The organism is Brevundimonas sp. GW821-FHT10E09, from assembly GCF_058809375.1.
The window spans coordinates 1-49,847 of sequence record NZ_JBXASO010000019.1 but is presented as its reverse complement, the minus strand read 5'-3'; the positions used below and the strand labels follow the sequence as shown (position 1 = coordinate 49,847).

Sequence of the window (49,847 nt, the reverse complement as noted above, 5' to 3'; positions counted from 1 at the left end):
GTGACGTCCATCCCGAACCTCAAAAGGGGGTCCCTATTGCACGCCGATAGGGGGTCCCTTTTAGACGCCGATTGACAAACAGTGGAAGGAGCGCGCGCTGAACCACGCGTTCGACCGCGTCATCGAAGCCTTGTCGGCCAAAGGAAAAATTCGACCTCAACTTACCATTCACGGCCTTCGACATTCACGAGGCATTGAACTGGCACACGCCGGTTCGTCCGACGCAGAAATTATGGCTCAGCTTGAGCACAAGAGCGAGCGTGCTGCGCGAATCTATCGCTCTCAGGCAAGCCGGCGACTGACGGCGGACTCTGGCCAGGATCGTATTGACGAAAAGATTCGCCTGCGCGCGTTGAAAAATGGCGGCATGCGCACCGAGGTCACGCTGTAACACCATCTGTAAATTGTCTGTAACAACCTCAACGACTACAGCATAGCGATCAGCTAACTCGTTGAAAAATATGGCGCACCCGGAGCGATTCGAACGCCCGACCCCCAGATTCGTAGTCTGGTGCTCTATCCAGCTGAGCTACGGGTGCGGCTGCCTTGCGGCGAGGGCGGGTCTTTAGCCGTAGAAACCGGCGGGCGCAAGCGGCGGAATGCAGTTTCTGCGTGGTCGGCGGTTGGCGCGGACGCCGGGACGGCCTAGGTCGGGAGACGACGTCCTCCCTCGTCCGGATTTTCTCATGCATTTCATCCGCCGTCGTCTCGCCGTCCTGCTCATTCCCATTGTCATCGCCGGCTGCCAGACGGCGGGCGGGGGCGCTCCGACAGCGGCCGAGACACCGGTTCAGGGTCAGGCGACGACGCCGGAGGCCGGGACGCCTGCGCGCGGCCCCTTCGTGGCGGCGGCCAATCCGCTGGCGGTCGAGGCGGGGATGAAGGTGCTGCGGCGCGGCGGGTCGGCGGTGGACGCCGCTGTCGCCGTACAGGCGGTCCTGGGCCTGGTGGAGCCCCAGTCGTCGGGTCTGGGCGGCGGGGCCTTCCTGATGAGCTATGAGGCGGCGACCGGACAGGTGACGGCCTATGACGGCCGCGAGACGGCGCCGGCCTCGGCCACGCCCGAACTGTTCTATGAGGACGGCAAGCCGCTGGCCTTCATCGACGCCCTGTTGTCGGGGCGCTCGACCGGGGCGCCGGGCGCGGTGGCCATGCTGGCCATGGCGCAGAAGGATCACGGCCGGCTGGAATGGCGCGACCTGTTCGGCGAGGCCGAACGCCTGGCGCGCGACGGCTTCGTGGTCAGCCCGCGCCTGGCCGGCATGATCAACGGCCCCGCGCCCCAGGCGAGAACCCGGTGGGCCAAAGCCTATTTCACCCGGCCGGACGGCGAACCCTATCGGGCCGGCGACGTGATGCGGAACCCCGCCTATGCCCGAACCGTGGCGGCCCTGGCGAACGAAGGGCCGGGCGTTCTGTACGGCGGCCGCATCGGGCGCGAGATCTCCCAAACAGTGGCCGAGGCGCCGCGCCCCGGCGGCCTGACCGAGACGGACATCGCCGCCTATCGCCCGTTGCGTCGCGACGCCCTGTGCCGTCCGTACCGGATCTATGTCGTCTGCGTGCCCCCGCCGCCGTCCAGCGGGGTGGCCCTGCTGCAGTTCCTGGCCATGGCCGAGCAGACGCCCGACATCCGAAAGGGCCCCGACAGCCCGGCCGCCTGGGTCGCCTTCGGCCGGCTGCAGCGTCTGATGTACGCCGACCGCGACCGCTATGTGGGGGATGCGGACTTCGTCGGCGTGCCGATCGCCGGCCTGCTGGATCCGGACTATGTCGCCGCGCGCGCGGCCCTGGCGCCGACCCTGAACGGTCCCGCGACGCCCGGCGCCCCCACGGGCTCGCCCCCGCGCGGCGCGGACCGCACGGCCGAGCCCGGCGGCACCTCGCACATGGTCGTCGTCGATGCGGAGGGGAACGCGGTCAGCATGACGACCACGGTCGAGAGCATCTTCGGCAACGGCCGGATGGTCGAGGGTTTCTTCCTGAACAATCAGCTGACCGACTTCTCCTTCACCCCGAGCGAGGACGGCCATCCCGCGGCCAATGCGGTGGCGGCGGGCAAGCGGCCGCGGTCGTCGATGACGCCGGTGCTGATCCTGGACCGTCAGGGCCGTCTGGTCGGGGCCATCGGCTCGCCGGGCGGGTCCAGTATCCTGGCCTATGTCGCCAAGGCCCTGATCGGGGTGATCGACTGGGGCCTGCCGATGCAGGAGGCTGTCGCCCTGCCCAATCTGGTGGTGCGCGGCGAGATGGTCGGCGCCGATACGGCCCTGATCGCGCCGGACATCCGCGACGCCCTGGGGGCGGCGGGCATGAGCCTCAGACCCAATGCAACCGAGACCTCGGGCCTGCATGGAGCGATGTGGCGCGACGGCCGGTGGGACGGCGGCGCGGATCCGAGGCGAGAGGGCGTGGCGGTGTCGGAGGTTCGCTGATGCGCGACGACCCGAAGGTGCGGGTCAGCGGCGCGGCTTGATCGACAGCTGGAAGGCGATCAGGCCCTCGTCCAGATCGGTGTCGAGGCCGTTCATGCCGCGCAGCCCCTTGCCGGCGTCGATCTCGCGATAGACCAGACCGACGGAGGTCTGGACGTCGCCCCGGCGATAGGCCACGCCGACCGAGGCGTCGCCCAGGAAGCCGCCTCGATCCTGGGTATAGCCGGAGCGGGCGTAGTCGCCGTCGCGGGTGCGGGCGAAATTATAGCCGACCGCCCGGCCGGACCCGGCGGCGTAGAGATACCACCGGGGACGCTCGCCGAAGCGCGCGGTTCCGTCGGGGGCGAGACGATCCAGGCCTTCGCCGATCTTCAGGGTGGCCCCGGCCTCCGCCGATCCGCCGTCGCTGCCCAGGCCGAAACCGGCGTGGGGCGTCAGACTGACTTCCAGGCCGGACGGCGTGTGTCCGACGGCGCCGCGGAAGCCGCGAACATAGCGCAGGTCATAGGCTTCCGCGTCCAGCTCGGCCCGGTCGATCGGCGTGACCGGCAGGGGCGAGCCGTCGGCGCGACGCAATCGCCCGGCGGTTTCCAGCGTGACCCGGTCGGTGAAAGCCTTGCGGTCGATCCAGATGTCACTGCGGGTGGCGGCTGCCAGACCCTCGGTTTCGGCCGGCCGCAGGGGCGCGCTCATCTCGATTTCGGATCCGAAGCGGGCGTCGGGCGTGACGCGGAACCCGCCTTGCTCATTGAGGCGCGCGGTCAGGGTTTGAGCCGTCGCGTGAGTTTCGTCGAAGGCGCCGGGGATCCAGGCCTGGGCGCGCGAGTCGGCGAACCCGGCTGCCGCCAGGACGATTCCCACTCCAACGCTCCACACCACAACGCGCATTCGGTCTCCCCACCGTCCGCTGTTCTCCAGCTTGCACCAGGTGCAACCAGACTCCAACAGACATTTTCAAGACACTGTTTCGTCCCTTTTGAACGACGCTGCGGCGCCGGAGTTCCAGTCGTGAAAAAGGGCCCCGCCTGCGCGGAGCCCTTTCAGGTCTGGCGTCCGACCGCCTACTGGCAGGCCAGGCACTCGTCGTAGTCGGTCTTGGGCATGGAGAAGAGGTCGGGCTGGTTCGGATCGATGACCGCCTCGGCCTTGTCCTCGGCGCCGGCGAAGGCGGCGCGCTGCACCGACTTGGAGCGCAGATAGTACAGGGACTTCACGCCGCGTTCCCAGGCGGACCAGTGCAGCATGTGCAGGTCCCATTTGTTGACGTCGCCCGGGATGAACAGGTTCAGCGACTGGGCCTGGCAGATTTCCGGGGCGCGGTCGGCGGCCAGTTCCACCACCCAGCGCTGGTCCAGTTCGAAGGCGGTCTTGTAGATGCCCTTCTCGTCCTCGTTCAGGGCGTCCAGGTGCTGGACCGAGCCCTCGTGCTCGAGGATCGAGTTCCAGACCGCTTCGGTGTTGATCCCCTTTTCGTCGAGCAGGCGCTCCAGATAGGGGTTCTTGACCGCGAACGAGCCCGACAGGGTCTTGTGGGTGTAGATATTGGCCGGGATCGGCTCGATGCCCGCCGACGTCCCGCCGCAGATGATCGAGATCGAGGCGGTCGGGGCGATGGCCAGCTTGTGGCTGAACCGCTCCATAACGCCGCGCTCCTCGGCGTCCAGGCAGGGGCCCTTCTCTTCGGCCAGCAGGCGGCTGGCCTTGTCGGCCTCGCGACGCAGGTGCTTGAACAGGCGCATGTTCCACGACTTGGCCATGGCGCTTTCGAAGGCGACGCCCTGGCCTTGCAGGAAGGAGTGGAAGCCCATCAGGCCCAGGCCGACCGAACGTTCGCGCTTGGCCGAATAGACGGCGGCCTTCATTTCCGGCGGGGCGCGGCGGATGAAGTCCTCCAGGACGTTGTCCAGGAAGCGCATGATGTCTTCGATGAACTTGGGCTCTTCGCGCCACTCCAGGAAGGTCTCGGCATTGACCGACGACAGGCAGCAGACGGCGGTCCGGTCCACGCCCAGGTGGTCGCGGCCGGTGTGCAGCATGATCTCGGCGCACAGGTTCGACTGTTTGACCTTCAGGCCCAGGTCGCGCTGGTGCGGCGCCATCTGGCGGTTCACCGTGTCGGAGAAGATCATATAGGGCTCGCCGGTCTGCATCCGGATGTCGAGCAGCTTGGTCCACAGCGAGCGGGCGTCGACGGTCTTGATGACCGCGCCGTCCTTGGGGGACTTCAGGTCGAATGTGGCGCCGGTCTTCACCGCCTCCATGAATTCGTCCGTGACATTGACGCCGTGGTGCAGATTCAGGGACTTGCGATTGAAGTCGCCCGAGGGTTTGCGGATCTCGAGGAACTCCTCGATCTCGGGGTGATGGATGTCCAGATAGACGGCGGCCGAGCCGCGACGCAGCGAGCCCTGGCTGATCGCCAGGGTCAGCGAGTCCATCACGCGGATGAAGGGGATGATGCCCGAGGTCTTGCCCGCGCCCTTGACCTTCTCGCCGATGGAGCGGACGCCGCCCCAGTAGGTGCCGATGCCGCCGCCGTTCGAGGCCAGGGCGACGTTTTCGTTCCAGACGCTCTGGATGCCGTCCAGGCTGTCGCCGACCGCGTTCAGGAAGCAGGAGATCGGCAGGCCGCGATCCGCGCCGCCGTTCGACAGGACCGGGGTCGCGGGCATGAACCACAGGCGGCTCATATAGTCGTACAGGCGCTGGGCGTGGTCGGCGTCGTCCGAGAAGGCGGTCGAGACGCGGGCGAACATGTCCTGATAGCTCTCGCCCGCCAGCAGGTAGCGGTCTTCCAGCGTCTTCTTGCCGAAGTCGGTCAGCAGGGCGTCGCGCGAACGATCCACCTGGACCGATTTCACGACAGTCAGATGGGGCTTCTCGAGGGTCGCGTTCGTCACAACACCTTGGAATTCCGTCGTCTTCAAAGCCTCGCCGCCAGCCATGGTCATCTGCGTCCTGAACAATAAACAGCCTAGAGCCACCTGCGCCGTGACCACATCATCTAGTGGTCTCAACGCTCCCTGAGCCCACATATAGGGCGCACATGCCTAATAACCCGTCAACGTCTTGACGGTCGCTTTGTAAGCGAATCGGTCGGACAACTCGTCCACGCCTGGGGAAAATCCAGCAAGCAAGCCAGCAAACCCCTCCCAGGCCTTCGCAGTTGCGATATCACGAACGCGTGATCGGAACATAGGGCGAGCTTGGCCGTTTGGCCCGTCCATGACCGTTTCAGATTTCCGTCCCTTTTTGATACGCGCCCTGACGGTTGCGCGAACAGAGATCGCCGCTCTGACGGCCCTGTTCGTCGCCGCGATCGGCGTCATGACCTTCGTCGAGATCGCCGACGACATGACGGAGGCCGACGGCCAGGCCTTCGACCATCAGGTTCTGGCCCTGCTGCGCCCCTATGCCGACGATCCCGGCCGGCCCTGGGGGCCGTGGTGGCTGAAGGAGGCGGCGGCCGACATCACCTCGCTGGGCGGCATATCGGTGCTGGGCCTGTTCGCCCTGATCGTCATCGTCTTCCTGTTGAGCCAGAGGAAATGGCTGTCGTCCGTCCTGCTGGCCCTGGGCCTGATCGGCGGCGTGATGCTCAGCGAGGGGCTGAAGGCGGTGTTCGAGCGCGAACGCCCGCCCCAGGCCCTGCAGGCGGTCGAGACGATCAACGCCAGCTTCCCCTCCGGCCACGCCCTGCTGGCGACGGTCTTCTATCTCAGCGTCGCGGTCATGCTGACGCGGGCCTTTCCGCGCCAGAGGTTCAAGATCTTCGTCCTGGGGGTCGGCATTCTGATGGCCCTGCTGGTGGGGCTGACCCGCATCTATCTGGGCGCCCACTGGGCGACGGACGTCTTCGCCGGCTGGGCCGTGGGCTCGGCCTGGGCCATGGTCCTGTGGCTGGTCGCCTATGGGATCGCGCGCTGGCAGAAGCGTCATCAGGCGCCCCTGCAGGACGAGCCGTCGCCGATGGAGCCTGAAACCGGGGACGACCCGACCAAAGTCTAGCCCCGCCCTGGCGTCGGACGCAGGATAGTCTGTCTTGAGACGCCGCCTCGATCTGAACAGAGCGGCGCGCAGACGGGAGAGACGCCATGGACCACGCCGCCCTCTATGCCGAACGGCTGAAAACACCGGACCCGGCTGCGGCCCTGATTCGGTCGGGCGCCAAGGTCGCCATGGGCCTGGGCGTGTCCCAGCCCCCGGCCCTGCTCAAGGCCCTGGCCGAACGCGCCGAGCGCGGCGAGGTCAAGGACGTGAACCTCTATTATCTGCTCTCCACCGCCATCGCCGGCGAGACGGTGCTGCGCTACGAGCTGATGGACCGGATCCGGCCGTGGAGCCTGTTCCACAGCGCCGTCGAACGCCGGCTGGAGCAGCGCGCCTTCGAGGAGGGGCGGCCCAATCCGGTCCAGTTCATCCCGACCGGCTTCCAGCAGTCGCCGCGCCTGCTGTGCGACGAAGTCGGGGTGGATGCGCTGGTCTGCACCGTCTCGCCGATGGACGCCGACGGATTCTTCTCGTTCGGGACGAACACGGACTACGCCAAGCCGGTGTCGGACACGGCCCGCACCATCGTGGTCGAGGTCAATCCGCACATGCCGCGCGTGTTCGGCGACTGCACCGTCCATGTCTCCAGGGTCGCCGGGATTGTGGAACACGCCGCCCCCCTGCTGGTCGTGCCCAGGGCCGAGCCCCAGCCGGCCGACCTCGCCATCGGCCGGATCATCGCCGATCTGGTCGAGGACGGGGCGACGCTGCAGATGGGGATCGGCGCCCTGCCCAACGCCGTCTGCGACGCCCTGAAGGACCACCGCGACCTGGGCGTCCATACAGAAATGCTGACGCCGGGCCTGGTCGAGCTGATGCAGGCCGGGGTGGCCAACCACGCCCGCAAGACCCTGCACCCCGGGGTCGGCGTCTTCGCCTTCTCGATGGGCGACCAGAACACCTACGACTTCCTGGACGGCAACCGCGGGCTTGAGGCCCATCCCGTCTCCTATGTGAACGATCCGGCCGTGATCGCGCGCAACGCCAAGATGGTCTCGGTCAACGCCACGCTTCAGATCGACCTGAGCGGCGCCTGCTGTTCGGAGTTTCTGAACGGCCGCCAGTTCACCGCCTCGGGCGGACAGCTGGACTTCGTGCGCGGGGCCTATGGCTCCGAAGGGGGCAAGTCGATCATCGCCTGCCATGCGACGGCGGCCAGGGGGACCTGTTCGCGCATCGTCGCCCGGCTGGACGGCCCCGTCACCACGCCCCGCAACGACGTCCATATCATCGTCACCGAACACGGCTGGACCAACCTGAAAGGCAAGTCGACCAGCGAGCGGGCCCGCGCCCTGATCGCCCTGGCCGCGCCCGAGTTCCGCGACGACCTGACGGCCGAGGCTGGGCGGCAGGGTCTGATCTGAGGCAAATCTTGCGAGTCGTTATCGACTTTTCATTTCCGGCCGCGCGTCCTAAACCCCGGCCCGTCATCGGGGAGTAGCCGCCCGCAACAATCAGCGGGGCTCGCGTCAACATGCTTCCTCTCCCGGAGAGGATGGCGCGGGAACGGTCCGGGACCCTTTTGGGTCCGGATCACGGCAAGACCGGCGGCTTTCGCAGGGATGTCCACGCGGGGCCCGGCTGCGAACGCCACAGGTCCGTCCGCCGAGGCTCCCGCGCACACAGGTTCCTTCTTGGAAGCCTTTCTGATCTCGACCGGCCTGGTCTCCATCGCGGAGATCGGGGACAAGACCATGTTGTTGTCCATCGTCATGGCGGCGACCTGGCGACGGCCCACGCCCATCATCCTGGGCATTCTCGCCGCCACCCTGCTGAACCACGCCTTCGCGGCCCTGGCCGGCACGGTTCTGGCCCATTTCATCACCGGCGACTGGATGCGCTGGATCGTCGGCGTCGCCTTCCTGGGCTTCGCCGCCTGGGCCCTGATCCCCGACACCCTGGACGAACAGAAGGGCGAGGTTCAGCGCGGCTTCTGGGCCATCTTCTGGACCACCGCCTCGGCCTTTTTCCTGATCGAGATGGGCGACAAGACCCAGGTCGCCACCGCCATGCTGGCCGCCCGGTTCGAGAACCTGCCCCTGGTCGTGGCCGGATCGACCCTGGGCATGATGCTGGTCAACGGCCCCGCCGTCCTGCTGGGCGAGACGGCGGCGAAGAAACTGCCGCTGAAATGGATTCGGCTGGCCGCCGCTGTGGGCTTCGCGGCCACGGGCCTCTGGATCCTGTTCGCCCCCTAGGGGCTGCTCCCCGAGGCTCGCAATCTGTTCGGCCTGGCCTTACCAAGAGGCCATGCGCCGTCCCATCCGTCCCCTGCTTGCGCTCCTCGCGCTCGCTCTGCTGAGCCTCCCCGCCGGCGCAAAAGCCGCCTCACGCGCCTATGCCGTGGACGGCGATTGCGGCGGGCGACCCGCGACCACGGTGCGGATGGCGCCGGGCTATTGTCTGGGCCTGATCTGGCAGGGCGCGGGGACTGACGGACCCCGCATGCCGCGCGGCCTGCTGCCCCTGCCCGGCGGAGACTGGCTCGTCACCGACCTGGGCGGGTGGGAGCCGGGACGCGGCGCCGTCTGGCGGCTGTCGTTCGGCGCCGACGGGACGGCGCGCTGGCGCAGGCTCGCCCAGGGGCTGTCCATGCCGCACACGGTGGCGCGGGGACCGGACGGACGGATCTATGTGTCCGAGATGAACCGCATCCTGACCCTGGACCCTGACGCGGCCGATCCGGCGGCGACGGTGCGGACCGTGATCGGCGACCTGCCGGACAACCGGCTGCACGACAATCGCCACCCCCTGTCCAGCTTCGTCTTCGACGGCGACGGCGCTCTGCTGGTCAATGTCGGGGCGCCCAGCGACCGTTGTCTGGACGCGCGGGGTCGGCCGCGAACTGACGCCAAGGGCGCCTGCGCCGACAGCGCCGCGACGGCCCAGGTGCGGCGGCACGCCTATCTGGGCGCCGGCCGGTGGGCGCAGGACAGCACCGTCTTCGCCTCGGGCTTGCGCAACTCCATCGCCCTGGTGCGGCATCGGTCGGGCACGATCCTTCAGGGCGAGAACTCGGTCGACCTGACCACGCCCGACCATCCCTATGACGAGATCAACGTCCTGCGTCAGGGCGGCCATTACGGCTGGCCCTATTGCGTCGACCTGACGACGCCCCTGCCGGGCTGGAGCGCGGCCCAGGCCCGCTGCGACCGGCGTGACCGGCCGGTCGCCCTCTTGCCGCCGCACGCCGCGCCGCTGGACCTGATCTATTACGAAGGGGCGATGTTTCCCGAACTGCGCGGCCGGCTGCTGATGAGCTGGCACGGCTATCGTCGCGCCGCTGGACGGATCGTGGCGGCCGAGACCGACGCGCAAGGCCGCCCTCTGACCGACATCGGCGGACGCTACGCCATCTACCCGCGCGGCGCCCTGCCCTATCCGGCCGGGGCGCCCAGCGTGCGCGGCAAGGTGCTGACGCCGGGTTGGGACGCGGTCGCGGGTCGCCAGCCGCGCGGATCGCCCGTGGTTCTGGCGGTCGCCGCCGACGGGTCGATCTGGGCACGGACGACCGCAGCCGGGCGATCCTCAGGATCGCCCGGTCGGAGATCGCCGACTAGGCCGAAACCGGGTGCCTACTTCGGAAGCGTCAAAGCCAGATGCTGCAACAGCATGATGGTCTTGGCGTCGCGGATGCGGCCGTCGGCGATCATGGCCAGGGCCTCGTCCAGCGTTGGCTCCAGCACCTCGATGTCCTCGCCCTCGTCCGGATGGCCGCCGCCGTCGCCGATCTTCATCGACGGATCGTACTCGGCGACGAAGAAGTGCAGGATTTCGGTGACGGAGCCGGGGCTCATGAAGGCCTCGAACACCTTGCGCACCGCGCCGAGCCGATAGCCCAGCTCTTCCTCGACCTCGGCGCGGATCCGCACCTCGGGCTCGGCGTCGTCCAGCAGGCCGGCCGCCGCCTCGATCAGCAGGTCGTCATAGCCGTTCAGATAGGCCGGCAACCGGAACTGCCGCACCAGCAGCACGGTGCGCGCCGCCGGATTATAGGGCAGCAGCACCGCCCCATTGCCCCGGTCGTAGTGTTCCCGCTCCTGGGTCTGCCAGCGTCCGTCGCGCCGTTTCCAGTCGAACCGGGTCGTCTTCAGCACATACCAGTTGTCCGAGAGAAGCCGGGTCTCGTGGATCCTGAGACGGTCCTTGACGGTCATCGGCTTGCCTCGGGCGGTCTGGCGCTAGGCCTTGCGGGCGTCACGCTTGGCCAGGACGCGCAGGCGGAGCGCATTCAGCTTGATGAAGCCGGCCGCGTCCTTGTGGTCATAGGCCTGGACGCCTTCCTCGAAGGTGACGAGGTCCTGATCATACAGGCTGTAGGGGCTCTCGCGGCCGATGACCGAGACATTGCCCTTGTACAGCTTGACCTTGACCGTGCCCGAGACTTTCTCCTGGCTCTTGTCGATGGCGGCCTGCAGCATCTCGCGCTCGGGCGAGAACCAGAAGCCGTTGTAGATCAGCTCGGCGTATTTCGGCATCAGCTGGTCCTTCAGGTGCATGGAGCCGCCGTCCAGGGTGATGCTTTCGATGCCGCGGTGGGCCGCGATCAGGATGGTCCCGCCGGGGGTCTCATAGACGCCGCGCGACTTCATGCCGACGAAACGGTTCTCGACCAGGTCCAGACGGCCGATGCCGTTGTCGTGGCCGTACTGGTTCAGGGCGGTCAGGATCGTGGCCGGCGACATGGCCTCGCCGTTGATCGAGACGGCGTCGCCCTTCTCGAAACCGATTTCGATGACGGTCGCCACATCCGGCGCGTCCTCCGGCGAGATGGTGCGCTGGTGGACGAACTCGGGGGCCTCGACGGCCGGGTCTTCCAGCACCTTGCCCTCGGAGGACGAGTGCAGAAGGTTGGCGTCGACCGAGAAGGGCGCCTCGCCGCGCTTGTCCTTGGCGATCGGGATCTGGTTCTTCTCGGCGAAGTCCAGCAGGGCCTCGCGGCTGCGGAACTCCCACTCGCGCCAGGGGGCGATGACGCGGATGTCCGGTTCCAGGGCGTAGTAGCCCAGCTCGAACCGGACCTGGTCATTGCCCTTGCCGGTCGCGCCGTGACAGACGGCGTCGGCGCCGACCTGACGGGCGATCTCGATCTGGCGCTTGGAGATCAGCGGACGGGCGATCGAGGTGCCCAGCAGATAGTCGCCCTCATACTGGGCGTTGGCGCGGAACATCGGGAAGACGAAGTCGCGCACGAACTCCTCGCGCAGGTCGTCGATGAAGATGTTCTCGGGCTTGATGCCCAGCTTCAACGCCTTCTCGCGCGCCGGGCCCAGCTCTTCGCCCTGGCCCAGGTCGGCGGTGAAGGTCACGACCTCGGCGTTATATTCGGTCTGGAGCCATTTCAGGATGATCGAGGTGTCCAGCCCGCCCGAATAGGCGAGGACGACTTTCTTCACGGGCTTGTCGGCGGGGGCGGACATGGCGGCTCTTTCGATAAACTCGGCAGCAGGGATCGGGGAGTTGAGGCGCGCATAAGACCGGGGGTCCGGGGATGCAACCTTTTCCGGGGCTCGTGCGCGCGAACATGAAGCTTTGTTCATGTTCAATGGGTCGCGTTGCCAGCGGATCGACCGTCGTTATGGTCCGATCCAGCTGCAATCAAGGATGTCATCCCATGCGTCGTGCCGGTTCTCTTGTCGCCGCGGCCGCCCTGCTGGCGGTCTCCAACCCGGTCTGGGCCTCCGTCGCGCCCGCCCAGGCTCCCTCTCAGGCCTCCGCCCCCGCCTTCCAGGCCGCGCCGGTGTCCGAACTGGTCGCCGAAGTCGATATTCCCTACACCAAATTCACCCTCGACAACGGCCTGACCGTCCTGGTCCACGAGGATCACAAGGCCCCGGTCGTGGCGGTGTCGGTCTGGTACAATGTCGGCTCCAAGGACGAGCCGGCCGGCAAGACCGGCTTCGCCCACCTGTTCGAACACCTGATGTTCGGCGGCTCCGAGAATGCGCCGGGCAGCTATTTCACCCCGATGCGCAACATGGGCGCGACGGACATGAACGGCACCACCTGGTTCGACCGCACCAACTATTTCGAGACCGTCCCGACCCCGGCGCTGGAACAGGCCCTGTTCATGGAAAGCGACCGCATGGGCTATATGCTGGGCGCCATCTCCCAGGAGACGCTCGATCTGCAGCGCGGCGTCGTCCAGAACGAGAAGCGCCAGGGCGACAACCAGCCCTACGGCCTGAACCAGTACAAGCAGCTGGAGGCCCTGTTCCCCGAAGGCCACCCCTATCGTCACTCGACCATCGGCTCGATGGCCGATCTGGATGCGGCGTCGATGGAGACGGTCCGCGACTGGTTCCGCTCCAACTATGGCCCCAACAATTCGGTGCTGGTCCTGGCCGGCGACATCACGCCCGCCAAGGCGCGTGAACTGACCGAGAAATATTTCGGCCCCATCCCGCGCGGTCCGGTCAACACCCCGGCCCAGGCCTCTGTGCCGACCCTGGCGGCCCCGATCAGCGAGACCACCCGCGACCGCGTCTCGAACGCCCGCGTCGAGATCAGCTGGGCCGTGCCCGGCATGCTGGATGCGGACGCCGTGCCCCTCAGCGTCGGCGCCTCGGTGCTGGGCGGCCTGGCCAGCTCGCGCCTGGACAACGAACTGGTGCGTGGCGAGCAGAGCGCCGTCTCGGTCAGCGCCTCGAACGGCGCCTTCCACCGCGTCGGCATGTTCGACATCACCCTCGATGTGAAACCGGGCCAGGATCCCGCCGCCGTCGAGGCCCGCGCCCGTGAGATCCTGAACGGCCTGATCGCCGACGGCCCGACCGCGGCCGAGGTGGAACGGGTCAAGACCCAGTATGTCTCGCGCACCGTCCAGGGGCTGGAACAGGTCGGCGGCTTCGGCGGCAAGGCCGTCGCCCTGGCCGAGGGCCAGCTCTACGCCGGCGATCCGGAACACTACAAGAAGGAGCTCCAGGCCTATGCGGCGGTCACCCCGGCCCAGGTCCAGGCGGCGATGCAGAAATGGCTGACCCGTCCGGCCTATACGCTGACGACCCTGCCGGGCGAACGCGAAGCCTATCAGGAGGCGGCCGAGGCGCCGTCGGGGGCCAACCACACCCCGGCCCCGCCGATCGAGCGCGTGGCCCGCATGCCCAAGCCCGAGATCGCCGCCGTCGCCAACGTCGACTTCCCGGCGGTCCAGCGCACCCGCCTGTCGAACGGCGTCGAGGTGGTCTACGCCCAGCGTGACGCGGTGCCGGCGACCAAGATCGCCATCGACTTCGACGCCGGCCTGGCCGCCGACGACGCGTCGAAACTGGGTCTGCAAAGCCTGATGCTGGACCTGATGGACGAGGGCACCCGCACCCTGAATGCGACCCAGCTGGCCGAGGCCCAGGAGACCCTGGGCGCCACCATCTCGACCGGCGCCTCGATGGACCGATCGGTGGTCCAGCTCTCGGCCGTGACGCCGAACCTGCAGCCGTCGGTGGCCCTGCTGGCCGATGTGGTCAAGACCCCGGCCTTCGCCGCGTCCGAGCTGGAGCGTCTGCGCGCCACCCGCCTGTCGCGCATCGCCGCCGAACGGACCCAGCCGGCCGCCCTGGCCAGCCGCGCCCTGCCGGAACTGATCTACGGCGCGTCCAGCCCCTATGGTCGCCCCTTCAGCGGCAATGGCGATGAAGCCAGCGTCAAGTCGATCACCGAAGCCGACATCCGCGCCGACTACGCCGAATGGATCCGGCCCGACAACGCCAAGATCTTCGTGGTCTCGGACAAGCCCCTGTCGGAGATCACCCCGGTTCTGGAGGCCGAGTTCGGCCGCTGGACCGCCCCGGCCGTCGCCAAGGGCGTGAAGGACTTCTCCGGTTCGATCCCCGCCACCACGTCCAGGATCGTGCTGATCGACCGGCCGCAATCGCCCCAGTCCTACATCATGGGCGGCGAGGTTCTGGCGGCGCAGGGCACCGACGACCTGCTGGTGTTCAACGCCGCGAACAACGTGCTGGGCAACGACTTCCTGTCGCGCATCAACTCGGATCTGCGTGAAACCAAGGGCTGGTCCTATGGGGTCAACGCCTCGGTCGCCGGCTTCGCCGGACGCGTCCCCTATCTGGTCACCGCCCCGGTCCAGGCCGACCAGACCGGCCCCGCCATCGCCGCGCTGAACACTCAGTTCAACGACTTCCTCAAGGGCGGCAAGGGCGTGACCCCCACTGAGCTGGAACGCACCGTCAACGGCAACACCCGCCGCCTGGCCGGCAGCTACGAGACCTCGGCCGCCGTCCTGGGCGCCATGCGGACCAATGACCTGCTGGGTCGTCCGGACGACTATCCGGAAACCGTCGCCGCCCGCACCAACGCCCTGACGGCGGCTGAGCTGGACGCCGCCGCCCAGGCGGCGCTCGACCCGTCGCGCTTCGTCTGGGTGGTCGTCGGCGACGCCTCGGTGGTCAAGCCGCAGCTCGACGCGCTTGGCCTGCCCGTCGAAGTCCGCTCGGCGGCTCCTGCCGCCCAATAGGGCGGGCGACAGGCTGAAACGATTGAGGCCCGGAGAGCGATCTCCGGGCCTTTCTTTCGTGATCCTCCGGCAAGCCGCGTCTTGGGGCGCAGGCCGCGGCCCAGCGGCGCGCGTGAGCGAACCAGTCGCGCCCGCAATGTGAAACCAGAAGGCGGAAATCGACAGGCTGAGCCTTCGCCCATGTCGCCCGGCGGCATTCGAAATGCGCTGCGGAAAGTCGCTGCGAACTGATCTGTGTCAAGGCCGCTCGTACGGCAAGCGCCCACAGCGACGGGGTCGGCGACGACATCGCGCAAGGCGGGCTTCCGTTATGGCCATCAAGATATCGATCCTGAGCGAGACCCGGAACGGCCAAGGCCGGGCCGTGACGACGCCCCCCGCCGGACCGGCGCAGGTCGGCGATCTCCCTCTCGGCGGCTGACGGTCCCTCCGACACATTTGCATCGCATTGAGAAGAGAACCGATCGTGGCCTATCAAACGACAAATCCATTTACGGGCGAAGTGCTCAAGACCTTCCCCGACGCGACGGACGCGGAGGTGTCTCAAGCGATCGAGCACGCGCACGCCGCGTTCCTGGCCTGGCGCGAAACGGCTTTCACCGAGCGCGCCAGAGTGATGCGGAACGCCGCCAGCCTCCTGCGACAGGACGTCGACACCTTCGCCGCGATCCTGACCACCGAGATGGGCAAGCTGCTGTCCGAGGCGAAGGCCGAGGTCGAGCTTTCGGCGCAGATTTTCGACTACTACGCCGCCAACCCCGAAAATCTGCTGGCCGACGAAATCCTGCCCGTCGCCCATCCGGCCGAGGGCGAGGCGCGGGTGACGCACGAACCGCTCGGCGTGCTGCTGTGCATCGAACCCTGGAACTTCCCCTACTATCAGATCGCCCGGATCATCGCGCCGCAACTGTCGGCCGGGAACACCATGCTGCTCAAGCATGCCTCCAACGTCCCCCAGAGCGCCGAGGCTTTCGAGACGCTGATGAAGGCGGCCGGCCTTCCCGAGGGCGCTTTCAAGAACCTGTTCGCCACGCGCTCGCAGATCGAGTTCATCCTCAATGATCCTCGCGTTCAGGGCGTGGCCCTGACCGGTTCGGAAGCCGCCGGATCGGTCGTCGCGGCCCAGGCCGGCAAGGCCTTGAAGAAGTCGACCCTGGAGCTGGGGGGCGCGGACGCCTTTGTCGTTCTGGCCGACGCCGATCTTCAGAAGACCGTCGACTGGGCGGTGTTTGGACGCCACTGGAACGGCGGACAGGTCTGCGTGTCGTCCAAACGGATGATCATCGTCGATGAGATCTATGACGCGTTTCTCGACCTTTACCGCCAGGGCGTGGCGGCCTTGGTCGCAGGAGATCCCTTCGACCCCCAGACCACCCTCGCGCCGCTGTCCTCTCAGGGCGCCGCCAATGAGGTGAAGGAGAAGATCGCCGAAGCGGTCAAGCTGGGCGCCAAGGCGGAAGCCGTTGGACCAGCCGCGCCTGACCGGGGCGCCTTCGTGCAGCCGACCATTCTGACCGAAGTCGGTGACGACAACCCGGCGCGGCACTGGGAGTTTTTCGGGCCGGTCTCAATGCTGTTTCGAGCCAAGGACGAAGCCGACGCCATACGCATCGCCAACGACTCCCCGTTCGGGCTCGGCGGCTCGGTCTTTACCAGCGATCCCGCCCATGGCGCCGAGGTCGCCCGGAAGATTTCCACGGGCATGGTGTTCGTCAACCATCCAACCATGGTCAAGGCCGACCTGCCGTTCGGGGGCGTGCGGCGCTCCGGCTATGGGCGCGAACTCATCGGCTTGGGCATCAAGGAATTCGTCAACCACAAGCTTATCGACGTCGTCGACATAGACGCGCCGTTCTAGCGCACTGAGACCACCGGAAAGGACGTCGCCATGTACTACAGCAGCGGAAATTACGAAGCCTTCGCCAGGCCTCGCAAGCCCGAAGGCATAGAGAACAAGACGGCGTTCTTCGTCGGCTCGGGCCTGGCCAGTCTGGCCGGCGCGGCCTTCCTGATCCGCGACGGGCACATGTCCGGCGACAGGATCACCATCCTTGAACGACTGGCGCTGCCGGGTGGCGCGCTGGACGGGATCAAGGATCCGGAGAAGGGTTTCGTGATCCGCGGCGGTCGCGAGATGGAAGAACACTTCGAGTGCCTCTGGGACCTCTATCGCTCGATCCCCTCGCTTGAGGTCGAGGGGGCCAGCGTGCTCGATGAATTCTACTGGCTGGACAAGGACGACCCGAACTTCTCCCTGCAGCGCGCGACCCAGAACCAGGGCCGGCCCATTGAGGATGTCGCTCTCCTCACCCTGAACGACAGGGCGCAGAAGGACCTCATCACCCTCTTCCTGGCGACCCGCGAGGAGATGGAGAACCGGCGCATCAACGAGGTGATGGGCGAGGACTTCCTGAAGAGCAATTTCTGGCTCTACTGGCGCACGATGTTCGCCTTCGAGGAATGGCACTCGGCGCTGGAGATGAAGCTCTATGTCCACCGCTTCATCCACCACATCGGCGGCCTGGCCGATTTCAGCGCCCTGAAGTTCACCCGCCACAATCAGTATGAATCGCTGGTGGAGCCGCTTTACAAGTGGCTGACGGATCACGGCGTCACGTTCCGATACGGCGTGGAGGTCACCGACGTCGACTTCGACATCACGCCCGGGCGTAAACAGGCCACCCGCATCCACTGGCTGCAGGACGGCGCGGTCGGCGGCGTGGATCTTGGCCCCGACGATCTGGTCTTCATGACCATCGGCTCCCTGACCGAGAACTCCGATAATGGCGACCATCACACGCCCGCCCGGCTGAACGAGGGTCCCGCTCCGGCCTGGGATCTCTGGCGCAATATCGCCGCCAAGGACCCCGCCTTCGGTCGCCCGGACGTCTTCGGCGCCCATATCGCCCAGACCAAGTGGGAATCGGCGACGATCACGACGCTGGACCCCCGCATCCCCGCCTACATCCAGAAGATCGCCAAACGCGACCCATTCAGCGGCACGGTCGTCACCGGCGGCATCGTCACCGTCAAGGATTCCAGCTGGTTGATGAGCTGGACCGTCAGCCGCCACCCGCACTTCAAGCAACAGCCGAAAGACCAGGTGGTCATCTGGGTCTATTCGCTGTTCGTCGACACCCCCGGGGATTTCGTCAAGAAGCCGATGCAGGACTGCACGGGCGAGGAAATCACCCAGGAATTGCTCTATCACCTCGGCGTGCCGGTCGAGGACATCGCCGACCTGGCCGCGACAGGCGCCAGGGCCGTGCCGGTGATGATGCCCTACATCACGGCCTTCTTCATGCCGCGGCAGGCGGGGGATCGTCCGGACGTCGTGCCCCAGGGCGCGGTCAATTTCGCCTTCATCGGACAGTTCGCCGAGTCGGCCGAGCGCGACTGCATCTTCACCACCGAATATTCGGTGCGCACGCCGATGGAGGCTGTCTATACGCTGCTGAATGTGGAGCGCGGCGTTCCCGAGGTCTTCAACTCGACCTATGACGTGCGCAAGCTGCTGGCCGCCGTCGGGCACGTTCGTGACGGCAAGGCCCTCGATATTCCCGGACCGGCGTTCATCCGCGATTTTCTGCTGAAGAGGATCGACGCCACCGAGGTCGGCGAGCTTCTTCGGGACGCGCATCTGATTTCACAGTGAGGCAGGCCCCGGCCTCGCCCCTGGCGTCGCGCCAGGGGCGAGGCTTGCGATCGCCGACATGAATATCCGCTTGGGGTCTTGCGCAGCCCTCGACGCAGGCGCCGACGCCGGACTTTTCACCGCCTGGCCTTGCCGATCCCGGTGGATTGCCGCCGGAGGATGACGACCGGCGTCAGTCGATCGTCGCGCCGGTGGTGCGCATGATCTCGGCGCGCAGTTCGGGCAGGCCCAGGCCCTTTTCCGACGAGGTCAGGGCCACGACCGGGAAGGCGGCGGGGCGTTTGGAGATGGCCTTCAGCGTCGCTTCCTGAACGGCCTCGCCTTCGCCCTTCTTCAGCTTGTCGGCCTTGGTCAGGACGATCTGATAGCTGACGGCGGCGAGGTCTAGGGCGTCCAGCGCCTCCTTGTCCACGCTCTTCAGGCCGTGGCGGCTGTCGATCAGCAGATAGACCCGCTTCAGCGTCACCCGCCCGCGCAGATAGTCGCGACCCAGGTCCTGGAACTTGCGCACCGTCGTCTTGGAAGCCTTGGCCCAGCCGTAGCCGGGCAGGTCGACCAGACGCATCCGGCCGTCCAGGTCGAAGAAATTGACCTCGCGCGTCCGCCCCGGCTCGTTCGAGGCGCGGGCCAGCTTGTGCATGCCGACCAGGCCGTTGATCAGGCTGGACTTGCCGACGTTCGAGCGGCCGGCGAAGGCGATCTCGGGCAGGTCGGGATCGGGCAGTTGCTCGATCTTGGCGGCGCCCATGATGAAGGTCGCCGGCCGCGCGAACAGGATCCGCGCGGCCTCGATCTCTTCGGGGGTGAACTCGGTTTCGTCGATCACGCGGCCTTCGTCTTCCGGATGCGCGCGATGAAGTCGTCGATCGGGTTCTCCGCCTTGTAGCGGTGCATGATGTAATACTGCTGCAGGATGGTCAGGATGTTCGACCAGGCCCAGTAGACCAGCAGACCCGCCGCGAACGGGGCCATGATGAAGGTGAAGACCAGCGGCATGAATTGGAAGATCTGGCGCTGGACCGGATCGGCCGCCGGCGGGTTCATCGCCGTCTGCAGCCACATGGTCAGGCCATAGGCCACCGCCAGCAGACCGATGCCCAGCGGCCCGACCAGCAGCCCGCCCAGCAGGGGCAGGGTCGCCGGATTCCAGGGGATCAGACCGAACAGGTTCCACACCACCGAGGGGTCGCGCGCCGACAGGTCGTGGATGAAGCCCAGGAAGGGCTGGTGACGCATTTCGATGGTGACGGTCAGCACCTTGTACAGGGCGTAGAAGACCGGGATCTGCAGCAGAAGCGGAAGACAGCCGGCGACCGGATTGATCTTCTCCTTCTGATACAGGGCCATCGTCTCCTGCTGCTGCTTCTGCGGATCGTCTTTGAACTTCTTCTTGATCTCCTCCATCTTGGGCTGGAGGTTCCGCATCTTGGACATGCTGGCGTAGGCGTTGTTGGCCAGCGGGAACATGACCAGCTTGACGATGACGGTCAGGGCCAGAATGGCGACGCCGAAGCTGCCGACCAGGCCATAGACGTTCTCCAGGATCCAGAAGATCGGGCGCGTCAGGAACCAGAACATGCCCCAGTCGATCGCATAGACGAAACGCGGCAGGTGCAGGGTCTCTTCATAGGTCTTCAGCACCTCGGCCCGCTTGACGCCGGCGAACAGGCGCTGGGTCTCGGTCGCGGTTCCACCGGGCTGGATGGTGCGGGCCGCGCCCAGGATATTGGCTTCCAGCTGCTGGCCGCCGTTGACGTCGCGGACGCGGAATTCGGTCTCGACCGCCTCGTTCTGCTGGGGCAGCAGGGCCGCCAGCCAGTATTTGTCGGTGATGCCCAGCCAGCCGCCGGTCGAGGCGTTCTCGATGCGGGGCTCCTTCAGCCAGTCCTTGTACTTCTTCTGCTCGGTCCGATAGTCGCCCGGCTTGCCGAAGGTGCCGATGGCGCCCTCGTGGACGATATGGGACGAACCGGCCAGCGGCGGCACGCCCTGGCGCTGGACGCTGCCGTAGGGGGCGATGGTGATGGACTGGGTTCCCAGGTTCTGGACCGTGTCCAGGATCGAGAAGACATAGCGGTCGTCGACCGACACCAGGCGGGTGAAGCGCAGGCCCTGGCCGTTGTCCCAGGTCAGGGTGACGGGCGTCGTCGGGGTCAGGGTCGAACCGGCGGTCAGGCGCCAGACGGTGTTGGGTCCGGGAACCCCGCCGACCACATTGGGGCCGGTCCAGCCGAACTGGGCGAAATAGGCGTTCTGCATGCCCTGCGGGCGGAACAGTTCGACCGGCTCGGGCTTGTCCTGCGTTTCCTTGTAATCGGTCAGGAACAGGTCGTCGATCCGACCACCCTGCAGCGACAGCGACCCCTTCAGGGTGCCCGACTGGATCGGCACGCGCGCGGCGGTGCTCAGCGCCTGGCTGCGGTCGGTGACGAAGGTCGGCCCCTGCGGGCTCAAGGCCGTGCGGGCGGCGTTCTCGGCCGTCTGGGACTGTTCAGCCTGGGCTTGCTGCTGGACGGCGCGGCGCTCGGCCTGCGGCCGCAGCACGGCGAACCAGTAGACCCCCAGGATCAGGGCCGAGCACACGATGAAGATGATCGTGTTGCGCGAGTTCTCGTTTGTCATGGATTCGGGCGGTCCTGGCCGGAGGGGGCGCGGGCGGGCGAAGGCCGATCAGCCTTCGGTGTCGCCAGCCTTGTAAGCGTCGATTTCACGTCGTCAAGCAGACGGTCCCACGCGCGCTCGGTCGTGCCCATGCGGGCGATGAAGACATAGTCGCTCCCGGGCAGGCCATGAACGGGCAACATGGCCCGCGCCGCCTCGCGCAGACGGCGTTTGGCGCGGTTGCGCACCACGGCGCCGCCGATCTTGCGGGTGGCGGTGAAACCCACGCCGATATGCGGCGATCCGTCGCCGCGTTCCAGCCTCTGGATCACCACGCCGCCGCGCGCCTCGGAAACGCCTTTGGCGGCCGCCAGGAACTGGGGCCGCCGCAACAGACGTTTGATCTGTAAAGGGTCGCTCATGCGTCCTTGGCTCCGGACGCGAGAGCCGCTTACGCCGTCAGGCGCTTGCGGCCCTTGGCGCGACGGCGCGCAACAATCTTCTGGCCGTTCTTGGTGGCCATCCGGCTGCGGAAGCCGTGACGGCGCTTGCGCACGAGTCGCGACGGCTGATAGGTCCGCTTCACGGTCGGCTCCTGACGTTAAAAGGTTGGGCGACGGGGCAAGAGGCGTCCGTCGCAGGAAGGGCGGGCGTATAAGTCGCATGACCGCGCGAGTCAACGCTCGGTCGGCAATTCGGGAATGACGAGCGTATGGCGAAACGAACGGCGAAGGACTGGGCCCTGCGGTTGGCGCCGCTGGCGGTCATCGCCGGCCTGGTGGTCGTTTTCTTCGCCCTGGGCTGGAACCGCTATCTGTCGATGGATCTGATCCGCGAGCACGGGCTGAACCTTCGGGCCTATGCCCAGGCCCATTGGTGGATCGCCCTGGCCGCCTTCGTCGCCGTCTACGCCGTGGCCACCGCCTCGACCATTCCCGGCCCGGTCTTCCTGACCCTGCTGGGCGGCATGATGTTCGGCCCCTATGTGGGCGCCCTGGCCCAGGCGAGCGGGGCCACCATAGGCTCGGTCGTCATCTATTCCGTCTATCGCACCTCGATCGGCACCTGGCTGCGCGCCAAGTTCGAGGCCGACGCCGGCTTCATGGATCGGGTGGCCAAGGGCATCGACCGCAACGCCTTCACCACCCTGTTCACCCTGCGCGTGATCCCCAGCGTGCCCTTCGTCCTGGTCAACGCCACGGCGGGCATGATGGCGGTGCCGCTGCGGCCCTATGTGATCGCCACCTTCATCGGCCTGCTGCCGTCGACCTTCATCTACACCTGGATCGGATCGCAACTGGGCGGCCTGCTGCGGGCCGGGGTGCGCCCGGACCTGCCGATGCTGCTTCACCAGTTCTTCTGGCCGCTGATGGGGGTAGCCTTCCTGTCCCTGCTGTTGCCCATCGGCATCAAACTGATCCAGATGGTCCGCGCCCGACGTGCGGAGACCGCCCCGACATGAGCCCCCTGTTCGACAAGGCGGCGGCGATGCTGAAACTATCGCCCGAGGCGGTGGAGACCTGGCGCGAGCGTTTGCGGCCCCGCGCGCCGGACGGCCTGTCGGCGCGGCTGCTGCTGCTGACCGTGGCCTTCACCCTGGCGGTCGAGGCCCTGATCATGGGGCCCAACCTGGCCGCCTTCCACGAACGCTGGCTGCGTGACCGGCTGCAGGCGGCCGAACTGGCCTCGGTCGGGGTCGAGGCCCTGCCCTATAGCGCGGTCGAGGACGACACGGCGGCCGAGCTGATGCGGATCGGCGGCGTCCAGGCCGTGGCCCTGACCGAACAGGGGGTGCGGCGGCTGCTGCTCCAGGCCCCCAATCTGCCGCGGGCCCCCGAACTGATCGACCTGCGCCAGCAGAACAGCTGGGCGCGGCTGACCGACCCCTGGCGCACCCTGTTCGGCCATCCGGACCGGTCGCTGCGGGTCCAGGCCAAGCCCCGCTATCGCTCGGGCGACTTCATCGAGATCGTCACCCCGGCCCAGCCGTTGAAGCTGGAACTGAAGTCCTTCCTGCTGAACAGTCTTCTGGTGTCGCTGCTGGTGTCGGTGACGGCGGGCGCCCTGCTGTATGGCGGCCTGGCCCTGCTGGTGCTGCGCCCCCTGCGGCGCGTCACCCGATCAATGGAGCGGTTCGCCGCCGATCCCGAGAGCGAGGCCGAGCCCCCCTCCGACCGGCATGACGAGATCGGCCGGGTCGAGCGCGAACTGTCGCGGATGCAGGAGGAGGTGCGTCAGTCCCTGCGCTCGCGCGCCCGTCTGGTCGCCCTGGGCGAGGCGGTGGCCAAGATCAACCACGACCTGCGCAACATGCTGACCTCGGCCCAGATGGCCTCGGAGCGGCTGGCCACCTCGGCCGACCCCCAGGTGGCCAAGGCCCTGCCCCGGCTGGAGCGGGCGCTGAGCCGCGCCGCCGGTTTGTCGCGCAATGTGCTGGAGTATGGCCGCAGCGAGGAGCCGGCGCCGCAGAAGACCCGCGTGGTCCTGACCAAGGCCCTGACCGTGGCGGCCGAGGACGCGGGGCTGGAGCCGGACGGCGTGCGGCTGGTCAAGCAACTGCCCGCCCGGTTCGCGGTCGAGGCCGACCCGGACCAGCTCTATCGCATACTGGTCAATCTGATGCGCAACGCCCGCCAGGCCATCGAGGCCGACGGGGGACGTCCGCCGGAGCGGCGCGGCCGGGGGGCCGTCACCGTCAGCGCCTTCGGCGAGGACGGGGTCTGCGTGGTCCGCATCGCCGACGACGGGCCGGGTATTCCGCCGCGTCTGGCCGAGCGTCTGTTCGAACCCTTCGTCAGCTCCAAGAGTTCGGACGGATCGGGCCTGGGCCTGACCATATCGCGCGAACTGGCGGCCCTGCACGGCGGCGACCTGAGGCTGGTCCCCGGCGAAGGCGCCAATGAGGTAAGCGGGGCGGTGTTCGAGCTGCGCCTGCCCGCCTAGAGCTTCAGATCCGGCGCCTATTCCAGACCGTCGTCCGAGACGATGAAGGCGCGGTTCGCCGCCTTGGCCTGGGCGGCCAACTCATCCTGCACCAGATGCCAGCGCCGCAGCCGTTCATAGTCGATGGCGTGCTCGGGCGAGGCGTCCAGCCAGTGGCGGAAATCCTCGATCTGCAGCCGCGCGTTCGGCGCGGCCGGATCGGGCAGGGCGGGTACGTTCGGCAGTTGACGCGCGACGTCGGCGGGGATCGGATAGTCTCCGGACGAGGTGCTTAGGATCATGAGGTCTGCTCGGTGTCGGGCTGGGCGATCGGAACGACCGCGACCATGACGTGAAGCGGCGCCGCGCGCCACCTTTTCGTCACGACTGCGTTATTGCGGATCGACGCCGTTACGGCGAAGGTCGGGCGACGAGCCTTGAGCGAAGGATAGCTGCATGACCATCCGAATGTCCCTGTTCGGCGCCCTGCTGGCGACGATCGCCCTGACCGGCGCGGCTCAGGCCCGGACGGCGCCGCAGACGGCCCCGGATCCCTATAGCGCGCCGGACCCCTATCGCGATCAGCGCGCCCTGCCCGACCCCCATGACCCCGCCGCGCGCGAGGCGCTGCTGCGGGCGAAGGGCGAAGCCTACCACCGGGCTGAGGATTCCCGACAGACCGAGGAAGAATTGCGTCTCACCCGAGCGCTGAACGACGAGATCGCCGCCCAGAACGCCCTGGCCGACAAGGCGGACGAGGCCGCCCGGCTGGACTATGACGCCGCCGTGGCCCGTCATCAGATCGAGGTGCGTCAAGCCGAGGAACAGGCGCGAGCCGCCGCCGAGGCGACCCGCGCGGCCCAGGACCAGTACGACCGCGACTATGCGGCCTGGCGCGAACAGGTGCGGCTGTGCCAGTCGGGTTTCCGCGAGGCCTGCACGGCCCGACCCGCCTGGGTCAGGCCGCAGCCGTAGCCAACCGGGCTCAGCCCGCGACCAGGCTCATGTCGCGGCGGGCCATCATCCGGTCGAACTCGGTCCAGACGCCGTCCGAACCGTGCCAATTGCCCTGCGTCGCGGCCTTCGAATATTCGGTGGCGCGGGCCTCGAAGAAGTTGGCGTGTTCGACGCCCGACAGCAGGGACTGCAGCCAGGGCAGCGGGTTTTCCTTGACCCCATAGACTTCCGGCAGCTTCAACTGGCGCAGGCGCCAGTCGGCGATGAAGCGGATATACTGCTTGATGTCCTCGGGCGTCATGCCGTCGACCGCGCCCATTTCGAAGGCCAGGTCGATGAACCTGTCCTCCATGTTCACCACGGTCTTGCAGCAGTCGACGATGTCGTCGGCCACGGCCTTGGTGACGGCCCCCGTCTCCTTGTTGAAGGCGTGGTACAGCTTGATGATGCCCTCGCAGTGCAGGCTCTCGTCGCGCACCGACCAGGACACGATCTGGCCCATGCCCTTCATCTTGTTCATGCGCGGGAAGTTCATCAGCATGGCGAAGCTGGCGAACAGCTGAACCCCTTCCGAGAAGCCGCCGAACATGGCGAGCGTCCGGCAGATGTCGGCGTCTGAATCCACGCCGAACTGGCCCATATAGTCGTGCTTGTCCCGCATGGCCTCGTATTCCATGAAGGCGCCGAACTCGCTCTCGGGCATGCCGATGGTCTCGAGCAGCAGGGCGTAGGCCGCGATATGGATGGTCTCCATATTGCCGAAGGCGGCCAGCATCATCTTCACCTCGGTCGGTTTGAACACCCGGCCGTAGCGTTCCATGTAGTTGTCCTGAACCTCGATGTCCGCCTGGGTGAAGAAGCGGAAGATCTGGGTCAGCAGGTTGCGTTCGTTGTCGTTCAGGGTCGAGGCCCAGTCCTTGACGTCCTCGCCCAGCGGCACCTCTTCCGGCATCCAGTGGACCTGCTGCTGCTTCTTCCACATGTCGAACGCCCACGGATAGCGGAACGGCTTGTAGGCGGCGGAGGGGGTCAGAAGACCGGCGCGGTCGGCGCGGATGATCGGGGGGGTGGCGTTCATCGAACTGGACCTGAAAAGAGCGATTCCGGAGAGGGGCTCACCATGCGACTCGGCGTGCCCGGCGCCAAGTCGGAAATCACCTATTTGGTGATCACAAATTGTCCTACCCGCTACATCTTGTGGTTTGGATTGAGGAAACTGGGGACGGCCCTGGGGATGGTCCGCCGACCGTCCCTGCCGGCGAATGCAGCCTCTGGAATTCATGGCGCCGAACTGTGAGGCGAAAATTTCGCCGGCAGACGCGGGACGTTTTCAGACGGCCACGAATCCTCCGTCGACCAACAGCTCTTCGCCGCCAACGAAGCTGCTTTCATCCGAGGCCAGGAACAGCACCGCCTTGGCGATTTCCTCGGTCTGGGCGAGCCTGCCGAACGGAATGGTCTGCAGCATCCACTGTTCAGCGCCCTCGTTGTTCTGGAGGTAGGTCTGCATCGCAGGGGTCAGGACCATGCCGGGCGAAACGACATTCACGCGAACGCCAAGGCTTTTCAGATCGGTCGTCCAGGTTCGGGCGAAAGAGCGGATCGCCGCTTTTGTCGCGCTGTATATGGACAGATCGGCAAAGCCCTTGCTCCCGGCGCCGGACCCCGCCAACACCACGGCGCCGCCAGCGGACATCAGGGGCAGAGCCTTTTGCACGGTGAACACCGTACCCTTGACGTTGATGCCGAAGACGCGGTCGAAATGATCCTCGTCAATGCCGCCGACGGGCGCGGATTCTGACACCCCGGCGTTTGCGAACACGACGTCCACGCGGCCGTGATCGCCCCCTATCTGCGCGTACAGCCGATCAAGGTCGGCGAGATTGCTGACATCGCCCTGAACCCCAACGGCGCCGTCGCCGATTTCCTCGACCGCGTCGTCCAGCCGGTCTCGCCGGCGACCGGTGATATAGACGTGGGCGCCTTCTGCGGCGAAAGCCTTGGCCGTCGTCAGGCCTATTCCCTCCGTTCCGCCCGTTATCACCACGACCTTGTCGTCAAATCGCTTCGCCATGTTTCCGACCGCCTTCAGTAAGTGGAGGATTGCTCCATTTTCTATATGGAGACATCCTCCATTTGACAAGCATTGCGAGCAACCGAACTTGACTGAAGACGCCCCCTTGCGGGCCGACGCCCGACGAAACAGGGATCAAATCCTCGCCGCTGCGGAGGCGGTGTTTCTGGAGCGCGGCGCCCGCGTTTCGTTGGAAGACGTCGCCAAGCGCGCGGGCGTCGGAATCGGAACCCTCTATCGCCGCTTTCCAACCCGGGAAGACCTATTGGCCGCGACCTACAGCGCCAGATTCCTGGCCTTTGCCGAGACCACGCGGAATCGAGGGGAGAAGATAGGTCCGCTGGACGCCCTGCGGACCTATCTTCAAGACCTTGTTCGATACACGAACATGTATCGCGGGGTCGCAGCTTCGCTTGGGACCGTGCTCCAGATCGGAACGCCCGGATGTCGCGCGACAAGCGAAGAAGGCGCCCGGCTCCTGACGCGTGGTCAGACGGTCGGCGCTATTCGACCGGACATCCGCTTTGACGATCTGGTCTGCATAGCGACGGCGATCTCGCTCGCGACCGAGCAAGACAGCGCGCCGCAAGCGCGCATCGCTCATCTGGCCGGCGTGTTCATCAATGGGATCGCTTGCCCTCAAGCCCCTGTGGAGCGACCGACTTCCGTTTGACGCCGGCTGATCGAAGGTCGAGTCCGCGATAGGGTCGCGCGCTCGCTCACCTCCCTGTCGGCGAAGGCCGACGGGGAGGACAGGCGGGAGCGTCAGCGAGCGCCAGGAGGGGGCGACTCGGTGTCAGACGCTCTTGAGGTCATCCCCACCGCCGGAGTCGCCCCCGCCTGGTCGCAAGTGCGACCTGTCCTCCCCACGCGCCTTCGCGCGCGGAGAGGTGACGCCGGCCTATACCGTTCGTCATCCGGTCTATAGATTTTCTGCGCTCTACTCACAGGAAACATGGCCCCTTCCGCGCATTGACCCGCCGCATCTTCGCCCTGATATGGCCATGACCGCGAGGCGCTCCCCCTGACCGCGCGGTCGGAGACGACGATGTCCAAAGTCCTGACACAGGCCGGCCCTTATCGGCGCGGCGGACGATGTAGCGGCTGAAGCCGCCCGATCCGTCACATCCAACCCCCTAGGCCGGACGTCGAAGACGCCGGCTCCGCGCGCCCGTGCGCGCCAAGACACAATCATCAGGAAATCTCTCAAATGCGCACCGCCTTCCGAGCCGCCTCGCCGGCGCTTCTCGCCACCGTCTCCGCCGTCGCCCTGCTGAGCGCCGCGCCCGCCTTCGCTCAAGAGGCCCCGGATGAGGCCGCGACCGTGGACGAGATCGTCGTCACCGGCACCCGCGTGCCCAACCGCTCGCGTCTCGACACCCTGGCGCCGGTCGACGTGGTCTCGGCCCAGAGCCTGCAGAACCGGGGCACGACCGAGTTCGCGACGGCCCTGGCCCAGTCGGTGCCGTCCCTGACCTTCCCGCGCCCCTCGGCCAATGACGGCAGCGACTCGATCCGCCCGGCCACCCTGCGCGGCCTGTCGCCCGACCAGACCCTGGTCCTGGTCAACGGCACGCGCCGCCACGCCTCGGCCCTGGTCAACACCAACGGCGTCGTCGGCCGGGGCTCGGCCGCCGTGGACCTGAACGCCATTCCGACCGCGGCCCTGGACCGGGTCGAGGTGCTGCGCGACGGGGCCTCGGCCCAGTACGGCTCGGACGCCATCGCCGGGGTGGTGAACCTGCGGCTGAAGGAAGCCTCCAGCGGCGGCGGCGCCAGCCTCACCTACGGCCAGTACCTGACCAAGGTGAAGACCGCGCGCGGCGAGCGCGACGAGGAGGACGGAGCCACCACCACCGCCTCGGCCTGGCAGGGGTTCGCCCTGGGCGACGACGGCTTCCTGACCCTGTCGGCGGAATATCTGAACCGCGAGTCGACCAACCGTTCAGACTATGATCCCCGCGCGGCCGCCAACGGCGCCGTGACCGCCCGGTTCGGCGATCCGGACGTCGAGCAGTGGACCGTCTTCGCCAACGCTGGCAAGGGTCTGGGGAACGGCTGGGAGGCCTATGGCTGGGCCGGCTATCAGGACCGCGACAGCTCCGGCGCCGCCTTCCCGCGCCTGCGCGACAACGTCAACAATGTCGCGGTCCTCTATCCGAACGGCTTCCTGCCCAAGGTCGCCGTCAATTCGAAGGACGCCTCCCTGGCCGGGGGCCTGCGCGGCGTCATCGCCGGATGGGACGCCGACGTCAGCCTGGTCTATGGCCGCAACGCGCTCGATTTCCGCACCGAGGATTCGCTGAACTCGACCTATGGGGCGGCGTCGCTGACCAGTTTCGATTCCGGCAGCCTGATCTATGACCAGCTGGTGCTGGGCGCCGACTTCAGCCGGCAGTTCGAGGCCGGCCTGGCGGGCGGTCCGCTGAACCTGGCCTGGGGCCTGGAGCAGCGCTGGGAGAATTATCAGATCGAGGCGGGCCAGGCCGAGAGCTACAATCGCGGACCGCTGAACTTCAGCCCCGTGACCCCGACCGTGGCCCTGTCCGGCGGGGCCCAGGGCTTCCCCGGCTTCCAGCCGTCGAACGCAGTGGACGTGGATCGCGATAATTTCGCCGCCTACGCCGATATCGAACTGCCGATCACCGACAAGCTGACGCTCGCCGGCGCGGTGCGGTTCGAGGACTATTCCGACTTCGGCGACACCCAGACGGGCAAGCTGTCGGGCCGGTATGACTTCACGCCCAACTTCGCCCTGCGCGGTTCGATCTCGACCGGCTTCCGCGCCCCGTCGCTGCAACAGTCCTATTTCACCTCGACCTCGTCGGTGATCCAGGACGGGGCGGTGGTGGAGACCGGGACCTTCCCGTCGGTCAGCCCGGTGGGGACGGCCCTGGGCGGGCGGCCGCTGAAGCCCGAGACCTCGACCAATTATTCGCTGGGCGCCGTGGTGCGGCTGGGGGCCTTCGACCTGACGGTGGACGCCTACAAGATCGAGATCGAGGACCAGATCGTCCTGTCCGAGCTGATCCGCGACCCCGCCCTGCTGACCCCGCTGGGGGTCCAGGCGGCGCGCTTCTTCCTGAACGGGGTCTCGACCACGACCGAGGGGGTGGACGTGGTGGGCCGCTATCGCCTGCCGACCGAGACCGTCGGCGATTTCGACTTCACCGTGGCGGCCAACTTCAACGACGTCTCGCTGGACACCGACCTGGCGCCCGGCCTGTTCGGCCGCCAGCGCATCCTGACGATCGAGGAGGGCACGCCGGACGTGAAGGTCTCGGCCGGGGCCGACTGGCGGCTGCAGAAGTGGGGCGCGACCCTGCGGGCCACCTATTACGGCGACGTGCTGCAACCGGGGTCGGTCGCGGCCAACGACTATCGCACGGGCGAGAAGACGGTGATCGATCTGGAGGGCCGGTATCAGCTGACCGACCGGGTCGGGCTGGCGGTCGGGGCGGACAATCTGTTCGACGAATACCCGGACGCGACCCCGGCCTCGCTGAACTCGAACGGGGTGCTGGGCTATCCCTACAACTCGCCGTTCGGCTTCAACGGCCGGTTCGTCTACGCCCGGGTCAATCTGACCTGGTAGGCGGGCCTGGGCCGACCCTAGGCAGCTCGGACGTCGTCGATCCGGTGCTCGGCGGCGTCCATGGCCTGGTCCATGGCCGCATAGAGACGGGCCTGGGTGACAGGCTTGGCCACATGAGCGTCCATGCCGGCGGACAGGCAGCGCGCCACGTCCTCCGGCATGGCCTCGGCGGTCACGGCCAGGATGGCGGTTCCGGCCGCCGGCCCCTCCAGCGCGCGTATGGCCCGGGTGGCGGCGACGCCGTCCATCACCGGCATGCGGATGTCCATCAGCACCAGGTCGAAATCGCCCGTCCGCACGGCCTCGACCGCCTCGCGCCCGTCGCAGGCCTCGGCGGTCTCGCAATCGACGGCCTGCAGCATGATCCGCAGCAGATCGCGGTTGGCGGGATGGTCGTCGACGACCAGGACCCGCATGCGTCGCGCCTCCAGCGGAGGCGTCTCGACCGCAGGGGCGGCCGCGGCCGCCACGGCCTTGGCCGGGATTTCCACCGTGAATGTCGTCCCCCTGTGGGGCGTGCTTTCGACGGTCACGGTTCCGCCCAGCCGGTCGATGTGGTTCTTGGCCAGGGCCAGACCGACGCCGGCCCCCTCATGGGCGCGGCTGGTGGTGACGTCCGCCTGTTCGAACAGGCTGAATATTCCGGCGAGAACCTCCTCGGTCATGCCGCAACCGGTGTCATTGATCGCGAAACGCAGTCGGTCGCCCACCCGCTCCACCCCGATGCGCACCCCGCCCTTGCCGGTGAACTTCACGGCGTTGCTGCCCAGGTGGTGCAGAATCTGACGCAGCCGTCGCCCGTCGGTCAGGACCAGCCCCTCCGTACCGGGAGCGAAGCCTACAGCGAAGTTCAGGCCCCGGACGGCGGCCCATTCGCGCGCCGGCCCGACGGCCTCGTCGATCAGGGTGGAGAGGTCCTCCGGCTTCAGGTCGAGCGCAGAACAGCCGTTCGACACCTCCAGCAAATCCTCGATCAGGCGCAGCATGGCCTCGCCGCACTGATGCACGGCCTCGACCTGACGTCGGCCCTCGGCGTCCAGTTCGGGATGTCGCGACAGCAGATCCGCATAGCCGGTGATCCCGGTCAGGGGCGTGCGCATCTCGTGGCTCATCATGGCCAGGAACCGGGACTTGGCCGCGTCCGCCTGCTCAGCGCGTTTCAAGGCGGCCAAGGCGGCTTCGGTGCGGACGTTCAGGCGGGCGACAAGGCGACGCCGTTCGGTCGACAGGGCGGTGATCGGCAGGGCCGTGATCACCACGGTCAGGAGAAACAGATGAAGCACGTTCATCTGCCGCATGACGGCGGGCACGCCCTCCAGAGCCGGGTCGAAGACCAGCCGCGTCAGAATCACGGGTCCATGGCCGGTGACGGTGGCGCCGGCCCCGATGACCGAGACCAGGATCACCGCCCCCGCCGTCCACGGCGGAGACAGGCGGAAGGCCAGCAGGATCAACGGCGGGAAGATGATGAACAGAATGGGCGCCTGGTTCTGACCAAAGGCCCACAGGGCTGCAACGGCCACCAGGCTCATCAGAATGACGAACTCGGAGCGCGACGCCAGGGCGTCCTTGCGGAAGCGGTGATTGCGCGCGACCAGCAACAGGGTCGGCGTGACGATCATCATCGCCAGCAGCTCCATGTCGAACAGGTGGCGCATGCGGAAGCCCAGACTTTCCAGCGGCGGCCGCCCGGCGATGACCGCGATCAGGCCCGCCAGCAGGGTGGTCACGGCGACGGCCGGAACCGCTGCCCCGACAGCGAACCGGAACAGGCGAAGCGGACGCCGCATATCGAGGGCCGCCCCGCAAAGGCGACGCGCCAGCAGGGCCGCGATCCCCACCTGCAGCAGGTTCAGGGCGACATTGGTCACCGCGAACAGGAGGATGTCGCCCCGAATGATATTGCTGGCCAGATTGATCAGGACGCAGCCGACCATGACCCCCATGGCCTTGTCCCGGCGCAATTGCAGCACCGCCGCCAGCAGCACGGCGTTGGCGGGCCACATCACGGTGGCGTGCAGGGCCGCGATGCTCCACTGGCCCAGCAACTGACTGGCGATGAACAGCAATACATAGAGCCAGGGCGGCGGGCCTGCCTCCCGACCGGCGTCATGGCGGAAAAACCGCCAGCGCCCACGCCCCAGACTCGATCTGCTCCGACCCATACCGGCAGGCTGGGCCAAAGCCCTTAGAATTCCATTGTTTAAAATCTAGGTAGAATTGCGCACCCGGAGGATCCCGACAAGTAACGGCCAAGGTTCAGGCGTTTTCAGAGATCCGCCCGCTCTTTCCCCCGTTGCAGTTCGGCGGCGGCAAGCCTTATCGTGTTCTGGGTCTGGCGCGGGAACGGCTTGCCGGCGCCCTTGTCGGAACAATTGTGCGGCGACCTGCCGCCTTCGAGGCCCGCGCCGAGGCCTTCGGCAAGAGCATGGAAGCCATGTCCGCCGAGATGGAGGCCGCCGCGACCCAGGCGGACAAGGCCAAGGCCGCGACCGACCTCGCGGCCATCCAGGCGCGTTACGATTCGGAGGCCGCGTCCTTCGCCGCCGAGGTTCAGACCTTCGCCCTCGCCCAGGGCGCGCCGGCCGAACAGGTCGCTGCGGCTGTGGAGCGGATCAAGTCCGTTCCGGCCATGGTCCGCGCCGAGATCGCCGCGAAGACCGCCCCTGCGCCGCAGTAGCGCCGCGTCTTACCGCGATTTCACTTGAGGCGGGGCGGCCTTGGGCGGAGTTTGCACGGGTCACCAACGGGGAAGCTCCCATGATCCGCGCGCTCAGCCTGACGGCCGCCCTGGCCCTTCTGCCCCTCTCCTCGGCGCTCGCCCAGAATGCGGCGTCCAAGAATGCGGCGTCCCAGAATGCGGCGTCCCAGGCGGCGCCGGCCCGGGGCGTGGCTCCCGACCCCGACTCCGCCGAAGCGCGGCTCGAAGCCGCCGCCGACGCCTTTGAGGCGCGGATGGAGGCTTTCGGCAAACGGGCCGAGGCCATTTCCGAAGACCCGAATCTGAGCGAGAGCGCCCGCGGCCAGAGCATCGCCGCCCTCTGGTCCGCCTATGCGCCGGACGTCGCCGCCTTCACCGCCGAAGCCACCCGACACGCGTCCGAACTGGCCGCCGAGGCGTTGAAGGACATCGACGTCGACGCCCTGGTCGAAGACGCCCTGAACGACCCCGAGGTCAAACGCGCGATGGAAGAGGGGATGCAACAGGGCGTCGCCGCCGGAACCGGCATCGCCCGCAACAGCGCCTGGACCAATCCCGATCCCGAACAGATGGTGACCTATGGTCTGATCGCCCAGTACGCGATGGACCAGGCGGCGGACGCCGTGGTCGCGGAGGAAGAGGCGGAGGATGTGGCGCCCATCGCGCCGCCTGAACCGCCGCAAGCCCCCCAGCCGCCGGCGACCTGACCCGGTTTCGCCGTCCGCGTCTGATGAAGGCGTCGCCCGGCCTTGACCGCCGCCGCCATTACAGCGACATCGCGCCGCATGTCCGCCCTGCCCGTCGATCCGCACCTCTATTCGACCTTCCTGGGCGTCATGGTGGTGATGGCCATCACCCCCGGCCCCGCCAATCTGTTCGCGGTCGCCACCGGGGTGGAAAAGGGCCGGGCCTCGGCCCTGGTCGGGGTGGTGGGCATGAACTGCGCCACCCTGGTCTGGTTCGCCGCCGCCGCCCTGGGCCTGGGCGCCCTGGTCAAGGCCTTCCCCGACGCCTTCCACCTGATCGCCATAGGGGGCGCCCTCTATGTCGCCTGGCTGGGCGTCAAGGCCCTGCGCGGCGCCATGCAGAACACCGCCCCGACCGATCCCCAGCAGCCCGATCACGCCGTCGCTGTGCGCAAGGGCCGCAGCGCCTTCATCGACGGGTTCGCGGTCCAGATCGCCAATCCCAAGGCCATCCTGTTCTTCACCGCCGTCCTGCCGCCGTTTCTGGACGTCGAGCGGCCTGTCGCGCCGCAGCTGGCCCTGTTCGCCCTGGCCGTCATCGGCATGGATATGATGTCGATGAGCGCCTACGCCCTGTCCGGCGCCGCCTTGTCGCAACGGATGCAGCAACCCCGGTTCCGGCGCGGTTTCGGCCTGTTCGTCGGCGTCCTTTTGCTGACGGCGGCGGTACTGATCGTATTGCGGCTCTAGACGCAGCCCGGCTTCGTCCTAGATTGGTGGGGAACATGGCCGTTCATGCGCCGTTCAGCCGCCAGCGCGCCCGAATGGGCGATCAAGGAGTCGATTCATGAAAGCCCTATCCAGAAAGACGCCGGCGCTCAGAGCCCTGGCGATGACGGCTGTCGCGGGACTGGCCCTGGCCGCCTGCGCCACCGCCACCCCCTATCAACCCGCCGGCTTCAACGGCGAGCGGGGCGGCTATGCCGAACAGCGGGTCGAGAACAACCGCTATCGCGTCAGCTTCGCCGGAAACTCGGTGACCTCGCGCGAACAGGTCGAGATGTCCCTGCTGCTGCGTTCGGCCGAACTGACGGTCGAGAGCGGCTATGACTGGTTCGCCACCGTCAACCGCGCCACCGACCGCGACACCCGCTACGTCACCACGCCGGACCCCTTCTACAGCCGCTACAACAGCTTCTACGGTCCCTACTGGGGTCCGTCCTGGCGCTATTACCGCGGCGGTTTCTGGAGCCCCTGGGACAGCTGGAGCAACGACTTCGACACGCGTCAGATCGACCGCTACGAAGCCAACGCCGAGATCATCATGGGCCGCGGTCCCAAGCCCGCCGGCGACCCCAACGCCTTCGACGCCCGCGAAGTGATCCAGAACCTCTCCTCGCGCGTCACCCGGCCGCCGCTGCGCTGAGGCGCAGACGAGCGCAAAACAGGAAAGGCCCGGAACTGCGGTTCCGGGCCTTTGTCGGATGGAGAGGCGAGTGGCATGTTGGCGAACTGACGAAGCCTACGTTTATGTTTCAGTCGCTTCGCCTCGCTCGCCTCCGCGAGACGGCGGAAAAAGAACGAACAAAGAACGAAGAATCAGGGCTAGTTTCTGGTGGCGACCCGTTCGCGCGGGCCGCCACCTAACCTGAAAACCGCCGTGCGGGGCGATCCCCAGTTTGCGTTTAGAGGCCACCCTGGATCGGTGGCGTGGTCAGCTCGCTCGGCTTCGCTAGCGATGGAGCCCATGAACAATAGCAACACAGTGACGATCGATGTATCAGCCATCATGCCCGAAATGGCGGTGACCTTCCTCACCGTTAACGCCATCATCAACGCCTTGAGATCACGTGACCCTGAACTTGGGTGCATGGTTGCAGACCTTCTTCGGTCGTGCGCCGCCGACGTGAACAATCCCCTAATCGCGGCGAAGCTGATGGAGTTTGCCGGTGTTGCTGACCATGGGGTGGAAAGAGGCGGAATGATCCCGTCCGACCAGCACGGCTGATAGCGCTCATTGCAGGATAGACTTCTTGATCCTCAGCCCTTGTCATCGTTCTCTAGCGCGAGCTTCGGCTCGCGCCCCTTTTTCGTGGGCTCATGTTTTTTGGCGGCGTCGCCAGCATCCGCTTAACAACGTTCAGCCATGGGATCGGGCGTTTCAGTCATGCCAAAAAGTCTCCAGACCGTCTCGGACGAGATGCTAATGGCGATAGGTCGCCTGATTATGACGGCCAGTGCCGTCGAGGCACAGGTAGGATTTCAAATCCTAAGAATGATAAGCCCTATAGAATATGTGATGGATCATGCTTGGCCGCTCGTTGCCGGCATGGATTTTAAGGTCAAGCTCAGCCAGATCAGAACACTTATTGCGGCCTACCCAGAACCTGCACGACTATACATCGTCGAGTGCTGCGACGAACTCCAAACCTACTACTCTCGCCGAAATGATGTTGCGCATCGCTTCATTGTCCCTAGTCGTCGCGGAAAGTACGCGCTCCACACAATGAAGGGCGAGGCGAAGACCGGCGTTCCAGCTAGCCCAATTGAAGTCGGCCCAGCCGAACTGGACGAATGGGGAAACCGTTTGCTCACCTGGTCGAACGAGCTTGAGCAAGCTCTCACGGACCTTGGATTTCCACTGTCAGGACCGACGCCAGAACACGTAGGAGAACGGCCAACCGAAGCTCAGACGGAGGCGCGACGTCCCAAATCCCGTGTTCCTCGCCCAACGCGTAAACGACCTCGACCCTAGCCATGAGGCTTTTCTCGCTTGGGAATGCCAGCCTGTCGGCTATGCTCCCGTCATAAATCTCCGGTATGCAAAGTGCAGAAATCGGAGCGTGCCTAAGCCGGATGCGGACAAGTTGAGGAAATGACGGACGGTGGCTACGCCTGCTGGTTCTGCGACCGGCCGATAGAGCGCACTGATCCCGGCGCCGTGCTGGTCCATGTTCGCGGCTTCTGGGCTTGGTACGACGGATCGAATGCTGACGACGACCCGGCGCAGGACGTTTACGCTCACTCCGCCTGTGCAAAGAACCGGCTGAAGGGAGCGACGATGACCTTGGACCCTTCCGTTTTCCTAGAGGATGACGCGTGACCTAAAGGCGGGTTTGTGAAAAACGCACATGCCAAAGGAAAAGGCCCGGAACTGCGGTTCCGGGCCTTTGTCGTTTCAGGGCGCGCCCGCCTATTTCATGGCCGCCAGGGCGTGGCCGGCGATCAGGGCGTCGGCCAGACCGTGCGGATTGCGGACATTGTAGTTCTCGGTCGTCACCACCACGACCGTGTCCAGGTCCGGAACGATCACCACCTTGTTGCCGCCGGTCCCCGCCATCGCCCAGGCGGGATGGGCCACGCCGTTGACCTGATAGGTCGGCAGCCAGACCAGATAGCCATAGTCGCCCCGTTCGGGATCGACCGTGGAATGCGGGGCGGTCATGGCCTTCGCAAAGGCCTCCGGCAGCACCTGACGCCCGTCCCAACGCCCCTGGTTCAGCAACAGCTGGCCCAGGGTCAGCAGGTCGCGGCTGCGCAGGCCTAGGCCGCCGCCGCCCTGGGCCAGACCCGTGGGCGAGGTCTGCCACTGCTCGCCCTCGATCCCCAGCGGGCCGAACAGGGCCTCGCGCGCAAAGGCCTGAAGCGGTTCGCCCGTCGCCGCCTGGACTACGGCGCCCAGGGTGGTCACGCCGGCAGTGCAATAGCTGAAGGCCCGGCCATAGGGCTGGTCCGCCGGTTTCGGAATCCAGGCGGGAAAGCCGCGGATCGGCAGGTCCAGGGCGAACTTGACCCAGTCCTCGATCAGATACATCCGCTCCTCGTTGCCGCGCGAGAAGGAATTGTCGTCGTCGCATTCCAGCAGCGAACTCATGGTCAGCAGGTCCTCGACCGTGATCGCGGCCTTGCGCGGGTCGGGATTGTCGAACGGCCCATGGTCGGCGACGAAGGGCAGGATCGGGGCGTCGACGCTGGCGATGTCGCCGCGCGCGACGGCGGCGCCGACCAGCATGGCGGTGACGGTCTTGGTCACGGAGCGGGTGTTGCGCCGGCTCTCGCGCCCGGCTTCGTCGAAATAAACCTCGTGCACCAGCCGACCGTGGCGGGCGATCAGGACGCTGGTGATCTTCTGGAAGGTCCCGGCGCGGACGGCGGTGTCCATGGCCGCCAGCCCCTCGGCGGAGACGTCCTGGCTTTCAGGCGCTGCGACGGGCCAGGCCGGTTCGGCCGCGACGGGGGACGAGACGAGAGCGAGCCCGAGGGCCGCGACAAGCAGGGAACGCATGACAATCCTTGAGAGAGGCGAGACCCGAGGTGTGGCAGGATGCGCGCGCCGGGTCTTGAACAGGTGAAACCGGCTCAGGCGAACAGGGCGCGATAGCGGCCGGGCGTCAGGCCGTAGATATGCCCGAACTCGCGGGTCAGATGGCTCTGGTCGGCATAGCCCCCCAGCGCGGCCAGTTCGGCCAGGTCCACGCCCCGCGCCAGTCGTCCGGCGGCCCGATCGGCCCGCGCCTGGCGAATGGCGGCCGCCGGCGAGCGGCCGAAATGGCGACGATAGCGGCGCGCCAGCGAGACGGCGTGGACCCCGACGATGCGGGCCACGGTCGCCACCTCCAGCCCCGGCTGATCGGCCAGGTCGTGCAGAACCTCATGGGCCCGCAGCAGCCACTCCGGCGCCGGATCCTCGTTCAGGTCGCCGGGGGTCAGCACCGTCGCCGCCAGATCCAGGGTCAGCCCCTCCATCACGACCGCGTCTCCGGCCGCGAACCGACCGGCCACCCCGATCAGACGTCGCGCCGCGCCTTCGGCCAGGGCGCCGCGCAACCGCATGGGGTCGCCGCGCCCGGCGCTTTTCGGGGGATCGAAACTGATGGACAGGAAGCGGCCGCCGGCCTCGGTGAAACAGTCGCGATGTTCGACGCCCGGCGGATTCCACACCAGGGCGCCGGGGCCGAAGGCGGCGCCCCTGGGCGTCAGGGGGTCGTGCGCCAGGCTGCAATAGCCGTCGTCGAGCGCCAGGATGAAATGGGCGTCGTCATGGGCGTGAGGCACGACGCTCTCGGGCGGACGGTCGGCGATCCACAGGCCGACGCGAAATCCCCCGGCCTCGACCGTCCGCGAGGCGGCGCCGAAGAAGTCGCCGGACGACAGATGTGGTCTGGCCATGAACCGATCCCCGCGCGGCCTCTCCCGCCACGCTTGGCATCATGCGCGGGACTGACGCAAAGAAAAAGGCCCGGAACCTGGGTTCCGGGCCTGTCTCTTTCGATGCTTGCGAACCCGGACCTAGTCCAGGGTGCGCTTGATCTCTTCGACCGTGAAGCACTCGATGTAGTCGCCTTCCTTGATATCCTGGAAGCCCTGGAACTGCATGCCGCATTCCTGGCCGGCCGTGACTTCGTTGACCTCGTCCTTGAAGCGTTTGAGCGTGTTGAGCACGCCCAGCTCCAGAACCACCACATCGTCGCGGATGATGCGGACGCGGGCGCCCTTGCGGACCACGCCTTCCGACACCCGGCAACCGGCGATCTTGCCGATCTTGGAGATGTCGAACACCTGCAGCACGGCGGCGTTGCCCAGGAAGGTTTCCCGTTGCAGCGGCGCCAGCATGCCGGACAGCACGCCCTTAATATCGTCCAGCAGGTCGTAGATGATCGAATAGTAGCGGATCTCGACGCCCTCGCGCTCGGCCAGATCACGCGCCTGTTTCGACGCACGGACGTTGAAGCCCAGGATCGGCGCGCCGGCCGACTTGGCCAGGTTGACGTCGCTCTCGGTGATGCCGCCGGCGCCGGAATAGACGGTGCGGGCGCGCACCTCGTCGGTGCTCATCTTGTCCAGCGAGCTGACGATGGCTTCGGCCGAACCCTGCACGTCCGCCTTGATGACGACCGGCAGTTCCGAGACCTTCTTGGACTGCAGGCGGGACATCATGTCGACCAGCGACACGGAACCGCCCGAGACCTGGGCCTTTTCGCGCTTCACCCGCTGACGGTATTCGGTCAGCTCGCGGGCGCGGGCTTCGGATTCCACCACGGCGAAGACGTCGCCCGGAGACGGGGCCTCGTCCAGGCCGAGGATCTCGACCGGGACGGACGGACCGGCTTCGGTCAGCTGCTCGTTGCGTTCGTTCAGCAGGGCGCGAACCTTGCCCCACGATCCGCCGGCCACGACGATATCGCCGCGCTTCAGCGTACCGCGCTTGACCAGGACGGTGCCGACGGGGCCGCGGCCCTTGTCCAGCTTGGCCTCGATGACCACGCCCTCGGCCGAGCGATCGGCGTTGGCGCGCAGATCCATGACCTCGGCCTGGACCAGGATGGCTTCCAGCAGGCCGTCGAGGTTCATCCGCTCCTTGGCCGAGACCTCGATGATCTGGGTCTCGCCGCCCAGGTTTTCGGCGATGACTTCGTGCTGCAGCAGCTCGTTGACGACCTTCTGAGACGTGGCCCCCGGCTTGTCCATCTTGTTGACCGCGACGATCAGCGGAGCCCCGGCCGCCTTGGCGTGCTGGATGGCCTCGATGGTCTGCGGCATGACGCCGTCGTCGGCAGCCACGACCAGCACCACGATGTCGGTCACATTGGCGCCGCGCGCCCGCATGGCCGAGAAGGCGGCGTGGCCCGGGGTGTCCAGGAAGGTGACCTTCTGGCCGTCGTCCAGGCGCACCTGATAGGCGCCGATATGCTGGGTGATGCCGCCGGCTTCGCCGCCCGCGACGTCGGTGGTGCGCAGGGCGTCCAGCAGCGAGGTCTTGCCGTGGTCGACGTGGCCCATGATGGCCACGACGGGGGCGCGGACATCGGCCGCTTCCGCGTCGTCGGCGTCGCCCAGGAAGCCGAATTCGATGTCGGATTCAGAGACGCGCTTGACCGCCATGCCGAACTCCTCGGCCACCAGTTCGGCGGTGTCGGAGTCGATCACGTCGTTGATCTTCATCATCAGGCCCTGTTTCATCAGGAATTTGATGATGTCGACGCCGCGCACGGCCATCCGGTTGGACAGCTCCTGCACGGTGATGATGTCAGGGATGACCACTTCGCGCGGACGGTTGGGCGCATCGGTCGATCCGCCCTTGCGCTTTTCCTTCTCGCGTTCGCGGGCGCGGCGGACCGAGGCCAGCGAGCGCATGCGCTCGGCGGCGTCGCCGTCGCCGACCACGGACTGGATGGTCATGCGGCCTTCGCGGCGCTTCGGCTCGCCGCGCGTGCGGCTGACCGCCTTGCCGGCGTCGGAGAAACGCTTCTCGCGATCGTCGTCGCGACCGACCGGACGGCCGAAGCCGGCGCCGGGGGCGCGGCTGGGGCGGGCCACTTCGGCCTGGGCCGGAGGGGCGTTGGGGGTCGGACGACCGCCAGGACCGGTGCGCGAGCCGCCGGGACGAGCGGCGCCGGGGGCGGGACGCGGGTTCAGGGCCGAATAGCGGACGGGTTCAGCCGGCTTGGCGCCTTGCGGACGACCTGCGCCGCCGGGACCCGGGCGGGCGCCCTGGGGACGGTCGGCTTGCGGACGGTCGGTCTGCGGGCGATCCGTATAGGACCGTTCGCCGCCGCCCATCGCCTGTTCACGGGCCGAACGACCGCCGAAGGCGGGACGCTCGGGGGCCGCGCGCTGCGGATTGCCGGGCTTGGGCACGCGCTGGCCGAAGTTGACCACCGGACGGGCCGGAGCCGCCGGACGGGCCGGAGCGGCGGGCGCCGGGGTCGCGGCGGCCGTCGGCGCAGGCGTCGTGGCAGGCGTCGGGGCGACCGGAGCCGGCGTCGGGGCTGCGGCGACGGGCGCAGCGGGTTTGGGCGCAGGCTTGACCGGCTGAGGCGCGGCGGCCGTCAGCTTGGCGGCCTGGGCGCGGGCGGCTTCGGCGGCGGCCTGAGCGGCGGCGGCCTCGTCGCGGGCCGCCTGGGCGGCGCGTTCCGTGGCGGCGGCGCGTTCGCGTTCGGCGGCTTCACGTGCGGCCTTCTCGGCGACGGCGGCGCGTTCACGCTCGGCGTTGGCCTGGGTCGCGACGGCGATGGCGCGACGACGGGCTTCCTGCTCCTCAGGCGACAGGGCGCCGCCGACGGGTTGCGACGTGCGCTGACCCTGCGGACGATTCTGCGACGACGACTGCTGCGGACGCGCCACGTCGAAGCCCTGCGGGCGTTGCGGCCCGCCGGCGCCGGGTCGACGCTTGGTCTCGACCACCACCGTCTTGGACCGCCCGTGGCTGAAGCTCTGCTTGACGGTCCCGGTCGGGACCGATCCCACAACGCGCGGCTTCAGGCTCAGCGGGGCGCGCGGCCCCGTCTGGGACGGCGTGCCGCCCTGATTGCCCTGGCTCGCACCTTGGCCCGAACCCTGGCCTTGGTTGGTCTTGTCGTTTTCGTCGCTCATCCGGTCGCTTTACTAGGGGCGGAAAATCCCGCCGTCGTCTCAATGCACATGAACGACCGTGAGCCCGTCTCCGCCCTTGGAGACAGGCCCTCGGCCGCCAAAATCCTCAGCTCGCCCCACCTTTATCAAGGTCAGTCGGGGTTGCTCCCGCCGATCCGTCCCCGTCCCTGGGAATATCCCAGTGAGCGGGGCGAAGCGGCCGAAATCCAGCCAGTCGTTCGACCTCCATGGTCCAACGCTCGGCCCTTCCGCCCGCAAGCAGGACGGCGTGTATCGCATTTTCCAGCCCAAGGGCCAAACTCAAATCGTCCACAGTGAACGCGCCGCAGACTTTCGCGGTCTGATGGCGGGCCAGGGCGAGGATTTTGCCACGCCCGTCGGCCGAGCCGTCGGCGGCCTCGATCACCCAGGCGACCTTGCCGGCCCGCAGATTGGCGGCGGACTTTTCGAAGCCAGAGATAAGCACGCCTTCGCGCCGGGCAAGACCCAGCTGGTCGAGACAGCGCCGGAACAGCAGCCGTTCGACGATATCGGCCAGGTCGGCCGGGGCGGTCAGTTTCATCTTGGCGGCGCGGGTGAAGCCGTTCTTCTTGACCGCCGTCTCGATCGACGTGCGGCTGGCTTCGACCCACAGGCCGCGGCCGGGCAGTTTCCTGCCCAGGTCGGGAACCACCTGGCCATCGGGCCCGGCGACGAAACGGATCAGGCGAGATTCGTCCATGACCTCGTGAGAGACGAGGTCCCGGCGTTCCCGATCAATCGTTGCGTCGCGCAAGCTCATATGTGGCCAGGTCTCCCATCACGCGTTCGACGGTTCGGAAGAGTCCTCGGCGAGGACCTCCGCATCGTCGGCAGTTGCGTCTGAACCGTCGGCGTCGACTTCGGTTTCAGCCGGCGCGTCGCCGAACACCTGGTCCGGGTCGTATTCGCCGTCGGCGAATTCTTCCTCTTCCTCTTCCGGCGCGGGCTGCGGCAGTTCCGAGGCGTCGATCCAGCCGGCGGCCACACGGGCCTGCAGGATCAGCATTTCGGCGTCTTCCTGGGCCAGGTTGAAGCTTTCCAGCACGCCCGGGACCTTGACCCGTTCGCCGTTCTTCACTTCGTAGCCGCCGCGGATCTCGTCGGTGGCCAGGTCGGCCAGGTCCTCGACGGTCTTGACCCCGCCCTCGCCCAGGGCGACGGCCATGGCCAGGGTCACGCCCGGCACCTGCAGCACGCCGTCCTCGACGCCCAGTTCGACGCGCTTGGCGTCCAGCTCGGCGGCCTTGCGGTCCAGGAAGTCGCGGGCGCGGGCTTGCAGTTCCTCGGCGGTCTCCTCGTCGAAACCTTCGATTTCCGAGACTTCATAGGGGTCGACATAGGCCAGGTCTTCGATCGTGGCGAAGCCTTCGGTGACCAGCAGTTGGGCGATGACCTCGTCCACGTCCAGGGCCTCCTGGAACAGGCCGGTGCGCTCGCTGAACTCGCGCTGGCGACGCTCAGAGTCCTGGGACTCGGTGATGATGTCGATCTGCCAGCCGGTCAGCTGGCTGGCCAGGCGCACGTTCTGGCCGCGACGGCCGATGGCCAGCGACAGCTGTTCGTCGGGCACGACCACTTCCACGCGGCCGGCTTCTTCGTCGAGCACGACCTTGGAGACTTCGGCCGGGGCCAGGGCGTTGACGATGAAGGTGGGCTCGTCCGGGTTCCACTGGATGATGTCGATCTTCTCGCCCTGCAGTTCGGCGACGACCGCCTGAACGCGCGAGCCGCGCATGCCGACGCAGGCGCCGACCGGATCGATCGAGCTGTCGTTCGACAGGACGGCCATCTTGGCGCGCGAGCCCGAGTCACGCGCGGCGGCGCGGATCTCGATCACGCCGTCATAGACTTCCGGCACTTCCTGGGCGAACAGCTTGGCCATGAAGCCCGGATGGGCGCGCGACAGCATGACCTGCGGGCCCTTGGCCTCGGGCCGGACGTCGTAGATGTAGGTGCGGATCCGGTCGCCGATGTTGAACACTTCGCGCGGGATGGACTGGTCGCGGCGCATGACGCCCTCGCCCCGGCCCAGGTCGACGATGGTGTTGCCGTATTCGACGCGCTTGACCGTGCCGTTGACGATCTCGCCGACGCGATCCTTGAACTCTTCATACTGGTTGGCGCGCTCGGCCTCGCGGACCTTTCCGGTCACGACCTGGCGGGCCATCTGGGTCTGGACGCGGCCGAACTCGAACGGCGGCAGGGTCTCGACATATTCCTTGCCGACCACGGCTTCCGGGTCGCGCTTCAGGGCGTCCTTCAGGCGCACCATGGCGCTGTCGTTGAACTCTTCCAGCTCGTCTTCCGGCTGCCAGTCGTCCTCGACGATGGTGACGTGACGGGTCAGGGCCAGTTCGCCGGTCTTGTGGTCGATCTTGGCGCGGATGTCGTGGTGGGCGCCGTAACGCGACTTGGCGCCCTTCTGGATCGCTTCTTCAATCGCCTCGATGACGACTTCGCGTTCGATGTTCTTTTCGCGGGCCACGGCCTCGGCGATCTGCAGCAGTTCGAGGCGGTTGGCGGAAATACCGGTGACGGCCATCAGGCGTTGTCCTCAGAAGGGGTCGTGGTGTCGGTTGTGTCTTCGGCGGCTTCCCCTTCGGGCAGGCCGTCGTCTTCAGGTTCGCCGCGCGCGGCGCGAATGGCGGCGCCCCGTTTCATCAGGGCGTCGGTCAGGACCAGTTTCGCATCGCTCAACCAGTCGAAGGGGATCAGGGCGGTCTCTTCCTCGCCGTCCAGGTCGATCAGGACATTGCCGTCCTCATAGCCGGCCAGCACGCCCTTGAAGCGCTTGCGGCCCTCGATCATCCGGTCCGTCTCCAGCCGCGCCTCCTCGCCCTCGAACAGGTCGAAGTCGAGCGGACGGGTCAGGGGCCGGTCGATGCCGGGCGACGAGACCTCCAGCATATATTCGCCGGCGATGGGGTCGGCGGCGTCGAACACCTCCGACACGGCGCGGCTCAGCTTGGCGCACTGCTCGACCGAGATGTCGTGGTCGGACGGGCGTTCAGCCATGATCTGCAGACGCTGGCGCTTGGAGCCGGTCATCAGGCGGACGCGCACGATCTCGAGACCGAGCGACTCCGCAATGGGGTCGATCAGCTCGAGCAGTTGGCGGTCCTGGGCGGTTCTTGCGCGCAAGCGGCGATTATCCAAAACAAAAGCGGCGGTCCGTCCGGGCCGCCGCTTGGAACGACGCCGTTGGACGCCGGTCTAACGATGTGGAGGGCCATATAGGCGGTTCAGGATCGCTTGTCAGCCCCAATCGGCGCCCACCGGCCGCGACTGAGGCGGAAATAGAGGGCTCCGGCCAGAAACCCGCCCGTCAGAATGCCCGCCACGCTTGCCGCCAACATCATATCCCACGCGAAAGGGGCGCTCTCGGCGTCCGGCCCAAGCTGTGTTCGAAATCCCCATGGCGCGATCAAAAAACTCACGGTCGGCGCTAGGGAACGGCCGATCAGCGCAACAAGGACGTAGGCGCCCGCGCTTGCAGACCCTGCAAAGCCCCATGCCCACCAGGGCCGGGTCTGCACCCCACGCTCGGCCAGCCAGCATCCGGCACCGCCGAACAGCAGGGCGGGGACGACGCCCCACGCCGTCACAAGCAGGAAAAGAACGAAGAGGTTCAGTATGCCCCCGATGACGTCGATCGCCACCCCGCCGCCACCGCCGCCACCGCCGCCACCGACGGCGGCCGCCTGCGGAATAGAGACCAGCAACACGCAGGCGAAAAACGCGACCAGCGAAAGACCCGGCGCATAGAGGGCGCTGGCGACCAAATGGTCGATCTTTGGGGTGGGGCCGCTTCGCTTCACTTCCACTTCCACTTCCCCAAGCGCACTAGATGACCAGTCGGAGAATGCCCGCCCACTCCAGATTGCAACCCTGGATTCTAGATGAGGCTGAGCCGCCCCAGATAATCCATCTTGCTCAACGGCACGCCTTCCTTGCGCAGGATGGCGTAGGCGGTCGTGACGTGGAAATGGAAGTTCGGCAGGACGAAGCTGGTCAGATAGCCCAGGCCGTCGAAATTCATCTCGCGGCTAGGCGTCTTCAGCGTCACCGGCCGAGTCTCGGCCCCGGCGAAGGCGGCGGGGTCCACGCCCTCGATGAAGGCGAGGGTGCGGGCGATCCGGTCCTTCAGTTCGGCGAAGTTCGTCTCGTCATCCGCCATGGCCGGGTTGTCGACGCCGGCCAGCCGCGCCACGGCGCCCTTGGCCGAGTCCGACGCCAGCTGAACCTGGGCGGCCAGGGGGCGCATGTCCTCGTGAAGCCGGGCCTGGATCAGGACGGCTTCGTCAAACCCCTCCGCCAAGGCCTTGTCCAGAAGGCCGGACAGATTGGTCAGGCCGCGCACGAGGATGGGCGAGGCGACGTCGTAGATCGAGAGGGTCATTCCAGGGATCCGGCCAGGGCTTTGGTGAGGAGGCCATAGCTGGGCGGTTCATCGCCGCGGCGCCAGCCCCCCGCTCCACCTCCGGCCCTAGAATTCTTCCCAGCCCTCCGAAGCAGGTGCGGCCTGGGGTGCGGCCTCGACCTTCAGCGCCGCGCCGCCGCGACCGAGAGTCTTCAGGGCGGCGACCATATGGTTCGAACGGGCGGGAGCCGGGGCGCCGGGCCTCGACGCCGCGCGGGGCGCGGGCGCGGTGGCGAGGGCCGACGCGGTTTCGCCGACCTTGAACTGGGCCACCGAGGCCTGCAGGGTCTCGGCCTCCTGGGCCAGCGAATGGCTGGCGGCGGTCGACTGCTCGACCATGGCGGCGTTTTGCTGGGTGACCTGGTCCATCTGGTTCACCGCCGTATTGACCTGGGCCAGGCCGACGGCCTGTTCCTGGGCCGAGGCGGCGATCTCCGACACCAGGCCGTCGATCTCGGCGACCCGGTCCACGATCCGTTGCAGGGCCTCGCCGGTCTGACCGACCAGTTTCACGCCCGAACCGACCTGATGGGTCGAGGCCGAGATCAGGGTCTTGATCTCCTTCGCCGCCTCGGCCGAACGCTGGGCCAGGGCGCGGACTTCCGACGCCACCACGGCAAAGCCGCGACCGGCCTCGCCGGCTCGGGCCGCCTCGACCCCGGCGTTCAGGGCCAGCAGATTGGTCTGGAAGGCGATCTCGTCGATGACGCCGATGATCTGGTTGATCTGCGCCGAAGACCCCTCGATCGCGTGCATGGCCGAGACGGCGTCGCGGACGATGACGCCCGAGGTTTCGGCGTCGCCCTTGGCCGACTGGACCACGTCCGAGGCCTGGCGGGCGCCCGAGGCGGTCTTGTTCACCGTGGCGGTGATCTCGTCCAGGGCGGCGGCGGTTTCCTCCAGGCTGGCGGCCTGCTGTTCGGTGCGGCGCGACAGGTCGTCGGCGGCCTGCGAAATCTCGCCGGCGCCCGACCGGATGCCGGCCACATTGCCCAGGACCACGCCCATGGCCTGCTGCAACTGGGCGATGGCGGTGTTGAAATCGGTCTTCAGCTTGGCGTAGTCGCCGGGGAAATCATGAGTGATGCTGTAGGTCAGGTCGCCGCGCGTCAGGTGTTCCAGACCCTCGCCCAGGGCCGCGACCACGGTCGCCTGTTCGCGGGCCAGGGCGTCCGCCGCGCGCTGGTTGCGGGCCCGCTCCTCGTCCGACTGGTTGCGCAGGGCCGCGCCCTCGGCCTCCAGCTGCATCTTCTCGATGGCGGCGTCGCGGAAGGCGATCAGGGCGACGCCCATCTTGCCCAGTTCGTCCTTGCGTTGGGCGTGGGGCACGTCGATCGTGGTGTCGCCGGCCGACAGCCGCCCCATCCGGTCGCCCATGCCCGACAGGGCGCCGACGATGGACCGCGCCACGACAAGGCCGGCGGCCAGGGCGGCGATGGTCGCCACCGCGATGGCGATCAGGGTGGTCAGCGCCGCCGCATCGACCTTTTGCGAGGCCTGCGCCGACTCCTCGGCGGTCAGTTCGACCTTGGCGTTGGTGAAGGCGGTCAATTTCGGGATCAGATCCGCCATTCTGGCGTCCATCTCGGTCAGCACGGGGCGCCCCGCCACCGCGTCATTGGCCAGGCCCAGCTCGACGGACCGCGCGGCCAGGGCGCGGACTTCGTTCAAGGGGCCGCGGAAGCCCTCGATCTCGTCCTTCCAGTGCGGCGCGATGGATTCCGCCTCCGCCAGCAAGGTCTCGATCGTCTCGATTTCCACCTTCGTCTGATCGGCCGCCTGGCGCGCCTCGGCCGAGGCCCCGTCATAGACGAAGACCTTGTAGGTGTCGTAGCCCAGGCCCTGAAGGGTCCGGTTGACCCGGATCATCCTCACCAGGGCGACGTTGTCCACATCGACCAGCCGGCTGTAGTCGGCGTCGATCTTCTTCATCTCCCAGGCGCTGTAGGCGGCGCCCCCCAGCCCCACCAGGGCCAGCAGGACCAGGGGCACGATGATCTTCACGGCGATCTTCGTATCGGACAGGATCTTGTTCAAGGCCATCTCCAGGCGCCAAAGCACGGACAGGATTCAAGGATCTTGAACCCTGGCTTCAGGCGCTCCGCTGGGCTTGCGGTCCCGGAAGAACGGACACTCCAGTCCCCAGAAGCGACACAGGGGTGAAACCTGAAACCTGTGCGACTGTGGCGTCCCGGATCGGGACGAATCGTAAACGCGGCGTTAGGGCAAACTACATATACCGCCGATCCCTCAGCGGCGGCCTGCGCCTACGGCGTCAGAACTCTTCCCAACCTTCGGCCTCGACCTGAGGCTTGGGCGCCGCGCCGCCACGACCGACGGTCTTCAGCGCCTGAACCAATTGGCGGGCCGGCGCCGCGCGGGCCGGCGTCGGCGCGGCGACCGGCGTGGCGCCGCTCGTCCCGACCTTGAACTGGGCGACCGAGGCTTGCAGAGACTGGGCTTCCTGCGACAGCGAATGGCTGGCGGCGGTCGACTGTTCGACCATCGCGGCGTTTTGCTGCGTCACCTGGTCCATCTGGTTCACGGCCGTATTGACCTCGGCCAGGCCGATGGCCTGTTCCTGGGCCGAGGCGGCGATTTCCGACACCAGGCCGTCGATCTCGGCGACACGGTCCACGATCCGCTGCAGGGCCTCGCCGGTCTGACCGACCAGTTTGACGCCCGAGCCGACCTGGTGGGTCGAGGTCGAGATCAGGGTCTTGATTTCTTTCGCCGCCTCGGCCGACCGCTGGGCCAGGGCCCGGACTTCGGAGGCCACGACCGCAAAGCCGCGACCGGCTTCGCCGGCGCGCGCCGCCTCGACCCCGGCGTTCAGGGCCAGCAGATTGGTCTGGAAGGCGATCTCGTCGATGACGCCGATGATCTG

At 67.2% G+C, this 49,847-nt stretch carries 40 protein-coding genes, 1 tRNA gene, 1 pseudogene and 1 riboswitch; of the genes and pseudogenes, 19 read left to right on the top strand and 23 right to left on the bottom strand.

Translation table 11 applies throughout. The annotated features are described in order from the left end of the window. Nucleotides 1–70: 70 nt before the first annotated feature. Nucleotides 71–391: a tyrosine-type recombinase/integrase gene (locus AC1RSI_RS15345; protein ID WP_447941620.1), complete on the top strand. Its 321-nt coding sequence runs from the start codon at nt 71–73 to the stop codon at nt 389–391. A 71-nt stretch (nt 392–462) separates the two neighbouring features. On the opposite strand, the gene AC1RSI_RS15340 is transcribed toward AC1RSI_RS15345, so the two are convergent. Beyond that, nucleotides 463–539: transfer RNA gene (locus AC1RSI_RS15340), tRNA-Arg, on the bottom strand. 147 nt (nt 540–686) lie between these two features. Between AC1RSI_RS15340 and AC1RSI_RS15335 the strand changes: the two genes are divergently transcribed. Then, the gene (locus AC1RSI_RS15335; RefSeq protein ID WP_154725956.1) at nt 687–2,435 is read left to right on the top strand and encodes a gamma-glutamyltransferase family protein; all 1,749 of its coding nucleotides are present in this window, start codon (nt 687–689) and stop codon (nt 2,433–2,435) included. 24 nt (nt 2,436–2,459) lie between these two features. Here AC1RSI_RS15335 and AC1RSI_RS15330 read toward each other — a convergent pair whose 3' ends face one another. Further along, the gene (locus AC1RSI_RS15330; protein ID WP_230307599.1) at nt 2,460–3,323 is read right to left on the bottom strand and encodes a lipid A-modifier LpxR family protein; all 864 of its coding nucleotides are present in this window, start codon (nt 3,321–3,323) and stop codon (nt 2,460–2,462) included. A gap of 173 nt (nt 3,324–3,496) precedes the next feature. Beyond that, nucleotides 3,497–5,386: a ribonucleoside-diphosphate reductase subunit alpha gene (locus tag AC1RSI_RS15325; protein ID WP_035310283.1), complete on the bottom strand. Its 1,890-nt coding sequence runs from the start codon at nt 5,384–5,386 to the stop codon at nt 3,497–3,499. A gap of 274 nt (nt 5,387–5,660) precedes the next feature. Between AC1RSI_RS15325 and AC1RSI_RS15320 the strand changes: the two genes are divergently transcribed. The 4 genes and pseudogenes from AC1RSI_RS15320 to AC1RSI_RS15305 form a co-directional block, all read left to right on the top strand. Further along, nucleotides 5,661–6,443, top strand: a complete 783-nt coding sequence (locus AC1RSI_RS15320; protein WP_008260320.1) for a phosphatase PAP2 family protein — start codon at nt 5,661–5,663, stop codon at nt 6,441–6,443. An 86-nt stretch (nt 6,444–6,529) separates the two neighbouring features. Beyond that, the gene (locus tag AC1RSI_RS15315) at nt 6,530–7,849 is read left to right on the top strand and encodes an acetyl-CoA hydrolase/transferase family protein (protein ID WP_154725957.1); all 1,320 of its coding nucleotides are present in this window, start codon (nt 6,530–6,532) and stop codon (nt 7,847–7,849) included. Between the two features lie 55 nt (nt 7,850–7,904). Continuing rightward, nucleotides 7,905–8,020: riboswitch (yybP-ykoY riboswitch) on the top strand. Nucleotides 8,021–8,119: 99 nt separating this feature from the next. Then, a complete protein-coding gene (locus AC1RSI_RS15310; protein WP_154725958.1) occupies nt 8,120–8,683 on the top strand; it encodes a TMEM165/GDT1 family protein in 564 nt (187 codons plus the stop codon). A 52-nt stretch (nt 8,684–8,735) separates the two neighbouring features. After that, a pseudogene (locus AC1RSI_RS15305) lies at nt 8,736–9,683 on the top strand (PQQ-dependent sugar dehydrogenase); the annotation flags it as partial. Between the two features lie 377 nt (nt 9,684–10,060). Here the strand turns inward: AC1RSI_RS15305 and AC1RSI_RS15300 are convergent. Together AC1RSI_RS15300 and AC1RSI_RS15295 are read right to left on the bottom strand one after the other, a co-directional pair. Further along, on the bottom strand, nt 10,061–10,642 hold the full coding sequence (locus AC1RSI_RS15300; RefSeq protein WP_008258858.1) for an NUDIX hydrolase: 582 nt from the start codon (nt 10,640–10,642) through the stop codon (nt 10,061–10,063). A 24-nt stretch (nt 10,643–10,666) separates the two neighbouring features. Further along, entirely contained in the window at nt 10,667–11,905 is a 1,239-nt protein-coding gene (locus AC1RSI_RS15295; RefSeq protein WP_008263663.1) for an argininosuccinate synthase, read from the bottom strand. A gap of 194 nt (nt 11,906–12,099) precedes the next feature. Here AC1RSI_RS15295 and AC1RSI_RS15290 point away from each other — a divergent pair, with 194 nt between their 5' ends. From AC1RSI_RS15290 to AC1RSI_RS15280, 3 genes are all read left to right on the top strand, one after another. Continuing rightward, a complete protein-coding gene (locus tag AC1RSI_RS15290; RefSeq protein WP_492322666.1) occupies nt 12,100–14,955 on the top strand; it encodes a M16 family metallopeptidase in 2,856 nt (951 codons plus the stop codon). Nucleotides 14,956–15,421: 466 nt separating this feature from the next. Then, nucleotides 15,422–16,813 carry an NAD-dependent succinate-semialdehyde dehydrogenase gene (locus tag AC1RSI_RS15285; protein ID WP_492322667.1) on the top strand — a complete coding sequence of 464 codons (1,392 nt, stop codon included), beginning with the start codon at nt 15,422–15,424 and terminating at the stop codon, nt 16,811–16,813. A gap of 30 nt (nt 16,814–16,843) precedes the next feature. Further along, nucleotides 16,844–18,610, top strand: a complete 1,767-nt coding sequence (locus AC1RSI_RS15280; RefSeq protein WP_035307659.1) for an oleate hydratase — start codon at nt 16,844–16,846, stop codon at nt 18,608–18,610. 172 nt (nt 18,611–18,782) lie between these two features. Here the strand turns inward: AC1RSI_RS15280 and yihA are convergent, their stop codons facing one another. From yihA to rpmH, 4 genes are read right to left on the bottom strand one after another with little or no spacing between them, the layout of a single operon-like run. Then, complete coding sequence (gene yihA / locus AC1RSI_RS15275; RefSeq protein WP_008261159.1) at nt 18,783–19,436, bottom strand: ribosome biogenesis GTP-binding protein YihA/YsxC; 654 nt, start codon at nt 19,434–19,436, stop codon at nt 18,783–18,785. Continuing rightward, a complete protein-coding gene (gene yidC, locus AC1RSI_RS15270; RefSeq protein ID WP_154725963.1) occupies nt 19,433–21,232 on the bottom strand; it encodes a membrane protein insertase YidC in 1,800 nt (599 codons plus the stop codon). Before yidC ends, yihA begins: the two co-directional genes overlap by 4 nt. Further along, complete coding sequence (gene rnpA / locus AC1RSI_RS15265) at nt 21,229–21,633, bottom strand: ribonuclease P protein component (protein WP_008262129.1); 405 nt, start codon at nt 21,631–21,633, stop codon at nt 21,229–21,231. Before rnpA ends, yidC begins: the two co-directional genes overlap by 4 nt. 29 nt (nt 21,634–21,662) lie before the next feature. Further along, entirely contained in the window at nt 21,663–21,797 is a 135-nt protein-coding gene (rpmH, locus tag AC1RSI_RS15260) for a 50S ribosomal protein L34 (RefSeq protein ID WP_003164000.1), read from the bottom strand. 126 nt (nt 21,798–21,923) lie between these two features. On the opposite strand from rpmH, the gene AC1RSI_RS15255 reads away from it, so the two are divergent. Together AC1RSI_RS15255 and AC1RSI_RS15250 are read left to right on the top strand one after the other, a co-directional pair. Next, nucleotides 21,924–22,673, top strand: coding sequence for a TVP38/TMEM64 family protein (locus AC1RSI_RS15255; protein WP_008261615.1), 750 nt, complete (start codon nt 21,924–21,926; stop codon nt 22,671–22,673). Next, nucleotides 22,670–24,154, top strand: coding sequence for a sensor histidine kinase (locus tag AC1RSI_RS15250; RefSeq protein WP_154725964.1), 1,485 nt, complete (start codon nt 22,670–22,672; stop codon nt 24,152–24,154). Before AC1RSI_RS15255 ends, AC1RSI_RS15250 begins: the two co-directional genes overlap by 4 nt. 17 nt (nt 24,155–24,171) lie before the next feature. Here AC1RSI_RS15250 and AC1RSI_RS15245 read toward each other — a convergent pair whose 3' ends face one another. Further along, on the bottom strand, nt 24,172–24,435 hold the full coding sequence (locus AC1RSI_RS15245; RefSeq protein WP_008261527.1) for a hypothetical protein: 264 nt from the start codon (nt 24,433–24,435) through the stop codon (nt 24,172–24,174). Between the two features lie 154 nt (nt 24,436–24,589). Between AC1RSI_RS15245 and AC1RSI_RS15240 the strand changes: the two genes are divergently transcribed. Next, nucleotides 24,590–25,108, top strand: coding sequence for a hypothetical protein (locus tag AC1RSI_RS15240; RefSeq protein ID WP_154725965.1), 519 nt, complete (start codon nt 24,590–24,592; stop codon nt 25,106–25,108). A 10-nt stretch (nt 25,109–25,118) separates the two neighbouring features. On the opposite strand, the gene AC1RSI_RS15235 is transcribed toward AC1RSI_RS15240, so the two are convergent. Together AC1RSI_RS15235 and AC1RSI_RS15230 are read right to left on the bottom strand one after the other, a co-directional pair. Further along, nucleotides 25,119–26,168, bottom strand: coding sequence for a ribonucleotide-diphosphate reductase subunit beta (locus AC1RSI_RS15235; RefSeq protein ID WP_154725966.1), 1,050 nt, complete (start codon nt 26,166–26,168; stop codon nt 25,119–25,121). A gap of 252 nt (nt 26,169–26,420) precedes the next feature. Then, nucleotides 26,421–27,233, bottom strand: a complete 813-nt coding sequence (locus AC1RSI_RS15230) for an SDR family NAD(P)-dependent oxidoreductase (RefSeq protein ID WP_492322668.1) — start codon at nt 27,231–27,233, stop codon at nt 26,421–26,423. A gap of 19 nt (nt 27,234–27,252) precedes the next feature. On the opposite strand from AC1RSI_RS15230, the gene AC1RSI_RS15225 reads away from it, so the two are divergent. Both AC1RSI_RS15225 and AC1RSI_RS15220 read left to right on the top strand, forming a co-directional pair. Then, nucleotides 27,253–27,837, top strand: a complete 585-nt coding sequence (locus AC1RSI_RS15225; RefSeq protein ID WP_035307651.1) for a TetR/AcrR family transcriptional regulator — start codon at nt 27,253–27,255, stop codon at nt 27,835–27,837. Nucleotides 27,838–28,374: 537 nt separating this feature from the next. Beyond that, nucleotides 28,375–30,759 (top strand): TonB-dependent receptor plug domain-containing protein, encoded by a 2,385-nt coding sequence (locus AC1RSI_RS15220; protein WP_492322669.1) that lies wholly within the window; start codon nt 28,375–28,377, stop codon nt 30,757–30,759. A gap of 17 nt (nt 30,760–30,776) precedes the next feature. Here the strand turns inward: AC1RSI_RS15220 and AC1RSI_RS15215 are convergent, their stop codons facing one another. Continuing rightward, nucleotides 30,777–32,828: a response regulator gene (locus AC1RSI_RS15215; RefSeq protein ID WP_447941244.1), complete on the bottom strand. Its 2,052-nt coding sequence runs from the start codon at nt 32,826–32,828 to the stop codon at nt 30,777–30,779. A gap of 308 nt (nt 32,829–33,136) precedes the next feature. On the opposite strand from AC1RSI_RS15215, the gene AC1RSI_RS15210 reads away from it, so the two are divergent. From AC1RSI_RS15210 to AC1RSI_RS15190, 5 genes are all read left to right on the top strand, one after another. Beyond that, a complete protein-coding gene (locus AC1RSI_RS15210) occupies nt 33,137–33,439 on the top strand; it encodes a hypothetical protein (RefSeq protein WP_154725969.1) in 303 nt (100 codons plus the stop codon). Between the two features lie 80 nt (nt 33,440–33,519). Continuing rightward, nucleotides 33,520–34,167 (top strand): hypothetical protein, encoded by a 648-nt coding sequence (locus AC1RSI_RS15205; protein WP_154725970.1) that lies wholly within the window; start codon nt 33,520–33,522, stop codon nt 34,165–34,167. 78 nt (nt 34,168–34,245) lie between these two features. Beyond that, nucleotides 34,246–34,896 (top strand): LysE family translocator, encoded by a 651-nt coding sequence (locus AC1RSI_RS15200; protein ID WP_154725977.1) that lies wholly within the window; start codon nt 34,246–34,248, stop codon nt 34,894–34,896. A 97-nt stretch (nt 34,897–34,993) separates the two neighbouring features. Continuing rightward, nucleotides 34,994–35,572, top strand: a complete 579-nt coding sequence (locus AC1RSI_RS15195) for a CC0125/CC1285 family lipoprotein (protein WP_154725971.1) — start codon at nt 34,994–34,996, stop codon at nt 35,570–35,572. Nucleotides 35,573–35,893: 321 nt separating this feature from the next. After that, a complete protein-coding gene (locus AC1RSI_RS15190) occupies nt 35,894–36,154 on the top strand; it encodes a hypothetical protein (RefSeq protein WP_154725972.1) in 261 nt (86 codons plus the stop codon). 1,185 nt (nt 36,155–37,339) lie between these two features. Here the strand turns inward: AC1RSI_RS15190 and AC1RSI_RS15185 are convergent. The 10 genes from AC1RSI_RS15185 to AC1RSI_RS15140 form a co-directional block, all read right to left on the bottom strand. Next, nucleotides 37,340–38,431, bottom strand: coding sequence for a serine hydrolase domain-containing protein (locus AC1RSI_RS15185; RefSeq protein WP_154725973.1), 1,092 nt, complete (start codon nt 38,429–38,431; stop codon nt 37,340–37,342). A gap of 74 nt (nt 38,432–38,505) precedes the next feature. Further along, a complete protein-coding gene (locus tag AC1RSI_RS15180) occupies nt 38,506–39,315 on the bottom strand; it encodes a helix-turn-helix domain-containing protein (RefSeq protein WP_154725974.1) in 810 nt (269 codons plus the stop codon). Nucleotides 39,316–39,435: 120 nt separating this feature from the next. After that, nucleotides 39,436–42,519 carry a translation initiation factor IF-2 gene (gene infB, locus AC1RSI_RS15175; protein ID WP_447941245.1) on the bottom strand — a complete coding sequence of 1,028 codons (3,084 nt, stop codon included), beginning with the start codon at nt 42,517–42,519 and terminating at the stop codon, nt 39,436–39,438. Nucleotides 42,520–42,625: 106 nt separating this feature from the next. Then, on the bottom strand, nt 42,626–43,300 hold the full coding sequence (locus tag AC1RSI_RS15170; protein WP_008264043.1) for an RNA-binding protein: 675 nt from the start codon (nt 43,298–43,300) through the stop codon (nt 42,626–42,628). 18 nt (nt 43,301–43,318) lie between these two features. Next, nucleotides 43,319–45,082 carry a transcription termination factor NusA gene (gene nusA / locus AC1RSI_RS15165; RefSeq protein ID WP_154727034.1) on the bottom strand — a complete coding sequence of 588 codons (1,764 nt, stop codon included), beginning with the start codon at nt 45,080–45,082 and terminating at the stop codon, nt 43,319–43,321. Next, the gene (rimP, locus tag AC1RSI_RS15160; RefSeq protein WP_154727033.1) at nt 45,082–45,681 is read right to left on the bottom strand and encodes a ribosome maturation factor RimP; all 600 of its coding nucleotides are present in this window, start codon (nt 45,679–45,681) and stop codon (nt 45,082–45,084) included. Before rimP ends, nusA begins: the two co-directional genes overlap by 1 nt. A 101-nt stretch (nt 45,682–45,782) precedes the next feature. Beyond that, nucleotides 45,783–46,322, bottom strand: coding sequence for a hypothetical protein (locus AC1RSI_RS15155; protein WP_291756008.1), 540 nt, complete (start codon nt 46,320–46,322; stop codon nt 45,783–45,785). 113 nt (nt 46,323–46,435) lie between these two features. Beyond that, the gene (locus AC1RSI_RS15150) at nt 46,436–46,939 is read right to left on the bottom strand and encodes a DUF1993 domain-containing protein (RefSeq protein WP_154726884.1); all 504 of its coding nucleotides are present in this window, start codon (nt 46,937–46,939) and stop codon (nt 46,436–46,438) included. A gap of 87 nt (nt 46,940–47,026) precedes the next feature. Next, on the bottom strand, nt 47,027–49,003 hold the full coding sequence (locus AC1RSI_RS15145) for a methyl-accepting chemotaxis protein (protein WP_154726885.1): 1,977 nt from the start codon (nt 49,001–49,003) through the stop codon (nt 47,027–47,029). 232 nt (nt 49,004–49,235) lie between these two features. Beyond that, nucleotides 49,236–49,847 (bottom strand): methyl-accepting chemotaxis protein (locus tag AC1RSI_RS15140; RefSeq protein WP_492793347.1); only part of this gene is annotated, 612 nt, incomplete at its 5' end.

Excerpts from the sequence above, each read along its gene's own strand:
- AC1RSI_RS15180 (WP_154725974.1), bottom strand. The coding sequence starts at position 39,315 with ATGGCCAGACCACATCTGTCGTCCGGCGACTTCTTCGGCGCCGCCTCG.
- AC1RSI_RS15235 (WP_154725966.1), bottom strand. The coding sequence starts at position 26,168 with ATGAACGCCACCCCCCCGATCATCCGCGCCGACCGCGCCGGTCTTCTG.
- AC1RSI_RS15170 (WP_008264043.1), bottom strand. The coding sequence starts at position 43,300 with ATGAGCTTGCGCGACGCAACGATTGATCGGGAACGCCGGGACCTCGTC.
- yidC (WP_154725963.1), bottom strand. The coding sequence starts at position 21,232 with ATGACAAACGAGAACTCGCGCAACACGATCATCTTCATCGTGTGCTCG.
- AC1RSI_RS15295 (WP_008263663.1), bottom strand. The coding sequence starts at position 11,905 with ATGTCCGCCCCCGCCGACAAGCCCGTGAAGAAAGTCGTCCTCGCCTAT.
- AC1RSI_RS15325 (WP_035310283.1), bottom strand. The coding sequence starts at position 5,386 with ATGACCATGGCTGGCGGCGAGGCTTTGAAGACGACGGAATTCCAAGGT.
- AC1RSI_RS15240 (WP_154725965.1), top strand. The coding sequence starts at position 24,590 with ATGACCATCCGAATGTCCCTGTTCGGCGCCCTGCTGGCGACGATCGCC.
- AC1RSI_RS15250 (WP_154725964.1), top strand. The coding sequence starts at position 22,670 with ATGAGCCCCCTGTTCGACAAGGCGGCGGCGATGCTGAAACTATCGCCC.
- AC1RSI_RS15320 (WP_008260320.1), top strand. The coding sequence starts at position 5,661 with ATGACCGTTTCAGATTTCCGTCCCTTTTTGATACGCGCCCTGACGGTT.
- AC1RSI_RS15280 (WP_035307659.1), top strand. The coding sequence starts at position 16,844 with ATGTACTACAGCAGCGGAAATTACGAAGCCTTCGCCAGGCCTCGCAAG.
- AC1RSI_RS15200 (WP_154725977.1), top strand. The coding sequence starts at position 34,246 with ATGTCCGCCCTGCCCGTCGATCCGCACCTCTATTCGACCTTCCTGGGC.
- AC1RSI_RS15150 (WP_154726884.1), bottom strand. The coding sequence starts at position 46,939 with ATGACCCTCTCGATCTACGACGTCGCCTCGCCCATCCTCGTGCGCGGC.
- rnpA (WP_008262129.1), bottom strand. The coding sequence starts at position 21,633 with ATGAGCGACCCTTTACAGATCAAACGTCTGTTGCGGCGGCCCCAGTTC.
- AC1RSI_RS15195 (WP_154725971.1), top strand. The coding sequence starts at position 34,994 with ATGAAAGCCCTATCCAGAAAGACGCCGGCGCTCAGAGCCCTGGCGATG.
- AC1RSI_RS15145 (WP_154726885.1), bottom strand. The coding sequence starts at position 49,003 with ATGGCCTTGAACAAGATCCTGTCCGATACGAAGATCGCCGTGAAGATC.
- AC1RSI_RS15290 (WP_492322666.1), top strand. The coding sequence starts at position 12,100 with ATGCGTCGTGCCGGTTCTCTTGTCGCCGCGGCCGCCCTGCTGGCGGTC.
- AC1RSI_RS15330 (WP_230307599.1), bottom strand. The coding sequence starts at position 3,323 with ATGCGCGTTGTGGTGTGGAGCGTTGGAGTGGGAATCGTCCTGGCGGCA.
- AC1RSI_RS15335 (WP_154725956.1), top strand. The coding sequence starts at position 687 with ATGCATTTCATCCGCCGTCGTCTCGCCGTCCTGCTCATTCCCATTGTC.
- infB (WP_447941245.1), bottom strand. The coding sequence starts at position 42,519 with ATGAGCGACGAAAACGACAAGACCAACCAAGGCCAGGGTTCGGGCCAA.
- AC1RSI_RS15190 (WP_154725972.1), top strand. The coding sequence starts at position 35,894 with ATGAACAATAGCAACACAGTGACGATCGATGTATCAGCCATCATGCCC.
- AC1RSI_RS15300 (WP_008258858.1), bottom strand. The coding sequence starts at position 10,642 with ATGACCGTCAAGGACCGTCTCAGGATCCACGAGACCCGGCTTCTCTCG.
- AC1RSI_RS15205 (WP_154725970.1), top strand. The coding sequence starts at position 33,520 with ATGATCCGCGCGCTCAGCCTGACGGCCGCCCTGGCCCTTCTGCCCCTC.
- AC1RSI_RS15185 (WP_154725973.1), bottom strand. The coding sequence starts at position 38,431 with ATGCGTTCCCTGCTTGTCGCGGCCCTCGGGCTCGCTCTCGTCTCGTCC.
- AC1RSI_RS15220 (WP_492322669.1), top strand. The coding sequence starts at position 28,375 with ATGCGCACCGCCTTCCGAGCCGCCTCGCCGGCGCTTCTCGCCACCGTC.
- AC1RSI_RS15315 (WP_154725957.1), top strand. The coding sequence starts at position 6,530 with ATGGACCACGCCGCCCTCTATGCCGAACGGCTGAAAACACCGGACCCG.
- AC1RSI_RS15245 (WP_008261527.1), bottom strand. The coding sequence starts at position 24,435 with ATGATCCTAAGCACCTCGTCCGGAGACTATCCGATCCCCGCCGACGTC.
- AC1RSI_RS15255 (WP_008261615.1), top strand. The coding sequence starts at position 21,924 with ATGGCGAAACGAACGGCGAAGGACTGGGCCCTGCGGTTGGCGCCGCTG.
- nusA (WP_154727034.1), bottom strand. The coding sequence starts at position 45,082 with ATGGCCGTCACCGGTATTTCCGCCAACCGCCTCGAACTGCTGCAGATC.